Origin of the sequence: Streptomyces sp. M92 (assembly GCF_028473745.1) — a bacterium.
GTDB lineage: Bacteria > Actinomycetota > Actinomycetes > Streptomycetales > Streptomycetaceae > Streptomyces.
This window is the reverse complement of record NZ_CP101137.1, coordinates 3,065,682-3,121,904: the sequence shown is the minus strand read 5'-3', so window position 1 is coordinate 3,121,904 and position 56,223 is coordinate 3,065,682. Positions and strand designations below refer to the sequence as shown.

Annotated in this window: 53 protein-coding genes, 2 tRNA genes and 1 riboswitch (2 of these 56 running past the window's edge); of the genes, 22 read left to right on the top strand and 33 right to left on the bottom strand. The window is 70.8% G+C overall.

Features of this window, described 5'->3' with window-relative positions:
* Positions 1-106 carry the end of a diacylglycerol/lipid kinase family protein gene (locus tag M6G08_RS14335; RefSeq protein WP_272587548.1) on the top strand. 863 nt of this gene lie to the left of the window's left edge, so only the last 106 of its 969 coding nucleotides appear in the window; its start codon lies off the left edge, out of view; it ends in the stop codon at positions 104-106.
* Positions 107-425: 319 nt separating this feature from the next.
* The gene (locus M6G08_RS14330) at positions 426-683 is read left to right on the top strand and encodes a WhiB family transcriptional regulator (RefSeq protein WP_003973730.1); all 258 of its coding nucleotides are present in this window, start codon (positions 426-428) and stop codon (positions 681-683) included.
* A 240-nt stretch (positions 684-923) separates the two neighbouring features.
* Here the strand turns inward: M6G08_RS14330 and M6G08_RS14325 are convergent, their stop codons facing one another.
* Both M6G08_RS14325 and M6G08_RS14320 read right to left on the bottom strand, forming a co-directional pair.
* Positions 924-2,399, bottom strand: a complete 1,476-nt coding sequence (locus tag M6G08_RS14325; RefSeq protein WP_272587547.1) for a sensor histidine kinase — start codon at positions 2,397-2,399, stop codon at positions 924-926.
* Between the two features lie 426 nt (positions 2,400-2,825).
* Positions 2,826-3,467, bottom strand: a complete 642-nt coding sequence (locus M6G08_RS14320) for a TetR/AcrR family transcriptional regulator (protein WP_272587546.1) — start codon at positions 3,465-3,467, stop codon at positions 2,826-2,828.
* A 97-nt stretch (positions 3,468-3,564) separates the two neighbouring features.
* Here M6G08_RS14320 and M6G08_RS14315 point away from each other — a divergent pair, with 97 nt between their 5' ends.
* Entirely contained in the window at positions 3,565-4,317 is a 753-nt protein-coding gene (locus M6G08_RS14315) for an SDR family oxidoreductase (RefSeq protein ID WP_272587545.1), read from the top strand.
* A 189-nt stretch (positions 4,318-4,506) separates the two neighbouring features.
* Positions 4,507-5,292 (top strand): glucosamine-6-phosphate deaminase, encoded by a 786-nt coding sequence (nagB, locus tag M6G08_RS14310; protein WP_272587544.1) that lies wholly within the window; start codon positions 4,507-4,509, stop codon positions 5,290-5,292.
* 720 nt (positions 5,293-6,012) lie between these two features.
* On the opposite strand, the gene M6G08_RS14305 is transcribed toward nagB, so the two are convergent.
* From M6G08_RS14305 to M6G08_RS14290, 4 genes are all read right to left on the bottom strand, one after another.
* Positions 6,013-7,503 carry a glycoside hydrolase family 3 protein gene (locus M6G08_RS14305; protein ID WP_272587543.1) on the bottom strand — a complete coding sequence of 497 codons (1,491 nt, stop codon included), beginning with the start codon at positions 7,501-7,503 and terminating at the stop codon, positions 6,013-6,015.
* 8 nt (positions 7,504-7,511) lie between these two features.
* Positions 7,512-8,408, bottom strand: a complete 897-nt coding sequence (locus M6G08_RS14300; protein ID WP_443048799.1) for a carbohydrate ABC transporter permease — start codon at positions 8,406-8,408, stop codon at positions 7,512-7,514.
* Entirely contained in the window at positions 8,405-9,397 is a 993-nt protein-coding gene (locus tag M6G08_RS14295) for a carbohydrate ABC transporter permease (protein WP_272587541.1), read from the bottom strand. Before M6G08_RS14295 ends, M6G08_RS14300 begins: the two co-directional genes overlap by 4 nt.
* A 138-nt stretch (positions 9,398-9,535) precedes the next feature.
* On the bottom strand, positions 9,536-10,840 hold the full coding sequence (locus M6G08_RS14290; RefSeq protein ID WP_272587540.1) for a sugar ABC transporter substrate-binding protein: 1,305 nt from the start codon (positions 10,838-10,840) through the stop codon (positions 9,536-9,538).
* 453 nt (positions 10,841-11,293) lie between these two features.
* Between M6G08_RS14290 and M6G08_RS14285 the strand changes: the two genes are divergently transcribed.
* The 5 genes from M6G08_RS14285 to M6G08_RS14265 all read left to right on the top strand — a co-directional run bounded on the left by M6G08_RS14285 (position 11,294) and on the right by M6G08_RS14265 (position 17,853).
* Positions 11,294-12,058 (top strand): GntR family transcriptional regulator, encoded by a 765-nt coding sequence (locus tag M6G08_RS14285; protein WP_030974845.1) that lies wholly within the window; start codon positions 11,294-11,296, stop codon positions 12,056-12,058.
* 136 nt (positions 12,059-12,194) lie between these two features.
* Positions 12,195-12,452: a DUF3311 domain-containing protein gene (locus tag M6G08_RS14280; RefSeq protein WP_272587539.1), complete on the top strand. Its 258-nt coding sequence runs from the start codon at positions 12,195-12,197 to the stop codon at positions 12,450-12,452.
* Complete coding sequence (mctP, locus tag M6G08_RS14275) at positions 12,449-14,059, top strand: monocarboxylate uptake permease MctP (RefSeq protein ID WP_272587538.1); 1,611 nt, start codon at positions 12,449-12,451, stop codon at positions 14,057-14,059. The genes M6G08_RS14280 and mctP overlap by 4 nt, the downstream gene beginning before the upstream one ends.
* Positions 14,060-14,189: 130 nt before the next feature.
* Positions 14,190-14,333: riboswitch (cobalamin riboswitch) on the top strand.
* Between the two features lie 125 nt (positions 14,334-14,458).
* On the top strand, positions 14,459-16,831 hold the full coding sequence (locus M6G08_RS14270) for a ribonucleoside-diphosphate reductase subunit alpha (protein WP_272587537.1): 2,373 nt from the start codon (positions 14,459-14,461) through the stop codon (positions 16,829-16,831).
* Positions 16,831-17,853 (top strand): ribonucleotide-diphosphate reductase subunit beta, encoded by a 1,023-nt coding sequence (locus M6G08_RS14265; protein WP_272587536.1) that lies wholly within the window; start codon positions 16,831-16,833, stop codon positions 17,851-17,853. The genes M6G08_RS14270 and M6G08_RS14265 overlap by 1 nt, the downstream gene beginning before the upstream one ends.
* On the opposite strand, the gene M6G08_RS14260 is transcribed toward M6G08_RS14265, so the two are convergent.
* Entirely contained in the window at positions 17,766-18,011 is a 246-nt protein-coding gene (locus M6G08_RS14260) for a hypothetical protein (RefSeq protein WP_272587535.1), read from the bottom strand. The two genes, M6G08_RS14265 and M6G08_RS14260, sit on opposite strands and share 88 nt — an antisense overlap.
* A 92-nt stretch (positions 18,012-18,103) precedes the next feature.
* On the opposite strand from M6G08_RS14260, the gene M6G08_RS14255 reads away from it, so the two are divergent.
* On the top strand, positions 18,104-19,078 hold the full coding sequence (locus M6G08_RS14255) for a GlxA family transcriptional regulator (RefSeq protein ID WP_272587534.1): 975 nt from the start codon (positions 18,104-18,106) through the stop codon (positions 19,076-19,078).
* 19 nt (positions 19,079-19,097) lie between these two features.
* Here the strand turns inward: M6G08_RS14255 and M6G08_RS14250 are convergent, their stop codons facing one another.
* The 10 genes from M6G08_RS14250 to M6G08_RS14205 all read right to left on the bottom strand — a co-directional run bounded on the left by M6G08_RS14250 (position 19,098) and on the right by M6G08_RS14205 (position 29,101).
* Entirely contained in the window at positions 19,098-20,510 is a 1,413-nt protein-coding gene (locus tag M6G08_RS14250; RefSeq protein WP_272587533.1) for a bifunctional albaflavenone monooxygenase/terpene synthase, read from the bottom strand.
* On the bottom strand, positions 20,507-21,601 hold the full coding sequence (gene cyc1, locus M6G08_RS14245) for an epi-isozizaene synthase (RefSeq protein WP_272587532.1): 1,095 nt from the start codon (positions 21,599-21,601) through the stop codon (positions 20,507-20,509). The genes M6G08_RS14250 and cyc1 overlap by 4 nt, the downstream gene beginning before the upstream one ends.
* Before the next feature lie 250 nt (positions 21,602-21,851).
* Positions 21,852-22,502 carry a peptide deformylase gene (def, locus tag M6G08_RS14240; RefSeq protein WP_272587531.1) on the bottom strand — a complete coding sequence of 217 codons (651 nt, stop codon included), beginning with the start codon at positions 22,500-22,502 and terminating at the stop codon, positions 21,852-21,854.
* A gap of 99 nt (positions 22,503-22,601) precedes the next feature.
* The gene (locus tag M6G08_RS14235; RefSeq protein ID WP_073724331.1) at positions 22,602-23,582 is read right to left on the bottom strand and encodes a tetratricopeptide repeat protein; all 981 of its coding nucleotides are present in this window, start codon (positions 23,580-23,582) and stop codon (positions 22,602-22,604) included.
* Between the two features lie 114 nt (positions 23,583-23,696).
* Complete coding sequence (locus M6G08_RS14230; protein WP_272587530.1) at positions 23,697-24,950, bottom strand: HD-GYP domain-containing protein; 1,254 nt, start codon at positions 24,948-24,950, stop codon at positions 23,697-23,699.
* Complete coding sequence (locus tag M6G08_RS14225) at positions 24,947-26,272, bottom strand: HD-GYP domain-containing protein (RefSeq protein ID WP_272587529.1); 1,326 nt, start codon at positions 26,270-26,272, stop codon at positions 24,947-24,949. The genes M6G08_RS14230 and M6G08_RS14225 overlap by 4 nt, the downstream gene beginning before the upstream one ends.
* Before the next feature lie 103 nt (positions 26,273-26,375).
* A complete protein-coding gene (gene rsrA, locus M6G08_RS14220) occupies positions 26,376-26,687 on the bottom strand; it encodes a mycothiol system anti-sigma-R factor (protein ID WP_053136860.1) in 312 nt (103 codons plus the stop codon).
* Complete coding sequence (sigR, locus tag M6G08_RS14215) at positions 26,684-27,367, bottom strand: RNA polymerase sigma factor SigR (protein ID WP_272587528.1); 684 nt, start codon at positions 27,365-27,367, stop codon at positions 26,684-26,686. Before sigR ends, rsrA begins: the two co-directional genes overlap by 4 nt.
* Before the next feature lie 257 nt (positions 27,368-27,624).
* Positions 27,625-28,284, bottom strand: a complete 660-nt coding sequence (locus M6G08_RS14210; RefSeq protein WP_272587527.1) for an alpha/beta hydrolase family protein — start codon at positions 28,282-28,284, stop codon at positions 27,625-27,627.
* A gap of 1 nt (position 28,285) precedes the next feature.
* A complete protein-coding gene (locus M6G08_RS14205; protein ID WP_272587526.1) occupies positions 28,286-29,101 on the bottom strand; it encodes an SOS response-associated peptidase in 816 nt (271 codons plus the stop codon).
* A 50-nt stretch (positions 29,102-29,151) separates the two neighbouring features.
* Between M6G08_RS14205 and M6G08_RS14200 the strand changes: the two genes are divergently transcribed.
* The 4 genes from M6G08_RS14200 (at position 29,152) to M6G08_RS14185 (ending at position 32,820) form a co-directional block, all read left to right on the top strand.
* Positions 29,152-29,874 carry a M50 family metallopeptidase gene (locus M6G08_RS14200; RefSeq protein ID WP_272587525.1) on the top strand — a complete coding sequence of 241 codons (723 nt, stop codon included), beginning with the start codon at positions 29,152-29,154 and terminating at the stop codon, positions 29,872-29,874.
* Between the two features lie 133 nt (positions 29,875-30,007).
* On the top strand, positions 30,008-31,324 hold the full coding sequence (gene aroA / locus M6G08_RS14195; protein WP_272587524.1) for a 3-phosphoshikimate 1-carboxyvinyltransferase: 1,317 nt from the start codon (positions 30,008-30,010) through the stop codon (positions 31,322-31,324).
* Between the two features lie 12 nt (positions 31,325-31,336).
* Positions 31,337-32,350: a ribosome small subunit-dependent GTPase A gene (rsgA, locus tag M6G08_RS14190; protein WP_272587523.1), complete on the top strand. Its 1,014-nt coding sequence runs from the start codon at positions 31,337-31,339 to the stop codon at positions 32,348-32,350.
* A gap of 146 nt (positions 32,351-32,496) precedes the next feature.
* Positions 32,497-32,820 carry a DMT family transporter gene (locus M6G08_RS14185; RefSeq protein WP_019326978.1) on the top strand — a complete coding sequence of 108 codons (324 nt, stop codon included), beginning with the start codon at positions 32,497-32,499 and terminating at the stop codon, positions 32,818-32,820.
* Between the two features lie 16 nt (positions 32,821-32,836).
* Here M6G08_RS14185 and M6G08_RS14180 read toward each other — a convergent pair whose 3' ends face one another.
* Positions 32,837-33,448, bottom strand: a complete 612-nt coding sequence (locus M6G08_RS14180; protein WP_272587522.1) for a TetR/AcrR family transcriptional regulator — start codon at positions 33,446-33,448, stop codon at positions 32,837-32,839.
* Positions 33,449-33,650: 202 nt separating this feature from the next.
* Here M6G08_RS14180 and hisN point away from each other — a divergent pair, with 202 nt between their 5' ends.
* Entirely contained in the window at positions 33,651-34,451 is an 801-nt protein-coding gene (hisN, locus tag M6G08_RS14175) for a histidinol-phosphatase (RefSeq protein ID WP_272587521.1), read from the top strand.
* A gap of 131 nt (positions 34,452-34,582) precedes the next feature.
* On the top strand, positions 34,583-34,984 hold the full coding sequence (locus M6G08_RS14170) for a CBS domain-containing protein (RefSeq protein WP_272587520.1): 402 nt from the start codon (positions 34,583-34,585) through the stop codon (positions 34,982-34,984).
* 98 nt (positions 34,985-35,082) lie between these two features.
* Here M6G08_RS14170 and M6G08_RS14165 read toward each other — a convergent pair whose 3' ends face one another.
* Entirely contained in the window at positions 35,083-36,534 is a 1,452-nt protein-coding gene (locus tag M6G08_RS14165) for a catalase (protein WP_272587518.1), read from the bottom strand.
* A 144-nt stretch (positions 36,535-36,678) separates the two neighbouring features.
* On the opposite strand from M6G08_RS14165, the gene M6G08_RS14160 reads away from it, so the two are divergent.
* Positions 36,679-37,095: a Fur family transcriptional regulator gene (locus tag M6G08_RS14160; protein ID WP_073724359.1), complete on the top strand. Its 417-nt coding sequence runs from the start codon at positions 36,679-36,681 to the stop codon at positions 37,093-37,095.
* 106 nt (positions 37,096-37,201) lie between these two features.
* Here M6G08_RS14160 and M6G08_RS14155 read toward each other — a convergent pair.
* The 4 genes from M6G08_RS14155 to M6G08_RS14140 form a co-directional block, all read right to left on the bottom strand.
* Positions 37,202-37,275 (bottom strand) — tRNA-Met (locus M6G08_RS14155).
* A gap of 346 nt (positions 37,276-37,621) precedes the next feature.
* Positions 37,622-39,430: a tetratricopeptide repeat protein gene (locus tag M6G08_RS14150; protein WP_272587517.1), complete on the bottom strand. Its 1,809-nt coding sequence runs from the start codon at positions 39,428-39,430 to the stop codon at positions 37,622-37,624.
* Between the two features lie 240 nt (positions 39,431-39,670).
* Positions 39,671-39,744 (bottom strand) — tRNA-Met (locus M6G08_RS14145).
* Positions 39,745-39,818: 74 nt separating this feature from the next.
* A complete protein-coding gene (locus M6G08_RS14140; protein ID WP_272591341.1) occupies positions 39,819-42,821 on the bottom strand; it encodes a UPF0182 family membrane protein in 3,003 nt (1,000 codons plus the stop codon).
* A gap of 164 nt (positions 42,822-42,985) precedes the next feature.
* Between M6G08_RS14140 and M6G08_RS14135 the strand changes: the two genes are divergently transcribed.
* A complete protein-coding gene (locus tag M6G08_RS14135) occupies positions 42,986-43,528 on the top strand; it encodes a PPA1309 family protein (RefSeq protein WP_272587516.1) in 543 nt (180 codons plus the stop codon).
* Between the two features lie 27 nt (positions 43,529-43,555).
* Here M6G08_RS14135 and M6G08_RS14130 read toward each other — a convergent pair whose 3' ends face one another.
* From M6G08_RS14130 to M6G08_RS14115, 4 genes are all read right to left on the bottom strand, one after another.
* Positions 43,556-44,650, bottom strand: coding sequence for a YlbL family protein (locus M6G08_RS14130; RefSeq protein WP_272587515.1), 1,095 nt, complete (start codon positions 44,648-44,650; stop codon positions 43,556-43,558).
* A gap of 49 nt (positions 44,651-44,699) precedes the next feature.
* On the bottom strand, positions 44,700-44,864 hold the full coding sequence (locus tag M6G08_RS14125; protein ID WP_198941314.1) for a hypothetical protein: 165 nt from the start codon (positions 44,862-44,864) through the stop codon (positions 44,700-44,702).
* Positions 44,865-44,985: 121 nt separating this feature from the next.
* Positions 44,986-45,447: a molybdenum cofactor biosynthesis protein MoaE gene (locus tag M6G08_RS14120; RefSeq protein WP_043380156.1), complete on the bottom strand. Its 462-nt coding sequence runs from the start codon at positions 45,445-45,447 to the stop codon at positions 44,986-44,988.
* A 129-nt stretch (positions 45,448-45,576) separates the two neighbouring features.
* Positions 45,577-46,698 carry an SDR family oxidoreductase gene (locus M6G08_RS14115; protein WP_272587513.1) on the bottom strand — a complete coding sequence of 374 codons (1,122 nt, stop codon included), beginning with the start codon at positions 46,696-46,698 and terminating at the stop codon, positions 45,577-45,579.
* 192 nt (positions 46,699-46,890) lie between these two features.
* Between M6G08_RS14115 and M6G08_RS14110 the strand changes: the two genes are divergently transcribed.
* Together M6G08_RS14110 and M6G08_RS14105 are read left to right on the top strand one after the other, a co-directional pair.
* Positions 46,891-48,345, top strand: coding sequence for a zinc-dependent metalloprotease (locus tag M6G08_RS14110; RefSeq protein WP_272587512.1), 1,455 nt, complete (start codon positions 46,891-46,893; stop codon positions 48,343-48,345).
* Complete coding sequence (locus M6G08_RS14105; RefSeq protein ID WP_272587511.1) at positions 48,342-48,857, top strand: NUDIX hydrolase; 516 nt, start codon at positions 48,342-48,344, stop codon at positions 48,855-48,857. Before M6G08_RS14110 ends, M6G08_RS14105 begins: the two co-directional genes overlap by 4 nt.
* Before the next feature lie 59 nt (positions 48,858-48,916).
* On the opposite strand, the gene M6G08_RS14100 is transcribed toward M6G08_RS14105, so the two are convergent.
* The 4 genes from M6G08_RS14100 to M6G08_RS14085 all read right to left on the bottom strand — a co-directional run bounded on the left by M6G08_RS14100 (position 48,917) and on the right by M6G08_RS14085 (position 52,914).
* Complete coding sequence (locus M6G08_RS14100) at positions 48,917-49,672, bottom strand: AIM24 family protein (RefSeq protein WP_272587510.1); 756 nt, start codon at positions 49,670-49,672, stop codon at positions 48,917-48,919.
* A 17-nt stretch (positions 49,673-49,689) separates the two neighbouring features.
* The gene (locus tag M6G08_RS14095) at positions 49,690-50,370 is read right to left on the bottom strand and encodes an AIM24 family protein (RefSeq protein ID WP_272587509.1); all 681 of its coding nucleotides are present in this window, start codon (positions 50,368-50,370) and stop codon (positions 49,690-49,692) included.
* A 13-nt stretch (positions 50,371-50,383) separates the two neighbouring features.
* Positions 50,384-52,171 carry a TerD family protein gene (locus tag M6G08_RS14090; protein WP_272587508.1) on the bottom strand — a complete coding sequence of 596 codons (1,788 nt, stop codon included), beginning with the start codon at positions 52,169-52,171 and terminating at the stop codon, positions 50,384-50,386.
* Between the two features lie 146 nt (positions 52,172-52,317).
* Positions 52,318-52,914 carry a M48 metallopeptidase family protein gene (locus M6G08_RS14085; RefSeq protein ID WP_272587507.1) on the bottom strand — a complete coding sequence of 199 codons (597 nt, stop codon included), beginning with the start codon at positions 52,912-52,914 and terminating at the stop codon, positions 52,318-52,320.
* Between the two features lie 240 nt (positions 52,915-53,154).
* On the opposite strand from M6G08_RS14085, the gene M6G08_RS14080 reads away from it, so the two are divergent.
* Both M6G08_RS14080 and M6G08_RS14075 read left to right on the top strand, forming a co-directional pair.
* Entirely contained in the window at positions 53,155-54,369 is a 1,215-nt protein-coding gene (locus M6G08_RS14080) for a TOMM precursor leader peptide-binding protein (protein WP_272587506.1), read from the top strand.
* Positions 54,362-55,765, top strand: a complete 1,404-nt coding sequence (locus M6G08_RS14075; RefSeq protein ID WP_272587505.1) for an ABC1 kinase family protein — start codon at positions 54,362-54,364, stop codon at positions 55,763-55,765. Before M6G08_RS14080 ends, M6G08_RS14075 begins: the two co-directional genes overlap by 8 nt.
* 107 nt (positions 55,766-55,872) lie before the next feature.
* On the opposite strand, the gene M6G08_RS14070 is transcribed toward M6G08_RS14075, so the two are convergent.
* Both M6G08_RS14070 and M6G08_RS14065 read right to left on the bottom strand, forming a co-directional pair.
* Complete coding sequence (locus tag M6G08_RS14070) at positions 55,873-56,196, bottom strand: putative WhiB-interacting protein (protein ID WP_073724384.1); 324 nt, start codon at positions 56,194-56,196, stop codon at positions 55,873-55,875.
* Positions 56,193-56,223 carry the final stretch of a WhiB family transcriptional regulator gene (locus M6G08_RS14065; protein ID WP_125504338.1) on the bottom strand. It continues 338 nt past the right edge of the window, so only the last 31 of its 369 coding nucleotides appear in the window; the start codon falls outside the window, past its right edge; the stop codon is at positions 56,193-56,195. Before M6G08_RS14065 ends, M6G08_RS14070 begins: the two co-directional genes overlap by 4 nt.

Sequence of the window (56,223 nt, the reverse complement as noted above, 5' to 3'; positions counted from 1 at the left end):
GCATTCGAAGGTGCCACTGCCCCTCCAGATGGACGGTGACCACCTGGGGCTGCGGACCAGCGTGACGTTCACAGGCGTACGCCGTGCACTGCGTGTGATTGTGTGAGCAGAAGGGGCTAAAGTCCTTTCACTCGAACGTTTAGACCAGGGTCCACCCCCAGGAAGTACGGCTGTGACCTAGTCGACACCGATGAATCAAAAAAAACTTTCCGGAAGGGGTTGTATCCGCCGCCGAGGTTTGCGAGTCTCTTCTTGGCGATCGGAACGGCCCGCAAGACCGGCCTCCACAGATCACCAGAACCCCTCTTCAAACCACAGGACCACGCCGGGCAACCTGGCGGTAGGCCCTTCCCTTGTTGAGGGATTCGTGAAAGCGTTCACATTCACAAGCACCCTGCATGTAATACCAAGGAGAGGTAGCAGCCATGGACTGGCGTCACCGCGCCGTTTGCCGCGAGGAAGACCCCGAGCTCTTCTTCCCCATCGGCAACACCGGTCCCGCGCTGCTGCAGATCGAGGAAGCCAAGGCCGTCTGCCGTCGCTGCCCTGTCATGGAGCAGTGCCTGCAGTGGGCGCTCGAGTCCGGTCAGGACTCCGGCGTCTGGGGTGGTCTCAGCGAGGACGAGCGCCGCGCGATGAAGCGCCGTGCCGCCCGCAACCGGGCTCGTCAGGCCTCCGCCTGACCAGCCACCCCTGCTGACAGCCTGAGCTTGGCGGCGTGTACAGCGCGTACACATCCCCCGCTCCCGAGCCGCAGCGCGCAGTACCCCCGATGCGCATCGGACGATGGATCGCACGAGCACTGGCCTCGGACCTTCACAGGTCCGGGGCTTTTTGCTGTCCCGGAGGCGCTGACGGTCCGGAGCTGACAGTCCGGACCAGTGAAGGTCCAGACCGGTGAAGGTCCGGACCACGGCCGCCTGCTACTTCTGCGCGGGCACCGGGATGTCCAGGATCACCCGGGTGCCGCGCTCGGGGGCGGGGACCATGTCGAAGCTGCCGCCGAGCTCGCCCTCGACCAGGGTGCGCACGATCTGCAGGCCCAGATTGCCCGAGCGGTGCGGGTCGAAGTCCTCGGGCAGGCCGATGCCGTCGTCCTGGACGGTGACCAGGAGCCGGGCCTCCCTGGTCGTGCCGCCGCGGACGGCGGAGACCTCGACCGTGCCGGTGTCGCTCTCCCGGAAGCCGTGTTCCAGTGCGTTCTGCAGGACTTCGGTCAGCACCATCGACAGGGGGGTGGCGACTTCCGCGTCCAGGATGCCGAAGCGACCGGTGCGCCGGCCGGTGACCCGGCCCGGCGAGATCTCCGCCACCATCGCCAGCACGCGGTCGGCGATCTCGTCGAACTCCACGCGCTCGTCCAGGTTCTGGGAGAGCGTCTCGTGCACGATCGCGATGGAGCCGACCCGGCGCACGGCCTCCTCCAGCGCCTCTCGGCCCCGGTCGGACTCGATCCGCCGCGCCTGGAGGCGCAGCAGGGCCGCCACCGTCTGGAGGTTGTTCTTCACCCGGTGGTGGATCTCCCGGATGGTGGCGTCCTTGGTGATCAACTCGCGCTCGCGGCGGCGCAGTTCCGTGACGTCGCGCAGGAGCACCAGCGATCCGATGCGCGTGCCCTTGGGTTTGAGCGGGATGGCACGGAACTGGATCACTCCGTCGTGCGCCTCGATCTCGAACTCGCGCGGCGCCCAGCCGCTGGCCACCTTGGCGAGCGCCTCGTCCACCGGGCCGCGCGACGGCGCGAGTTCGGCGGTGGTCCGGCCGAGGTGGTGGCCGACCAGGTCTGCGGCGAGGCCCATGCGGTGGTAGGCCGACAGCGCGTTCGGAGAGGCGTACTGGACGATGCCGTCGCCGTCCACCCGGATCAGGCCGTCGCCGACGCGGGGTGAGGCGTCCATGTCGACCTGCTGGTTCTCGAACGGGAAGGCGCCCGCCGCGATCATCTGGGCGAGGTCGGAGGCGCTCTGCAGGTACGTGAGCTCCAGGCGGCTCGGGGTGCGCACGGTGAGCAGGTTGGTGTTGCGGGCGATGACGCCGAGGACGCGCCCCTGACGCCGTACGGGGATGGACTCGACGCGGACCGGGACCTCCTCGCGCCACTCCGGGTCGCCCTCGCGCACGATCCGGCCCTCGTCCAGGGCGGCGTCCAGCATGGGCCGCCGGCCGCGCGGGACGAGGTGGCCGACCATGTCGTCCTGGTACGAGGTGGGTCCGGTGTTGGGGCGCATCTGGGCGACGGAGACGTAACGCGTGCCGTCGCGGGTGGGGACCCACAGGACCAGGTCGGCGAAGGAGAGGTCGGAGAGGAGCTGCCACTCCGAGACCAGCAGGTGGAGCCACTCGAGGTCGGAGTCGTCGAGTGCTGTGTGCTGGCGTACGAGTTCGTTCATGGAGGGCACGTGGCTGAGCGTACCTGGCGGTGCGGACAGCGCTCGCGATCAGCCGGTCGCACCGTTGCCCGGTCCCGACCGGGGCGCTCTTCGGGCCCGGGAACACCCGCGGGCCGCGGCGCCTGAGAGGGACCCTCAACCCTCCCGGCACCGCAGCCCGGAGCAACAACGGCCGTGGGGTGTGCGGTCCCGGTCGGCCGAAGGATGAGGAGCCGGGGCAGTCAGGGCAGAGAGCACCGGTTCCTCGGTCCGCCCTCCTGTGCGGGGAAGGCGGAAGCCTGACGATCACCTTGCCTGATACTCACGGCAAGTGTCTCAGTGGCCATTGTGGACTAGACCACTCGCCGTGTCCATGCGGTGGACGCCGTTTGTCGTTGTCGCGCTCGCCGACTGCTCGCGCGTCCGAGCACCCGGCAGAAGCCTAACCCTGTTGGCTCAGGCACGGGGCCAGACGGCCAGGGCAATTTCCGCGAGCGCCTCCAGTTCGGTCCGGCTCGCGCCGTCGCGCGCCTGCTGGGACATGCCCTGGATCATGGCACCCGTATACCGGGCGAGGGCGGCGGCGTCGGTGTCCGCGGGCAGCGCGCCCGCGGCGACGTCGGCGTCGATCCGGCTCTCGATAGCGGCGATGTTGGCGTTGCGCCGCCGGCGCAGGGACTCCTCGACCTCGGCCGTCGAGCAGTTGGCGGCGGCGTGGATGACGAGGCAGCCGTGCGGGCGCCCGGGCGCGGTGTACTCGGCCGCGGCCTCGCGCAGCATCCGCTCCACGCCCGCCCGTGCCGTCGGCTCTTCGGCGAGGGCGCGGTCCCCGAAGGAGCCGTACCGGACGCCGTACACCTGGACGACCTCCTCGAAGAGCGAACGCTTGTCGCCGAAGGCGGCGTAGAGGCTCGGGGCGCCGATGCCCATGGCACGGGTGAGGTCGGTAACCGACGTCGCCTCGTACCCGTGCTCCCAGAAGGCCATCAGCGCCTTCTCCAGGGCCGTCGTGCGATCGAAGGAGCGAGGGCGGCCACGGGTCCTGGCGCTTCGGGGCGGCGCCCCGGCCCGTTCGTTCTTCTCGTCGCTGCTCACCATGGAGTGCATTTTATAGCGACCACTAGAAAAAAGTCGCCGGCCTGCTGTACGGTCTTTTCTGTAGCGACCGCTAGATAAATTCGGAGGGGGCGCCGACATGGGCGTGCTTAGGGGCAGGACGGCTCTCGTCACGGGAGCGAGCAGGGGCATCGGGCGAGGGATCGCGCAGCGGCTGGGCCGCGACGGCGCCCGGGTCGCCGTGCACTACGGCCGGAACGGGGCGGCGGCGAAGGAGACGGTCGCCGCGATCGAGGCGGCGGGCGGCTCGGCGTTCGCCATCGAGGCCGACCTGCGCGCTCCCGGAGCGGCCGAGGCGCTGTGGGAGGAGTTCGACCGGCACGCCGACGGGCTGGACATCCTGGTGAACAACGCCGGGATCGGCAGTACGCGCCCCATCGGGGAGATAGGCGAGGAGGAGTACGACGCGGTCTTCGCGGTCAACGTGAAGGCACCGTTCTTCATCCTCAAGCACGGCATGGAGCGGCTGCGCGACGGCGGCCGGGTCGTCAACATCTCCTCGGGGCTGGCCCGCACCGCGGTGATGCCGGACAACATGGCGTACGCGATGACGAAGGGCGCGCTGGACGTGCTCTCGCGTGACCTCTCCAAGGTGCTGGGCACTCGGGGCATCACGGTGAACTCGGTGGCGCCCGGCGTCATCGACACGGACAACACGGCCGAGCTGCTGCACGGGAGCACGGACGGCTGGGACCGGGCGGCGGCACTCTCCGCGCTGGGCGGGGTGGGGACCCCGGCCGAGGTCGCCGACGTGGTCGCGTTCCTCGCCTCCCACGAGGGCCGGTGGGTCACGGGAAGCTGGGTGGACGCGACGGGAGGTTCACTGACATGACCCCGGCGTGAGACCGCCACCGCCAGACCGCCAGACCGCCACCGCCACCGCCACCGCCACCGCCACCGCCAGACCGTACCGCCCGACCGTTTCGACGCGCCCGCGGGGCCCGGCTCTGTTAGATTGGTCTAAACCACATAGCCAGTCCCGGGCCCCGGGTGAGTCCTCTCTTCGAAACGGCAGGCAAGCGTGGAAGTTGTCATCGTTCCCGACGCCAGGGCAGGCGGCGAGTTGATAGCCGAAGCCATGGCGCAGTTGCTCCGGCGCAAGCCCGACGCCCTGCTCGGGGTGGCCACCGGCTCGACGCCGCTGCCGGTGTACGAGGCGCTGACGGCAAAGGTGCGCTCGGGTGCCGTGGACGCCGCGCGGGCGCGGATCGCCCAGCTCGACGAGTACGTGGGGCTCCCGGCCGAGCATCCGGAGTCGTACCGCTCGGTGCTGCGGCGCGAGGTGCTCGAGCCGCTGGGCATCGGTATGGACGCGTTCATGGGTCCCGACGGCACGGCGGCGGACGTGCAGGACGCGTGCGAGGCGTACGACAAGGCGCTCGGCGCGGCCGGCGGCGTTGACCTCCAGCTGCTGGGGATCGGGACGGACGGGCACATCGGCTTCAACGAGCCGTGTTCCTCGCTCGCCTCCCGGACCCGGATCAAGACGCTCACCGAGCAGACCCGCGTCGACAACGCGCGTTTCTTCGACGGTGACATCGACCAGGTGCCGCACCACGTGATCACGCAGGGCATCGGCACCATCCTGGAAGCCCGGCACGTGGTGCTGCTCGCCACCGGCGAGGGCAAGGCGGACGCGGTGGCCGCGAGCGTCGAGGGGCCGGTCGCCGCCGTGTGCCCGGCGTCCGCGCTCCAGCTCCACCCGCACGCCACGGTCGTCGTCGACGAGGCCGCCGCCGCCAAGCTGAAGCTCGCCGACTATTTCCGGCACACGTACGCGCACAAGCCCGACTGGCAGGGAATCTGAGCGCACCCGGTCCCACGCACCGGACAGCCGCGTGCGGAGAGGGCGCCGTCCTGGGTGGACGGCGCCCTCCGTCGTCTCCGGCCCCGCAACGCGTTCTACGCCGTCCCGACGGGTGGCGCCTCCGCCGTCCCGGTGGGTGCCCGTTCGCCGCCCCGGTGGGCGCTTTGGCACTCCGTCGGCGGGCAGCGCCCCCCTCCCTCGCCTCGCCCCTCGCCCTCGCCCTCGCCCCTGGCAGGCGACTCCCTGCTCCCCCGGCGGGCAGCTCCCTTCTCCGGCCCTGCGGGCGGTGCGCCTCGCCGTCCCGGCGGACCGGCATGTCCGGTCCCGAGTGGCGGAGGTCGGACACGGCGGGTTCGGGACCGTGCGACGGCGGGCTGGGCAGCGTTCGCCAGTGCCTACTCAGGGACACGACCCCGATGCCACGCAACACCGCAACGTCCCCCACACCGCAACGCCCCTCCGCGCCACCGGACTCCCGCCCCGCCGGACGGGGGCCGCCGCGATGGCGCTCCCCCCCCCAGCACCTGACACACCCGCCACCGCACCGTCAAGCGCCCGCCCCCCACGGCCTGAGACACCCGTCCCACCGCACCGCCGAACACCACGCCCCGCAGGGTTCCACGCACCCCACCCACCCCACCGCCGAGCACCCGGTCACGCCGAAGGCGCCGGCCCCCACCCGAGGGGCCGGCGCCTTCGGCGTGCCGGTGGGCGTGCGCGCTACGCGCCCGCGACGGCCTCCGCCGCCGCACGGCCGCAGACACGGGCCGCGCCGTGGGTGGCCAGGTGGAGGGAGCCGCGGGGCTCGGCGCGGGGGACGCCCATCTCGACCACGAGCGTGTCTGGGCGGGCCGCCAGCAGCGTGTCCAGGGCCGCCGCCATCCAGGGGTGCCGGTGCTCGTCGCGGACGACGGCCACGATCCGGCGCTTCCCGGCGGCGGCCAGCACCTCTCCCCCGGCGTCCGGGCCGGTGAAGCTGCCGGTCTCCGTCCCGGGGAGCAGACGGGAGAGCTCGGCGGCGATGCCCCAGGGCGTCTCGTCGCCGACCGCGATGTTCGCGACCGGCGTCAGCGCGGCGACGTACGGCGGCTCGGTGAGCGGTGTGAAGCCGTCGGCGCCGGTGAGCCGCAGGGCGCGGCGGGCGGCACGCAGGCCCACCTCGGTGTCGGCGGTGTCCCGGGCCCGGCCGTCCGGACGGTTCGCCGCCGCCCAGCCGGCCAGGGCACGGACGCGTTCGGCGGCGTCGGCCAGGCGCTCCTCGGGCAGCTCGCCCGAGCGGACGGCCGCGACCAGGGCGTCGCTCAGCCGCCGTACCGTGTCCTCGTCGGAGAGCCCGCCGCCCACGCAGATCGCGTCGGCGCCGGCGGCGATGGCCAGTACGCTGCCGCGTTCGATGCCGTACGTGCCGGCGATGGCCCGCATCTCGATGCCGTCGGTGACGATCAGGCCCTGGTAGCCCAGCTCGTCGCGGAGCAGGTCGGTGAGGACGCGCCGGGACAACGTTGCCGGACGGTCCGGGTCCAGCGCCGGGGCCAGGATGTGGGCGCTCATCACCGCACGGCTGCCGGCGGCGATGGCCGCGCGGAAGGGGACCAGGTCGCGTGCGGCGAGCACGTCGCCGTCCGCGTCGATGCGCGGCACGGCGTGGTGGGAGTCGACGGCCGTGTCACCGTGTCCGGGGAAGTGCTTGGTGCAGGCGGCCACGCCGGACGACTGCAGGCCGGTGACGTACGCGGCGGTGTGCCGGGCGACCAGGTCGGTGCCGGCGCCGAAGGAGCGCACGCCGATCACCGGGTTGTCCGGGTTGGAGTTCACGTCGGCGGACGGGGCCCAGTTGAGGTTGACCCCGCAGTCCGCGAGCCGGCGGCCCAGTTCCGCGGCCACCTCGCGGGTGAGCCCGACGTCGTCCACCGCGCCGAGGGCGAGGTTGCCGGGGAAGGAGGAGCCGGTGCGCACCTCCAGGCGGGTGACGTCGCCGCCCTCCTCGTCGATGGCGACGAGGACGTCCTCGCGCCCGGCGCGCAGCTGCGCGGTCAGCGCGGCCACCTGCTCGGGTGTGCTGACGTTGCGCCCGAACAGGGCGACGGAGGCCAAGCCCTCGTCGAGGCGGCGCAGCAGCCAGTCGGGCGCGGTGGTTCCGGTGAAGCCGGGCTGGAGGACCGCGAGCGCGTCGCGCGTGAGGGTGTCGGTGGCCCTGGCGATGGTGGTCATCGGTGGCGTTATCCCTTCACGGCGCCGGAGGTGAGACCGGCTGCCATCTTCTTCTGCACGAGCATGAAGAACGCGACGACCGGTATCGCGATCAGTGTCGAGGCGGCCATGAGCGCGCCGTAGTCGGTTCCGCGGTCGGTGGTGAAGTTCATCAGCCACACGTTGAGCGTGTACTTGTCGTTGTCCTGCAGCACGATGTAGGCGAGCAGGTACTCGTTCCACGCGTTGATCAGGGAGAAGATCGACGCGGCCGCCAGTCCGGGGGCAAGCAGCGGGAAGATCACCCGCCAGAAGGCGCCCATGCGGGAGCAGCCGTCCACCATCGCGGCCTCTTCCAGCTCCTTGGGGATGTTCACGACGAAGCCGCGGATCATCCAGGTCGCGAACGGCAGCGTGGAGACGAGGTAGATGATGATCACGCCCCAGTACTCGTTGATCGCTCCCAGGTCGTTCAGCTGGATGTAGAGGGGGATGAGCATGGTGGTCGGTGGCAGCAGCTGCACCAGCAGCAGGATGATCATGAAGACCTTGCGGCCGGCGAACCGGAAGCGCCCGATTGCGAAGGCGGCGACCGTGGAGAGGATCATCGCGCCGACGACCGCGGTCACACAGATGATGAGGCTGGACTGGATCGCGGTGCCGAAATTGGGTGCGTCGATCGCCCGGGAGAAGTTGTCCAGGGTGAGGGACGACGGCCACAGCGTCTGGTCGTAGGACCGGATCTCGTGGTTGGGACGCAGGGCGCTGATCACCAGCCAGTACACCGGGAAAGCCATCACCACGAAGGAGACAAGCCCCACGAGGTTGTAGAGGTGCCGGCTGTGCTTCTTGCGGTCGGGCCGCAGGGCGGTCTCGAGCGCGGGCTCCGTCGCGCCCGGGGCGGTCGTGGCGGTCGTGGTGCTCACTCGACGTCTCCGATCTTGATCAGCTGGCGCAGGTAGTAGACGGCCACGCCGGACAGGAGCAGCACGGTGATCAGCGCGATGGCGGCGCCCTGGCTGAAGGAGTTCGACTCGAAGGCCTTCTCGTAGGAGTACAGGCCGAGCAGGTTGTACTCCGGTTCAGGCTTGTTGCCGCGCATCAGGAAGACCTGGCCGAAGACGTTGAAGTCCCAGATCACGGAGAGCGTGGCGACCATCTGGAAGACCGGCTTGATGACGGGCCAGGTCACGTACCGGAAGACGCCCACGCGTCCGGCGCCGTCGAGTTCCGCCGCCTCCTCCAGCTCGGCGGGCACCTGGGTGAGCGCCGCGTACAGGGTGACGGCCACGAACGGCACCGCACCCCACACCACCACGGCGCCGATCACGACGAAGCCCTGTTTGGGGTCGAGGAACCAGTTGTGGCCCTGGAAGTCGAGACCGAGGTACTCGGTCAGCACCATGTTGGCGACGCCGTAGTCGGAGTCGGCGAACCAGCGGAAGATCGAGGTGGCAACGAGCAGCGGCAGTGACCAGGCGGCGATGAGCGCGCCGGTCAGCAGCAGCCGCACGGCCTTGGTCATGCGCTGCATGGAGTGGGCTAGGAAGAGCCCGATGGCCATGGTGGTGACGACGCATACGACCATGAACAGGACAGTGCGCCACAGGACGTCGTAGAACTCGCCCTCGCCCAGGATGTTGGTGAACTGCTCCAAGCCCACCCACTCGGCGGCCTGGCCGGTCCACAGTTCCCGTCTGCCCACGTCCTGGAAGGACATGATCACTGTCTTGATCAGCGGCCAGAGGAACACCGCGGCGAGTGCCACAGCGGCCGGTGCGATCAGGAGATAGGGCAGCAGGGGCCCGTTCGTCCACCGGCTTCGCCGGGGTGCGGACGGTGCCGGGCCGTCACCGGCGGGTGGCCGCGGGGCGGGCACCTCCGGGCCGGCGGTCTTGATGTCGGCGGCACTCACTGTGCTGGCCTTCCGTTCGAAGGGTTCTGCATCGGAGCGGTGGCCGGTCCGCGTCAGGCGGCCGGCCACCCAACCGGCCCTGCCCGGCCGCGTGGCCGGACAAGGCACCGGAGGTCAACGGGAGTCGAGCGGGGAGGCTCAGGCGCTCTCGTTGATCAACGAGTTGATCTCCGCGTCCGCCGCCTTGGTGGCGTCGGCGACCGACTTGCCCTTGAGGATGTCGAGCAGCATCGTCTCGAGCGTTTCCTTCTTCTCGATCGCGGCCCAGCCGGGGGCGATCGGGGTGAACCAGGCGTCGGGGACCGCGTTGGCGACCGGGGCGGTGTCCGGATTGGCCTTCAGCGGCTCCAGCTGCTTGGTGTTGTTGGGCAGGATGTCCTTCTCGGCCCGCGCGGCCTGGGACTTCTCGTTGGTGAACAGCGAGATCCAGTCCTGCGCCATGTCCTGCTGGTCGGACTTGGCGATGGTGGCCAGGTCGGAACCGCCGATGAAGGAGGGCAGCGCCTTGCCGTTCGGGCCGGGCATGCCCGCGGTGGCGATCTTGCCTTCCAGCTTCGGGTTGCCGTTCGTCTTCGAGTCGACGACGCTGCCGGCCTCCCAGGCGTTGCCGTAGAGCAGGGCCGTCTTCTCGTTGGCCATGACGTTGGCGTGGTCCTGCTCGTCCTTGGTCTGGTCGCCGTGGTTGTACTTCTTGACCAGGTCGATGAAGTGCTGGATGCCCTTCTGCGCCTCCGGCGTCGACAGGGTGGCCTTCCACTCCTTGCTGCCCTCGTCGTACTTGGCGATCTCGCCGCCGTACGCGGCCACGTAGGACATGGCGGCGTACCAGTAGCGGCCCGGCAGGTACAGCGCCGAGAAGGCGTTGTCCGCCTTGTACTTGTTCTGGACCTTGTCGAGGGCCTTGAGCAGGTCCGCCTCGGTCGTCGGCAGCTTGTCCGACCCGGTGCCGGCCTTGAACATGTCCTTGTTGTAGACGGCGACGCGGGCACCCGCGTAGTACGGAACGCAGTACAGCTTGCCCTCGTACGTGCAGGTGTCCTCGAGACCGTCAATCCAAGTGTCCGAGTTGTCGTACTTCTTGGCGTCGACCTCGCCGAGGGCACCATTGAGAATGTAGGTCATCGTCTCGGTGTTGCCGAGCTCGACCACATCGGGGAACGAGTCGCCGGACAGGGCTGCGTCGAGCTTCTTGGTCTTGTCCGCCCACTGCTGGTACTGGACGTTGACCTTGACGCCGGGGTACTTCTTGTTGAACTCGTCATTGGCCTGCTTGACCAGTTCCGGCCAGCTGCTCTGGGCGTCCACCATGAGCCAGACGGTGAGTTCGCCCTTGCGGTCCTTCGGGTCCTGGTTGGACGAACCGTTGTCGTCGGAGCCCCCGCACGCCGCGACGGATGCCATCATGCCCGCGATACCGATCGCGGCTATCAGCTTGCGCTTCACGCCACCCTCCTCAGGGATGCCACAAACCCCCCTGCCTCCCTGCGGTTCAAGCGTGAACGCGTACCGCTCCTGGGGCCGGGACCTGGACCAATGGTGTAGACCAGTACGGGGAGCTTGGCCCAGACCAATAGGGCTGTCAAGGGTGTTCAACCACGCTCCCGGCGTCCGTGATGCGACCGAGATATGCAGGGACCTTTCATTGCGCAAGCGACAGATCGGACGGACCGGGACCGGGTGTACCACTGCCCATCGAATGACATGCGGGTACGGTTCCGAACGCGCGTACCAGCACCGTCCAGCGGCGCTGTGGACTAGACCAACAACGGTCCCGGAGGTATACAGAAGGGATCACGGAGCGTGCCGGACCATGCCGGCGCGGAGCCGTGCCACGATGTGAGCCGTGGCCGACAGGGATAGCGGTCGCTTCGGCACCCGGAGCCGGGAAGGCAGAGCATGAGCACCGACGTCAGCAGTGCGGAGAACGAGGGTGGGACGACGGTCCGTACCGCGCGCGTGCCCAAGTACTACCGCCTGAAGAAGCACCTGCTCGACATGACCCGCACCCAGGCCCCGGGCACCCCGGTCCCGCCGGAGCGCACGCTGGCCGCGGAGTTCGACACCTCGCGCACGACCGTGCGCCAGGCCCTGCAGGAACTGGTCGTCGAGGGCCGCCTCGAACGCATCCAGGGCAAGGGCACCTTCGTCGCCAAGCCGAAGGTGTCGCAGGCCCTGCAACTCACCTCGTACACCGAGGACATGCGCGCCCAGGGCCTGGAACCGACCTCTCAGCTCCTGGACATCGGCTACATCACCGCCGACGACCGGCTCGCCGGGCTGCTGGACATCTCGGCCGGCGGACGGGTGCTGCGCATCGAGCGGCTGCGCATGGCCAACGGCGAGCCGATGGCCATCGAGACCACCCACCTCAGCGCGAAGCGCTTCCCGGCCCTGCGCCGCTCCCTGGTGAAGTACACGTCCCTCTACACCGCGCTCGCCGAGGTGTACGACGTCCATCTCGCCGAGGCGGAGGAGACCATCGAGACCTCCCTGGCCACCCCGCGCGAGGCCGGGCTGCTCGGCACCGACGTGGGCCTGCCGATGCTGATGCTCTCCCGGCACTCGCAGGACCGGACGGGCCAGCCGGTGGAGTGGGTGCGCTCGGTCTACCGGGGCGACCGCTACAAGTTCGTCGCCCGCCTCAAGCGGCCCCAGGACTAGACCAAGCCCGCCCACAGGCCCCCGACATTGCGTTTGAGGACCGATATACGGACGAGGGCTTCCGCTGTCCTGAACCCGTCACCTACATTTCGTGCGCACTGCCACGAGGTGATCAGCGAGGGGACGGAGCCGCCGCATGTCACAAGCCCCACCACAGAACAGAGAACCGGTGGTGACGCCGGTGCGCGTCGTCATCGGCCTCTGCCTTCTCGCACCGTTCGTCGCCATGCTCTGGGTCGGTTCGTACGCCAAGTCCGACCCGGCCTTCATCGGCATCCCCTTCTTCTACTGGTACCAGATGGCGTGGGTGATCATCTCCACCGCGCTGACGATGGTCGCCTACAAGCTGTGGCAGCGTGACCAGCGCGCCCGCCGGGAAGGCGGTTCCCGGTGAACGACGGCGTGAACGGCGTCGCGCTCGCCGTCTTCATCTTCTTCTTCGTACTCGTCACCGCCATGGGCTTCATGGCGGCCCGCTGGCGCAAGGCCGAGAACGAGCACAGCCTCGACGAGTGGGGTCTCGGCGGCCGCTCCTTCGGCACCTGGGTCACCTGGTTCCTCCTCGGCGGCGACCTGTACACGGCGTACACCTTCGTGGCCGTCCCGGCGGCGATCTACGCGGCGGGCGCGGCCGGCTTCTTCGCGGTGCCGTACACGATCCTGGTCTACCCGCTGATCTTCACCTTCCTGCCCCGCCTGTGGTCGGTCTCCCACAAGCACGGGTACGTGACGACCTCGGACTTCGTGCGCGGCCGGTTCGGCTCGAAGGGACTGTCGTTGGCGGTCGCCGTCACCGGCATCCTCGCCACGATGCCGTACATCGCGCTGCAACTGGTCGGCATCCAGGCCGTGCTGGACGTGATGGGCGTCGGCGGCGGCGAGGACACCAACTGGTTCGTCAAGGACCTGCCGCTGCTGATCGCCTTCGGTGTGCTGGCGGCGTACACCTACTCGTCGGGACTGCGGGCGCCCGCGCTGATCGCGTTCGTCAAGGACACGCTGATCTACATCGTGATCGCGGTGGCGATCATCTACATCCCGATCAAGCTCGGCGGCTTCGACGACATCTTCGCCTCGGCGAACGACAAGTTCACCGAGGCCGGCAAGGGCGGTCTGGTACCGGACCACGGCGGCCAGTGGACGTACGCCACCCTGGCGCTCGGCTCGGCGCTCGCGCTCTTCATGTATCCGCACTCGATCACCGCGACGCTGTCCTCGCGCAGCCGTGAGGTGATCCGCCGCAACACCACCATCCTGCCGCTGTACTCGCTGATGCTGGGCCTGCTGGCGCTGCTCGGCTTCATGGCGATCGCGGCCGGGGTGACGGTGGAGAACGGGCAGCTGGCGATCCCGCAGCTGTTCGAGAACATGTTCCCGGACTGGTTCGCGGGCGTGGCCTTCGCGGCGATCGGCATCGGCGCGCTGGTCCCGGCGGCGATCATGTCGATCGCGGCCGCGAACCTCTTCACCCGCAACATCTACAAGGACTTCATCAAGCCGGACGCCACCCCGGCCCAGGAGACGAAGGTCTCCAAGCTGACGTCCCTGCTGGTGAAGGTGGGTGCGCTGGTCTTCGTCCTGGGCATGGACAAGACGGTCGCGATCAACTTCCAGCTGCTGGGCGGCATCTGGATCCTGCAGACCTTCCCGGCCCTGGTGGGCGGTCTGTTCACCCGCTGGTTCCACCGCTGGGCGCTGCTCGGCGGCTGGGCGGTCGGCATGGTCTACGGCACGGTCGCCGCGTACGGCGTCGCCTCGCCGACGCAGAAGCACTTCGGCGGCTCGTCCGACGAGATCCCCGGCATCGGCGAGATCGGCTACATCGGCCTCACCGCCTTCGTGCTGAACGTTCTGGTCACGGTGGTCCTCACCTTCGTCCTGCGGGCGGTCAAGGCACCCGACGGCGTCGACGAGACGAAGCCGGACGACTACACGGCGGACGCGGGCGACCCGGGCGTCCAGGTGGAGCTGCCGCCGGCCACGGCGGGCTCCTCGCACTGACCCTCGTACCGATGCGGGCCGCCGGAGGAATCCGGCGGCCCGTTGTCGTACCGGGGCACTGGCACCCGTACCGCGACACGACACCGGGACACAACATCTGGGGGTGCTCGCGCCGGTCGGCACAAGATGTATGCTCATGCTCGCTGTCGCCGCAGGGGAATCCGGTGTGAATCCGGAACTGTCCCGCAACGGTGTACTTGCGTGTGTCCGTGCGCTTTCGCGCGCATCCCCACGCTTGTCCAGTCCGAGGACCTGCCGACGGTGCGCCCGGCCGCCCTGGCCCGGGTGCCATGACGTCCGGGCCTCGTGGAGTGGGCCGGTGGACGCGACCGCCGTGCGCGCTCGTGAGCTGCCCCCTGCCCTCCGCCAGGCCCCGTGCCGAGCGAGGGAGTGCTCCACGTGACCATCGCGCCAGCCGATCCGGCTTCAGCGTCCCCGGTGACGGCGACCGGGGAACCCGACGGACCCGGTGCCGCGCTGCTGCGGACCCTGACGGACCTGACCGCCGACCTCCCCGACGCCGACCCCGGCCGGGTCGCCGCCGCCGCGCTGCGCGGCCGCTCGGCCCGCGCGGACGAGGCCGAGCTGCGCGAGCTCGCCACCGAGGCGGCGGCCGGACTCATCTCCGAGGACCCGGTCTACTCGCGGCTCGCCGCCCGTCTGCTGACCATCGGCATCCGTGCCGAGGCCGCCTCGCAGGGCGTCACCTCCTTCAGCGGCTCGGTCGCCACCGGCCACCGCGAGGGCCTGATCGCCGACCGCACCGCCGCGTTCGTACGACTGCACGGGGAACGCCTGGACGGGCTGGTCGACCCGGCCGCCGACGACCGCTTCGGCTACTTCGGTCTGCGCACCGTGTACAGCCGCTACCTGCTCCGGCACCCGATCACCCGCAAGGTCGTCGAGACCCCCCAGCACTTCATGCTCCGCGTCGCCGCCGGACTCGCCGAGGACGACACCGCCCGCTCCGTGGACGAGGTGGCCGCGCTCTACGGCCTGATGAGCCGCCTCGACTACCTGCCCTCCTCCCCCACCCTCTTCAACTCCGGCACCCGGCACGCCCAGATGTCGTCCTGCTACCTCCTGGACTCCCCCAAGGACGAGCTGGACTCCATCTACGACCGCTACCACCAGGTCGCCAACCTCTCCAAGCACGCCGGCGGCATCGGCATCGCCTACTCCCGCATCCGCTCCCGCGGCTCCCTGATCCGCGGCACCAACGGCCACTCCAACGGCATCGTCCCGTTCCTGAAGACGCTGGACGCCTCGGTCGCCGCCGTGAACCAGGGCGGCCGGCGCAAGGGCGCGGCCGCGGTCTACCTGGAGACCTGGCACGCGGACGTCGAGGAGTTCCTGGAGCTGCGGGACAACACCGGCGAGGACGCCCGCCGCACGCACAACCTGAACCTCGCGCACTGGGTACCGGACGAGTTCATGCGCCGGGTGGACGCCGACGGACCCTGGTCGCTGTTCTCGCCCGCCGACGTGCCCGAGCTGGTCGACCTGTGGGGCGAGGAGTTCGACGCCGCGTACCGCGAGGCGGAGGCGGCCGGGCTCGCCCGCAGGACGCTGCCCGCCCGTGAGCTGTACGGCCGCATGATGCGCACCCTCGCGCAGACCGGCAACGGCTGGATGACCTTCAAGGACACCGCCAACCGCACCGCCAACCAGACCGCCGAGCCGGGCCACGTCGTCCACTCCTCCAACCTCTGCACGGAGATCCTGGAGGTCACGGACGACGGCGAGACGGCGGTCTGCAACCTGGGGTCGGTCAACCTCGGCGCGTTCGTCGACCGGACGGCAGGCGACATCGACTGGGAGCGGCTGGACGCCACCGTCCGCACCGCCGTCACCTTCCTGGACCGGGTCGTCGACATCAACTTCTACCCGACCGAGCAGGCGGGCCGCTCCAACGCCCGCTGGCGTCCGGTCGGCCTCGGCGCCATGGGCCTCCAGGACGTCTTCTTCCGGCTCCGGCTGCCCTTCGACTCCCCCGAGGCCAAGTCGCTCTCCACCCGCATCGCCGAGCGGATCATGCTCGCCGCCTACGAGACCTCCGCCGACCTCGCGGAACGCAACGGCCCGCTGCCGGCCTGGGAGAAGACCCGCACCGCCCGGGGCGTGCTGCACCCCGACCACTACGGCGTCGAACACGCCTGGCCCGAGCGCTGGGCGGCGCTGCGCGAGCGCATGGCCACCACCGGACTGCGCAACTCCCTGCTCCTGGCGATCGCCCCGACCGCGACCATCGCCTCCATCGTGGGCGCCTACGAGTGCATCGAGCCGCAGGTGTCCAACCTGTTCAAGCGCGAAACGCTGTCCGGCGAGTTCCTCCAGGTCAACTCCTACCTGGTGGACGACCTCAAGCGGCTCGGCGTGTGGGACGCCCGCACCCGCGAGGCGCTGCGCGAGGCGAACGGCTCGGTGCAGGGCTTCACCTGGATCCCCGAGGGCGTCCGCGCGCTGTACCGCACCGCCTGGGAGATCCCGCAGCGCGGCCTGATCGACATGGCCGCCGCCCGCACCCCGTACCTCGACCAGGCCCAGTCGCTGAACCTGTTCCTGGAGACGCCGACCATCGGGAAGCTCTCCTCGATGTACGCGTACGCCTGGAAGCAGGGTCTGAAGACCACGTACTACCTGCGCTCGCGCCCGGCGACCCGCATCGCCCGCGCCGCCGCCCGGGCCACCGTGCCCGCCCAGCAGACCCCCGACCCCGAAGCGGTCGCCTGCTCCCTGGAAAACCCCGAGTCCTGCGAGGCCTGCCAGTAATGACCACCGAGATCCCGACCACGAAGAACCTGCTCGACCCGGGCTTCGAGCTGACCCTGCGCCCCATGCGCTACCCGGACTTCTACGAGCGCTACCGGGACGCCATCAAGAACACCTGGCACGTGGAGGAGGTCGACCTCCACTCGGACGTCGCCGACCTCGCGAAGCTGAGCCCCGAGGAGCAGCACCTGATCGGCCGGCTGGTGGCCTTCTTCGCCACCGGTGACTCGATCGTGGCGAACAACCTGGTGCTGACGCTCTACAAGCACATCAACTCCCCCGAGGCGCGGCTGTACCTGTCCCGGCAGCTCTTCGAGGAGGCCGTGCACGTCCAGTTCTACCTGACGCTGCTGGACACCTACCTGCCCGACCCGGACGACCGGGCCGCCGCCTTCGCGGCCGTGGAGAACATCCCCTCGATCCGCGAGAAGGCCGAGTTCTGCTTCAAGTGGATGGACTCGGTCGAGTCGATCGACCGTCTGGAGACCCAGGCCGACCGCCGCCGGTTCCTGCTCAACCTCATCTGCTTCGCGGCCTGCATCGAGGGCCTGTTCTTCTACGGCGCCTTCGCCTACGTCTACTGGTTCCGCAGCCGGGGCCTGCTGCACGGCCTGGCCACCGGCACCAACTGGGTGTTCCGGGACGAGACGATGCACATGTCCTTCGCGTTCGACGTGGTCGACACCGTCCGCAAGGAGGAGCCGGAGCTGTTCGACGACCGGCTCCAGCAGGAGGTCACCGACATGCTGCGGGAGGCCGTCGAGGCCGAGCTGCAGTTCGCGCGCGACCTGTGCGGTGACGGCCTCCCGGGGATGAACACCGACTCGATGCGGCAGTACCTGGAGTGCGTGGCCGACCAGCGTCTGGAGCGGCTCGGCTTCGCCCCGGTGTACGGCTCCGAGAACCCCTTCTCCTTCATGGAGCTGCAGGGTGTTCAGGAGCTGACCAACTTCTTCGAGCGGCGTCCCTCGGCGTACCAGGTGGCGGTGGAGGGCACCGTCGACCTGGACGAGGACTTCTGAGTCTCCTTCCCCGCCCCCTTGCCCTCCTGGGCCTCCCTGAGCTGACGGTCGATGCGCCTGTCGCGCACGATTCCGATCACCGAGGGGAGGACCATGAGGACCAGGAGTCCGAAGGTCACGAGCATTCCGATCAGGGCTTCGATCTGGTTTCCGGTCATGACACCACTGTCGCGCCGGATACTCCTTACCGGGAGTGGCAGGACTGCCGTAGGGCCTCGATTTCCTGCCACTTCCGAGGCACACTGGCGGCATGCTGCAGAACGTGGCCGCCGTGCTGCTGGACGGCGTGCACCCCTTCGAACTCGGCGTCGTCTGCGAGGTCTTCGGCATCGACCGGAGCGACGAGGGCCTGCCCGGGTACGACTTCGCGGTGGTGTCGGCCGAGGGCCCGGCGCTGAGCACGCACGTCGGCGGGCTCACCGTCTCCACGCCGTACGGGCTGGACCGGCTGGAGGAGGCCGACCTGATCGCCGTGCCGGCGGGCAGCGACTACGCCCGCCGGGAGTACCCGCCCGAGCTGCTGGCCGCCCTGCGGCGGGCGGTGGACCGGGGCGCGCGGGTGCTCAGCGTGTGCTCCGGGGTGTTCGTGCTGGGCGCCGCCGGGCTGCTGGACGGGCGGCGGTGCGCGGTGCACTGGCACCACGCGGCCGAGCTGGCCCGGCAGTACCCGACGGTGGCCGTCTCGCCCGACGTGCTCTATGTGGACGAGGACCCGGTGATCACCAGCGCGGGCACCGCCGCCGGCATCGACGCCTGTCTGCACATCGTGCGCAAGGAGCAGGGGCCGGAGGTCGCCAACCGGATCGCCCGGCGCATGGTCGTACCGCCGCACCGGGACGGCGGCCAGACGCAGTACATCGAGCGGCCGCTGCCCCGCTCCTCCTGCGACACCGTGGGCGAGGTGCTGGCCTGGATGGAGCAGCACCTCGACGAGGAGGTCACCGTCGACCAGCTCGCGGCGCGGGCGCACATGTCCCCGCGCACCTTCGCCCGCCGCTTCCAGCAGGAGACGGGTACGACTCCCTACCGCTGGATACTGCGCCAGCGCGTGCTGCTGGCCCAGCGGCTGCTGGAGGCGACGGACGAGACGATGGACGCGATCGCCTGGCGCACCGGCTTCGGTACGGCGGCGGCCCTCAGGCACCAGTTCGTCAGGGCCCTGGGAACCACCCCGCACGCCTACCGGCGCACCTTCCGGGGACCGGAGGCGGCCGGAGCGGCCTGAGGGTCGCCGCCGTGCCGCGTCACCGTGCCACGGGCCTGACCAGCAGGTCGTGCGGCCGGAGCGTGATGCCGACGCGGACCGCGTCGTTCGAGCCGGCTACCTGCTCGAAGCGGTACTTGGTGGCGAGCGCCGCCGTGATCAGGGTCAGCTGCGCCATGGAGAAGTGGTCACTGGGGCACTTGCGCTTGCCCGCGCTGAACGGCTTCATGGCGTATTTCGGGACGTTCCCCGCGCGTTCCGGCAGCCACCGGTCCGGGTCGAACTCCAGGTTGTCGGCGTACGACTTCGGGTCGCGCTGGATTGCGTACGGACTGTAGATGATGTCCGCCCCGGCCGGAATGCGATACCCACCGAGTTCACTCTCGACGACCGCGCGGCGCGTCAATACCCATACGGCGGGCCGCAAACGCATGGCCTCGATGATGACATTGCCGGTGTGCGTGAGCTTGCGGACGTCCTCGAATGCCACGGGACGCCCGCCGGTGACCGCCTCGACTTCGTCGCGTATGCGGTCGGCATGTTCCGGGTGGTCGGCAAGTGCCTGCAGCAACCACATGATCGTGGAGGCGATGGTTTCACTGCCGGGGGTGAGTATCGCGACCACTTGGTCGTGGATCTCCTGTTCCCCGATCGGGTCGCCATTGTCGTCCTTCGCCTCCAGCAATGCCGTCAGCAAATCGTCCGGCTTTTGACCGGATGCGCGGCGCTCGGCGACGATCTCGTCGACCAGGCGGTGCAGATCGGCCAACGCGTCGTTGAAGGCCCGGTTGGCCGGAAGCGGCAGCCGGTACAGCGGCCCCAGCGGGACCACCATCCGCCGGTACATGCCGCGGAAGACGGTGGCGAGGGCGGTGCACAGCCGCTCGGCCCGCTCGTCCATGTACTGGCCGCGCAACAGGCAGCGGGCGGCGACCCGCACGGCGACGCGGAAGGACTCGGAGGTGGCGTCGACGGTCCGCCCCGGCCGCCAGCGCTCGGCGAGCGCGTGCGCCTCCTCCTCCATGATCGGCCCGTAGGCGGGGATGGCGTCGAGCCGGAACGCCGGCTGGATGGTGCGCCGCTGGCGCCGGTGGAGCGTGCCGTTGGCGGTGGCCACGCCTTCCTTGCCGAGCAGGCCCTCCAGCGACTCCCACAGGGGGCCGGCTATGTGGTAGTCCGGGCTCAGGGCCAGGGCGCCGGTGAGGTCCGGAGTGGTGACCGCGTAGACGGTCTTGGGGCCCAGCTTGATGCGCACGATGTCGCCGTGGTCGCGCAGCTGGGACATGAAGGCCAACGGGTCGCGGGCCAGCCGCCAGCCGTGGCCGAGGAGCGGGACGCCGCCGCCCGCGACGGGCGGCTCGCGCAGCTCCGGTGCCGGGCCGGTCGGATCGTTCGGTTCGGTCGGACCGGTCGGATCGGTCCGGGTCTCGGGGTTGACGGACTCGACGGTCATTTCTCCTCACCTGCCGCTTCGTTGTTGACGTAGGGGGGCGTGGACCGGTCGTCCCAGCTGTCGACCATGTACCGGCCCGACTCGTGGTGGAACCAGTAGACGGAACTGAACCAGTTCCGCATATTGCCGACGCAGGCCCGTACGGCGCCGCTGAGTTCCTTTCCGCGCACGGTTCCGTCGGCGAGCGAGTCCGCGAACCGCAACGCGTCCTGTTCCACCACGAGGAATTCGGTAATACATTCCTCGACGCGTCGTCTGACTTCCCCGATGGCTTCTTCGAGGGTCAGCGAGTGATGAGTGATGAGACTGATCCCGAGATTGTGTACCTCGTCGCCCGCTATTTCCTTGGGCAGTGAGCAGAGGTCGTTGTACCAGGCGGCGAATTCCTGGCTCAGCAGGGCCGCCCGGCGATATGCCGGATGCTTTCGAACGGCGTCCGGCAGTTCGCACCCCGCGCTCGGCTCCAGCAGGTCGGTCCAGATCCAGTGGGCGAACGTGAGCCGGCGCAGTTCGAGGTACTCCTCGACGCCGGGCACGATTCCGTGCGTGCGGTTGTGGAATTCGCGGTCGTACGCGTCGATCACCGCGTGGAAGTGCCGGGCGAACCGGGCGTTCCAGGTCGCCGGCGCCGGCAGGAAGGAGTGCAGCCGCCGCACACTGTCGGCGAACCCGGCCACCAGCGTGTCCTCGTGGTGCAGGTGGTCCGCGGGTGAGTCGAGTGCCGTGTGCAGCCGGTCCCGCAGCCGCCGCCACGCGGCGGGCCGGCCGTGGACGACGTCCCGGTCGTGCCGGTCGTCCCAGACGAAGAACCAGGCGCTGTAGTCCGCTATCGCCTGCATGACCTCGTCGGGGGCGCCCAGGTAGTACCCCGCCATGAGGTCGGTGTAGCACAGGCCATCGGCATATTCCGCGACCTTGTCCGCCGGCATGAGCCGTTTTTCCAGCATCCAGGTGCGTGTCTTCTCCTGGAGCTTCGGCCAATACGGGTGCAGTTGCCGGGGAAATGCCGCCTCGATCACCGGAAGGCGGAGCGATGACGGTACCGCGATCGCGGTCGGTGTCGCTGTGGAGCCCTGTGAGAAAGCGTGCACGGACAAACCCCTCTCAGCCGCCGGTGGCGCACCCCCCGCACCGAGCGGGGCGTGCGCCGTTGCGTATCCCCGCACTTCCCATTCAGCACCACAACTGACCGTTCTGGGAACGGATTTGCTTCATTCACTACCCCAGCGTGCCGGAATTCTCCTGTTGTGTGGTGGCTTCAGGCAAACGAACGGCGCCCGCCCGGGAGGTGACCCGGGCGGGCGCCGAACTCGTGTGAGGCGTGAGGCGGGTGACGTGCCGTCAGTCGTTCGCGACCACGGGGTAGCGCGGCTCGTTCTCGGCCATCTGCCGCAGCGCGTCCTTGCGTTCGCGCTTCGAGAGCCGATCGATGTAGAGGTACCCGTACAGGTGGTCCGTCTCGTGCTGCAAACACCGTGCGAAGTAGCCGGTGCCGCGCACCCGGACCGGGTTGCCCTTCTCGTCCTGCCCGGTCACCTCGGCGTAGTCGGGGCGGGCGAGCGGCGCGTAGGCGGTCGGCACGGACAGGCAGCCCTCGTTGCTGTCGTCCAGGCTGCGCCGGTCGGCGGGCAGCTCCACGAGCTTCGGGTTGCAGACCACGCCGACGTGGCGCACGCCCTGGTCGTCGGGGCAGTCGTAGACGAAGACCTTCTTCGACACACCGATCTGGTTGGCGGCCAGGCCCACGCCCTCGGCGGTGCGCTGGCTGGCGAACATGTCCGCGACCAGCTGCTGGAACTCCTCGCCGAAGTCGGTGACGTCCGCGCACTCCTTGTGCAGCACCGGGTTGCCGACCACCGTGATCGGCCGGGAGGTGCCGCGCTCACGCCACGCGGTCTCGCGCTCCTCGCAGTCCTCGGTGTCGACGACGAACCCCTCGTCGTCGACGGGGAGCACGCCCGCGTGCTGCTGATCGGTGTCCTGCTGGGCCATGACCGACGTATGCCTTCCTCGTACAACCAAGGGGTGGTGCTGACGTGACTGCTGATGGTGACTGCTGCTGGAGCCTCCTGGTAAAGACTACGGGGCCGCTCAGCAGACCTCTTCCAGGTCCCGCCAGTCACGCGAATCCGGACTGTCGGCCACCCATCCGTCCAGCAACCCCTTCACCAGTCCCGCCGGCGCGGCCACCCCGCACTCCCGCTCCGGCACCCACAGCTGCCCGTCGGTGCGGTGGCCGAGCGGCCCCGGATGACCGGGCTCGCTGTGGTCGTGCGGGTCGAGGTGCTCGCCGTCGCCCTCGTCGGAGGGCATCCGGGACTCCGAGCACATCCGGCACAGCAGCCGCACGGACGACGACCAGTCCTCGGCGGCGAACCCGGCGTCGGCGGCGAGCTGCTCCAGGGCGTCCCGGTCGGACTCGGTGGCGGCCTCCAGGAGGACCACCCAGGTGGGCACGGGCGAGGGCGCCCACAGCTCGATCTCGTCGAAGACGGGGAAGGAGTGTCCGGCGGTGGTGGTCCGCTCCCCGTGCGGCACGCCGTCGTGGAGGACGACCTCGCCCCAGCGGCGCCCGGAGGACGGCAGCGGGATGGACAGCACCTCCATCCGGGCGGGGTCCAGCCGCCGCCCCCACACGACCTCGGCCTCCCCTTCCGGGGACAGCCGTACGGCCGCGCTGCCGAGGTCCATGCCGAGCGGCTCCCCGGCATCGGTGGCGGCCCCCGGGGTGCGCAGTCCGTAGGCCTGCCAGGCGCGGCGGGCCAGCGGCCAGTCCTGGAGGGCGGTCGCGGCGATGCCGACGTTCCACCAGTCGGGCGCACCGGTGTCCCGGTCGAGCAGCGCCACGGCCCGCAGGCCCGCCGCTCTCGCCTGCTCCCAGTCGTGCCGGAACTTGTGCAGCAGCGCGAGGTTGAACCACGACTCCGACAGCCACGGTTCCAGGTCGGCGGCGCGCGTCAGCAGAGCGCCCGCGTCCTCGTAGCGACCGTCGCCGATCAGCGTGAACGCGCGGTCGGTGGCCTGCCGCCAGGAGGCGGAGGGCCGGTGCCGTCCCTTGCCGAAGATCCTCACGATTCCCGCCTGCCAGTTCCGTTCAGTGGGCTGGCTGTGCCTTTCCGCGCCCCCGGACACCTTGTCCTTCGCATCCAACCACGTACGGCCACGAGGTCGCTCATTACCCATGGGTTACCCAGCCGCGGGCACGCTAAGGCTGCCTCGTGACAGCACTCGGGCCAGTGCCTCCACGACGTCGGGAGCGTAGTCGTCCGCGGGGGCCAGCCGCAGCTCCTCCAGCGCCGCGAGACCGCCGCCGGGACCCGCGCCCCGTACCTTCTCCTCGTAGGCGTTGACGGCCCGCACGATGCGTGCGGCGACCGGCTGCTCCCGGCACGGGTCGGCCTGCCGCTCCACCACCACCGCGACCGCCGCGTCGACGCCGGTCTGGCGGACGACGGCCCCGCCGAGCAGCGCGATCCGCCGCTGCTCGGTCACGGGCAGGGCTGCGGTGGCTCCCGCCGGGACCGGGTCGACCAGGCTCAGCTGGCCGATGTCGTGCATGAGGGCCGCGTACTCGAGGACGGTCAGCCCGGTGCCGGACAGCCCCAGTTCCCGTCCCACGGCGCTGCTGAGCTCGGCGACGCGGCGGGCGTGCCCGGCCGGGGTGTACCCGGCGATCTCGGTCGCCCGGGCCAGGGAGGCGATGGTCTGCCGGTAGGTGGCGCGGACGGCCGCGTAGCGCCGGTAGGACAGCTGGGTGAGCAGCAGCGGCACGCTGAAGACGGGCAGCGCCCACAGTCCCGCGACGGCCACCGCCAGCGCCATCACCGCGCCCGTGGCGCACACCGCGGAGGTGATGCCGAGCATGCCGCGCAGCTCCTCGCGCAGCAGCGGGCCGAAGGGCCAGCCGGTGCGGGCGTGCGCGGGTGCCGCGGCGAGCAGGGCGTCGCACAGCGCGGTCAGGACGAGCAGCGCGATCAGCAGCAGCGCCTGGGCGGGGCCGCCCCAGTCGCGGGAGACGCCCTGGGTGGACAGCGGCTGGAAGCACACGGCGGCGAAGGCGGCGGTGAGCACGCGCCGCGCCAGGTGGTCGAGGACGGGCCCGCCGCCGCGCGCGATGTGCGGCACGCTGCCGAGCAGCGAGGCGGCGAGCACGACCGTGACGGTCTGGGCGACGCCGTGGTCGGCGGGCGTCCCGGCGACGTGCCCGAGCAGCGCGTACGCCAGCGCACCGGCGGCCGCCAGGGGCGCGGTCTCCCGGGTGTCGGCACCGGTGCGCCGGGTGAGTTCGCCGAGGGCGACCAGGGCGGCGAAGGCGAGGGCGACGGGCCGCTGCGCGAGCCCCGACCAGAGCACGGTGGCGAGGCAGCCGAGCGCGAGGAGCCCCGCGCCGGCGGGTATCAGGAGGAGCGGCGCCGGACACCGCCGTCGGTCCGGCGTCACGACGCCCCCTTGCCCACGCCGTCCCGTGCCTCACCGGTCCGGCCCGCGGGCACCCCTGCAGGGGGCGGCGGCCCGCCGTCGGACGTCACCGCCGGACGCCAGCCGTGCCGGCCCAGGGCCCGGACCAGCGCCCCCACCATGCGCGGGTCGAACTGTGCCCCGGCGCACCGCTGGAGCTCCGCCACGGCCACCGTGACGGGCCGGGCCCTGCTGTAGGAACGCGTGGACGTCATCGCGTCGAAGGCGTCGGCGACGGCCACCACCCGGGCCGACTCGGGGATGCGGTCGCCGGCCAGTCCGTAGGGGTAGCCGCTGCCGTCCAGCCGTTCGTGGTGGTGGAGGACGGCGGCCCTGGCCTCCCCCAGGAAGCGGATGCCGCGCACCATCTCGTGCCCGTACTCGGGGTGCAGTTCGATCACGCGGCGCTCCTCGGGCGTCAGCGGCCCGTCCTTGCGCAGCAGCCGGGTGGGCACCCCGAGCTTGCCCACGTCGTGCAGGATGCCGGCGAAGCGGAGCGTCTCGACGCGGTCGTCGTCCATGCCCAGCTCGCGGGCGATCATCATCGAGGCCTGGCCGACGCGCTCGCTGTGCCCGCGCGTGTAGCCGTCCTTGATGTCGACGGCCTGCACGAGGGCGCGGATGGTCGCCTGGTGCGCGGCCCGTTCCCGGTGGTACTGGGCGAACGCCCACCACGCCACGCACATCGGCAGCAGCACGAGCAGCGCGGCGACGGGGCCGTAGGGGCTGCGCCACAGGACGGCCATCATGAGCCCGGCGAGCCCGTGCACGGCGATCGGCCCGAGCGAACGGGAGAACAGCCCTCGCCAGGCCCGCCGCGCGGGCACCCGGTCGGCCAGGAGCAGGATGCCGCCGTCCAGGACGGTCAGCACCAGGCAGAACGCCAGTACCGCGGCGCCGGCCGGGACGAGCGCGTAGGGGAAGTCGGGGGCGACGACCGCGTCCCGGCCGCCGTACTCCCAGTGCACCCGGGCGGCGGCCCAGACGGCGAGCGTCAGCTGCGCGGCCCGCCAGATCCGCCGGAGCACGAAGGGCCGCTGCGCCACCGGGGACAGCAGCGCCCCGGGCAGTGCCACGAGCGCGGCGGCCGGCGGCGGCAGCAGGAACGCCCCGGCGAGCAGCACGGGGTAGCAGGTTCCGACGAAACGGGACCGGGCGACCAGCTCCGAGCCCGCGTACAGCCCGGCGAGCAGGAGCACGGCCCACCACGGCGTGTGGGTCCGGGGCAGCGGATGCAGGCTGACCAGCGCGGCGAGAACGACACCGGCGACGTACACACGCGCCCGCACCGGTACCGCGTCCATGAGCAGCCCCTCCCCCGGCCGTGCCAGTCAGGCTCCGGAGCCTAGGGCGGTGGCGGGAGGGCGCGGGCAGATAACCCGCGGATTAGCACGTACGGGTGACGGCTCAGGACTCCTGCGGAGCCGGCGGCGCGGCCGTCACGTCGTGCTCGGGCACCGACTGCCCGGAGCGGATCAGGTCGATCCGGCCCATGACCTTGGAACGCAGGTCACCCGGCACGTCGTCCTGTCCGCAGCACCGCTTGACCAGCTTCTTCACGGCCTGCTCCAGCCCGTACTTCTCCAGGCAGGGCGAGCACTCCTCGAAGTGGTGCTCGAACTTCACGCAGTCCGAGTCCGGCATCTCCTTGTCGAGGAACTCGTAGAGATGATCGAGGATTTCGCTGCAATCCGTTTCGTGCGGCTCTCCGCAGCTCATGACCCCGAGCCTTTCGCTTCGTTCGACTTGCCGGCGCCGGCCGGGACCAGACCGCGGTCGCGGGCGTAGTCCTCCAGCATGCCGCGCAGCTGACGGCGTCCACGGTGCAGCCGGGACATCACCGTACCGATGGGTGTCCCCATGATGTCGGCGATCTCCTTGTAGGCAAACCCCTCGACGTCCGCCAGGTAGACGGCGATACGGAACTCCTCGGGGATGGCCTGGAGGGCTTCCTTGACGTCGGAGTCGGGCAGGTGGTCGAGCGCCTGCGACTCCGCGGAGCGCAGACCCGTCGACATGTGCGACTCGGCGCGCGCGAGCTGCCAGTCCTCGATCTCCTCGGCCGCGCTGCGCTGGGGTTCGCGCTGCTTCTTGCGGTACGAGTTGATGAAGGTGTTGGTGAGGATGCGGTACAGCCACGCCTTGAGGTTGGTTCCCTCGCGGAACTGGTGGAAGGACGCGTACGCCTTGGCGTAGGTCTCCTGCACCAGGTCCTCGGCGTCGGCCGGATTACGTGTCATGCGCAGCGCGGCCGAGTACATCTGGTCGAGGAACTCGAGCGCGTCCCGCTCGAAGCGCGCGCTGCGCTCCGCGGTCGACTCCGCGCTCGTTCCCCGGCCCTCGGGCTGCTCCGCCTGGCCGTGTTCGGTCCCTGCGTCGGTCCCAGTGACCGGACCCACCTCCTCCAAAGATGTCGCGAGACCGAGACCGGCCCCACTCGAATCGGAGGATAGACGACGATCCGGTCCGCCCGCCGCCCGAATAGGGGCGGTCTTCGCCGCGTGCAGCACCGTCCAGTCCAGGTCGGATCGGCTGCTACGACTCGGGCAGAAGGTCGAACCCATGCGGCGGACTTCCTCTCCTACGGCGTCGGTGCTGATTCTCAGCAACGTATGTCCGCCACAACAGCGGGCGCCCGCCGGTCATTCCCGGGTGTTCACCCGAGTGAGCCGACCCACTTCGCGACACCCTCGGTGATCAGTTCCAGGGCCCGCTCCTGCGTGATCTCCGCCCGCTTGGGCACGGCGAAGCCGTGGTCGCCGTACGGGATCTCGATCAGGTCGTAGGTCCCCTCGGGTGCCCCGGGGAATTCCTCCGCTCTGCCGAAGGGATCGTTGCCGCCCTGTACGACGAGGGTGGGGGCACCCGCGCCGAGCAGTTCGTCCGCGCGGGACTTCTCGGGCTTGCCCGGCGGGTGCAGCGGGAAGCTGAGGGCGAGTACGGCGTGGGCGCCCAGTTCGGCGGCGGTGCGGCAGGCGACGCGGGCGCCGGCGCTGCGGCCGCCGGCGATCACCGGCAGGCCGGGCGCCTGGAGCGCGGGCCAGATCCCGCGCCAGCCGGTGTCCAGGGTCCTGGGCGCGGGCGCCAGCTTCTTCCCCGCCACCCGCCAGGGCTGCTCGACGAGGGCGACGGTCACGCCGTGCGCGGGCAGCGCGGCCGCCAGTGCCCGCAGGTCGCGCGCCTCGATGCCGCCGCCCGCGCCGTGGCTCGCGGCGAGGACGAGCCGGGGCTTGGGCGCCCGGTGCCAGGTGATGCGGGCGGGGCCGGCGTCGGTGTCGACGTTCTCGGTGGTCGTCTCGGTGTTCTCGCTGGTCACGTCAGAAGAGTGTGCCCTCTTCGGGGCCCTCCAGCTCCTTCAGCAGCTCCGGCCCGTTGTTGCGGACGTTGCTCACGGCCGTCGAGACGGGGAACGCCCGCATGAGGCCGGCCGGCGGGGGCGTGAGGAGGGAGGTCAGCTCGTCGGGGTCGGTGCGCGCCGGGTCGAGCCAGTCGTCCCAGCGGTCCGGCGTGAGCATCAGCGGCATCCGGGGGTGGATGTCGGCGAGGGCGTGCGGACCGTCGGCGGGGGCGACGGCGAGCGGCGTGGTCTCCGCCTCCGTGGTGATCACCGAGCAGGTCACCCACCAGGCCTGGGGGTGGTCGTCGGGCAGGGTCCTGTCCCGCCAGAACTCGTACAGACCGGCCATCGCGAAGACCGTCCCGTCGGCCGGGGTCACGAAGTAGGGCTGCTTGCGCGCGCGCTTCTTGCGGCCCTCCACCTCCAGGTCGCGCTCCTGCCTGCCGGTGACCCACTCGTAGTAGCCGTCGGCGGGCAGGATGCAGCGCCGGGTGCTGAAGGCGCGCCGGAAGGAGGGCTTCTCGTGGACGGTCTCCGCGCGGGCGTTGATCATCCGGGCGCCGCCCTCGGGCGTCTTGGACCAGGACGGGACCAGGCCCCACTTCAGCTTCCGAAGCTGGCGAACCGGCCTCGGGTCCTCGACGTCTTTCAGGGGACGGTCCAGGACGGCGTGGACCTCCTTGGTGGGGGCCACGTTGTAGTCGGGCTCCAAGGTCTCCTCGGGCTCCCACTTCTCGATCTCGAAGATTCCCGCGAGATCCTCGGGTCGACGACTCGCCGCATACCGTCCGCACATACGTGCCACACTGCCAGACCCCGCGTTCTCACGAGGAGCCCCCGCCCGAAATGGACCACCTCGCAACGGCCTCGCTCGCCTCCCTCTGGGACGAGGTCTCCGGCACCCAGCCCGATCCCGACCTGTGGGTGGTGATCGCCACCCTGGTCGCCGCGCTCGTGGTCGTCGTGCCGCACGGGCTGTGGCGGATAGCGCGCAACGCCGTCACCATCGCCCACGAGGGCGGCCACGGGCTGGTCGCGCTGCTGACCGGGCGCACGCTGACCGGCATCACGCTGCACTCGGACACCAGCGGCCTCACCGTCAGCCGCGGCAAGCCGCACGGGATCGGGATGATCCTCACCGCGGTGGCCGGCTACACCGCTCCCCCGCTGCTGGGTCTCGGCGGGGCCGCGCTGCTGGCGGCGGGGCGCATCACGCTGCTGCTGTGGCTGGCGACGGCGCTACTCGTCGCGCTGCTGGTGATGGTCCGCAACGCGTACGGGGTGCTGACGGTGGTGCTGACCGGCGGCACGTTCGTCCTGGTGTCGTGGCTGGCGGGTCCGCAGGTGCAGGCGGCGTTCGCCTACGCGGTGGTGTGGTTCCTGCTGCTGGGCGGGGTGCGGCCGGCGTTCGAGCTGCAGGCCAAGCGGGCGCGGGGCGGGGCCGGTGACTCGGACGCCGACCAGCTGGCGCGGCTGACGCACGCGCCGGCGGGGGTGTGGTTCCTCCTGTTCCACGCGGTGTCGCTGTGCTCGCTGATCGGCGGGGGGCGCTGGCTGCTGGAGCTGTGACGCCTGGGGCGCCCTCTCGCGGGCGCAGTCGTCGGCGCATATATGCACGGCAAGTGCACTGTCGCGATTTCGGTCCGGTTTCGACGCTTTTGATCAAGATCTCCGGCCGCGTTCAGCCATTAAAGTGGGGCCCATGACCGTGAACCCCGCGCACACCGCCCTCTGGCCCGCCCCGCACGCGAGCGGAGCCGTCGACGCGACCGTCCACGTGCCGGGGTCCAAATCGGTCACCAACCGTGCCCTGGTGCTGGCCGCCCTCGCCTCCGAGCCCGGCTGGCTGCGCCGCCCGCTGCGCTCCCGCGACACCGTGCTGATGGCCGAGGCGCTGCGCGTGATGGGCGTCGAGATCGAGGAGGGCGTCGGTCCGGACGGCACCGGCGAGTTCTGGCGGGTCATCCCGGCGGGCCTGCGCGGCCCGGCCACGGTCGACGTGGGCAACGCCGGCACGGTCATGCGCTTCCTTCCTCCGGTCGCCACGCTCGCCGACGGCGCCGTCCGCTTCGACGGCGACCCGCGTTCGTACGAGCGTCCCCTGCACGGCGTGATCGACGCCCTGCGCGCCCTGGGCGCCCGCATCGACGACGACGCGCGCGGCGCGCTCCCGATGACCGTCCACGGCGGCGGCGCCCTGGAGGGCGGCCCGGTCGAGATCGACGCCTCGTCGTCCTCGCAGTTCGTCAGCGCCCTGCTGCTGTCCGGCCCGCGCTTCAACCAGGGCGTCGAGGTCCGCCACACCGGCTCGGCCCTGCCGTCCATGCCGCACATCCGCATGACCGTCGACATGCTGCGCGCGGTCGGCGCCCAGGTCGACACCCCGGAGTCCGGCGGCGAGCCGGACGTCTGGCGGGTCACGCCGGGCGCGCTGCTCGGCCGGGACCTGACGATCGAGCCGGACCTGTCCAACGCGCAGCCGTTCCTGGCGGCGGCGCTGGTGACCGGCGGCCGGGTCGTGATCCCGGACTGGCCGTCCCGCACCACCCAGCCCGGCGACCGGCTCCGCGAGATCTTCACCGAGATGGGCGGTTCCTGCGAACTGACGGACTACGGTCTCGTATTCACCGGTTCGGGCGCGGTACACGGCATCGACGTCGACCTGAGTGAGGTCGGCGAGCTGACCCCGGGCATCGCGGCCGTCGCCGCCCTCGCGGACTCGCCCTCCACCCTGCGCGGGGTGGCGCACCTGCGGCTGCACGAGACGGACCGCCTGGCCGCGCTCACCAAGGAGATCAACGAGCTGGGCGGTGACGTCACCGAGACCGCCGACGGCCTGCACATCCGCCCGCGCCGCCTGCACGGCGGGGTCTTCCACACCTACGAGGACCACCGCATGGCCACCGCGGGCGCGATCATCGGCCTCGCGGTCGAGGGCGTGGAGATCGAGAACGTGGCGACGACGGCCAAGACGCTGCCCGAATTCCCCGACCTGTGGACCGGGATGCTCGGGGCGTAGGGACGGATCGCCATGCGCCGCTACGGCAAGCACACCGACGAGGACGACATCCGCTCCCGCCCCAACCGCAAGGGCAACCGTCCGCGCACCCACATCCGCCCCAAGCACGAGGACGCCGCCGAGGGCCTGGTCCTCACCGTGGACCGCGGCCGGCTGACCTGCCTCGTCGAGGACCGGGTGGTCATGGCGATGAAGGCCCGCGAACTGGGCCGCAAGGCGGCGGTCGTCGGCGACCGGGTGGCGCTGGTCGGCGACCTCACCGGCAAGAAGGACACCCTCGCGCGCATCGTCCGCATCGAGGAACGCACCTCCGTCCTGCGCCGCACGGCGGACGACGACGACCCGTACGAGCGCGTCGTCGTCGCCAACGCCGACCAGCTCGCCATCGTCACGGCCCTCGCCGACCCGGAGCCGCGCCCCCGCCTCATCGACCGCTGCCTGGTCGCGGCGTTCGACGGCGGCCTCACCCCGCTGCTCGTGATGACCAAGTCGGACCTCGCCCCGCCCGACGAACTGTTGGAGCTGTACGGCGCGTTGGACATCCCGTACGTCGTCACCAGCCGCGAGGAGCTGGAGAACGGCGCGGCGGCCGACCTCGTACGCGAACACCTGGACGGCAGGATCACGGCCTTCGTCGGCCACTCCGGCGTCGGCAAGACGACCCTCGTGAACACGCTGGTGCCCGAGGACCGCCGTCGCGTGACGGGCCACGTCAACGCGGTGACGGGCCGCGGTCGGCACACGACGACCTCGGCCCTCGCCCTCCCCCTGTCCTCCGCGGCGGGCGGCTGGGCCGTGGACACCCCGGGCGTACGGTCGTTCGGGCTCGCGCACATCGACCCGTCCCGAGTGATCAACGCCTTCCCCGACCTGGTGCCCGGCACCGAGGGCTGCCCGCGCGCGTGCAGCCACGACGAGCCCGACTGCGCTCTGGACGCGTGGGTCGCCGAGGGGCACGCCGACCCGGCGCGGCTGTACTCGCTGCGCCGGCTGCTCTCCACCCGGGAACGGAAGGAAGGCGACTGACGTTCCCGTCGTTCGCCGTGCTGACCTTCGCGTTGTTTGCCGTGCGTTGGGACCGGTAAGGGCATAATCGCACCAAGCCGGATCCAAGCCTGAGCAAAACCTGACGCAGCGGTCACGGTACGACGGGGACTACGGGAGGACATGACATGGCGTGGCTGCTGGTCATAGTGGCCGGGGTGCTCGAAACCGGATTCGCCGTCTGCCTGAAGCTGTCGCACGGCTTCACCCGCCTCTGGCCCACCATCGCCTTCTGCGTGTTCGCGCTGGGCAGCTTCGGCCTGCTGACCATGTCGCTGAAGAAGCTCGACGTCGGTCCGGCGTACGCGGTGTGGACCGGCATCGGCGCCGCGGGCACCGCCATCTACGGCATGGTCTTCCTCGGCGACCTGGTCTCCACGCTGAAGATCGTGTCGATCAGCCTGGTCATCATCGGCGTGATCGGGCTGCAGTTGTCGGGCTCGGCTCACTGACCACCCGGCGCCGGCGTCAGGACGCCGACCGGTGCGGCAGGACGGTGCGTACGAGTTCCGCCACGCCACCCTCGCCGGGCGGGGCCGCGACGCAGGACAGGGCGAGACGTACGGCCAGTTCGCAGGAGCGGGCCAGGTCCCCGGTCTCCGGTGACGGGTCGCCGTTCAGGGCGGCGACGGCACGGTCGCGGACCAGGGCGACGAAGTCGCGGGGCGAGGGCAGCGGACCGTCGGCCCGGCGCTGGGCCGGCACGGCGGAGGACGACGGCACCGCCGTCAGGGGCGGGGCGGGCAGGCGCTCGCTCCAGCATCCGGTGAGCATCGCCCGGACCAGGGCGTTGTCCCGGGCAACGGAGACGGTCCACTCGGCGGTCGCGGTGAGCCGGTCGCGGCGGGCACCGGAGCCGCCACCGGCGAGCGCGCGCTCCACGCCGGCCAGATACCCGTCCGCCTCCCTGCGGACGAGCGCCCGGGCGAGGCCCTCCTTGCTCCCGAACTCGTTGTAGAGCGTCTGCCGGGACACCCCGGCCGCCGCCGCCACGTCCACCATCCGCACGGCGGACCAGGGCCGACGTTCCAGGGCCAGGTAAGCGGCATCGAGCAGGGACTCCCGGGCTGCGGGCACCATCGCCTCCTCGGGCCGACCGGCTTGCGCCCAGATTTGACGGGTATGCGCCCACTGTCAAGCCCCTTCGCATGCCCGCCACCGCCCCACGAACGCCGCGCGCCTCCGCGGTCGGCCCCACCGGGGACCGAACCCCTGACAACCTCGCCACGCCCGCCAAACCCCTGGTGGCCCCGCCCCACCCCCGCCCGATACCGTGACCCGCATGCCCGACTACCTCGACGACCTCCGCCTCGCCCACGTCCTCGCGGACGCCGCCGACGCCGCGACGATGGACCGCTTCAAGGCCCTCGACCTCAAGGTCGAGACCAAGCCGGACATGACCCCGGTGAGTGAAGCGGACAAGGCCGCCGAGGAACTGATCCGCGGTCATCTCGCCCGAGCCCGCCCACGCGACGCCGTCCTCGGCGAGGAGTACGGCACCGAGGGCACCGGCCCCCGCCGCTGGATCATCGACCCGATCGACGGCACCAAGAACTACGTCCGCGGCGTCCCCGTCTGGGCCACCCTCATCTCCCTCATGGAAGCGGGCGAGGGCGGCTACCAGCCCGTCGTCGGCCTCGTCTCCGCCCCCGCCCTCGGCCGCCGCTGGTGGGCGGTGAAGGACCACGGCGCGTTCACCGGCCGCAGCCTGACCTCGGCCTCCCGGCTCCAGGTCTCCCAGGTCTCGACCCTCTCCGACGCCTCCTTCGCGTACTCCTCGCTCAGCGGCTGGGAGGAGCAGGGTCGCCTCGACGGCTTCCTCGACCTGACCCGCGAGGTGTGGCGCACGCGCGCTTACGGCGACTTCTGGCCGTACATGATGGTCGCCGAGGGATCGGTCGACATCTGCGCCGAACCCGAGCTCTCCCTCTGGGACATGGCGGCGAACGCGATCATCGTCACGGAGGCCGGCGGTACCTTCACCGGCCTCGACGGCCGCCCCGGCCCGCACAGCGGCAACGCGGCAGCGTCGAACGGCCGGCTCCACGACGAGCTGCTCGGCTACCTCAACCAACGGTACTGAGGCCGCTCAACGCCCCCCGACCGCCCTCTTGTTGACCCGCCCTTTACCTGCCACTCTGAGAGTCCCCACACTTGTGAACTTGTGAATCCATGAACTAACTCATGGATCACCGGCAGGAGGTGGCTCCACCCATGCTCGTCCGCGAAGCCATGAGCACGGTCGTCCTCACCATCGGTCCAGCCCACACCCTCCGCCAGGCCGCCGCCCTGATGGCCGCGCGCCACGTCGGCGCGGCGGTCGTCCACGACCCCGACGCCGGCGGCATCGGCATCCTCACCGAACGCGACGTCCTGATCTCCGTCGGCCTCGGCCAGGACCCCGACACCGAGCGCGCCCACGCCCACACCACCAACGACGTCGTGTTCGCGGCGCCGTCCTGGACCGTGGAGGAGGCCGCCCGGGCGATGGCACACGGCGGCTTCCGCCACCTGATCGTCCTGGAGCGCGGCGAGCCCGCCGGCATCGTCTCGGTCCGCGACATCATCCGCTGCTGGGCCCCGGCCCGGGAGAGGACGCAGCGAGTACCGGCCTGAGCCTCCGCACACGGCCCCCGGAACGCGAAGCGGGCCGGAACCCCCGTCCCCGGGGATTCCGGCCCGCCGCCACGACAAGCGGTCCAGTGCTGGTTGTGTCAGCCGCGCAGGGCCTGGACCGCGGCCTCCAGCCGCTTGCCGAAGTCACCGTCGGCCTGACGGAAGTTGTTGACCGCGCGCTCGATGATGTCGTCGCGCGAGACGCCGGAGAGGGCGCCGGCCAGGTTGTCGATCAGCCGCTCCTTCTCCTCGTCCGTCATCAGCCGGTAGAGGTTGCCCGCCTGGACGAAGTCGTTGTCCTCGGCGTGCGACGGAGTCGCGGTCTCGCCGGTGACACCGGAGACGGCGACCGGCTGCCACAGGGGCTTGTCCGTCTGGAACGGGCCGCCGAAGCTGTTCGGCTCGTAGTTCTTCGCACCCTTGTGCCGACCGTCGTACAGGTAGCCGTCACGGGAGTTGGTGCGCGCCTCGGTGGCGTGCGGGCGGTTCACCGGCAGGTGGTCGGCGTTGATGCCGACGCGGTAGCGGTGGGCGTCGCCGTAGCCGAACAGGCGGCCCTGGAGCATCTTGTCCGGGGACGGGCCGATACCGGGCACGAAGTGCGCCGGGGAGAAGATCGACTGCTCGACCTCGGCGAAGATGTTCTCCGGGTTGCGGTTGAGCTCCAGCTTGCCGAACCAGACGATCGGGTAGTCCGCGTGCGGCCACACCTTGGTCAGGTCGAACGGGTTGAAGCGGTACGTCGCGGCCTCGGCGACGGGCATGATCTGCACGCCGACGGTCCAGGACGGGAACTCGCCCCGCTCGATCGCCTCGCGCAGGTCGCGCTGGTGGGAGTCGGGGTCCTCACCGGCGAGCTTGTCGGCCTCGGCCTGGGTGAGGCACTTGATGCCCTGGTCGGTCTTGAAGTGGTACTTGACCCAGAAGGCCTCGCCGGCCTCGTTGTTCCACTGGAAGGTGTGCGAGCCGAAGCCGTCCATGTGGCGGTACGACGCCGGGATGCCGCGGTCACCGAACAGCCAGGTCACCTGGTGCGTCGACTCGGGCGACAGGCCCCAGAAGTCCCAGACGTTGTCCATCTCCGTCGAACCCGTGTAGGGGTCGCGCTTCTGGGTGTGGATGAAGTCCGGGAACTTGATGGCGTCCCGGATGAAGAAGACCGGGGTGTTGTTGCCGACGAGGTCGTAGTTGCCCTCTTCGGTGTAGAACTTCAGCGCGAAGCCGCGCGGGTCGCGGACGGCGTCCGCCGCACCCAGGTTGCCGGCCACGGTCGAGAAGCGGAGGAAGGTCTCCGTCTCCTTGCCGACCTCGGACAGGAACTTCGCCCTGGTGTACTTGGTGACATCGGCGGTGACCGTGAAGGTGCCGTAGGCGCCGGCACCGCGGGCGTGCACGACGCGCTCCGGGATGCGCTCACGGTTGAAGTGGGCCAGCTTCTCGAGGAGGAGCTGGTCCTGGACGAGCACGGGGCCGCCGACGCCCGCGGTCTCGCTGTTCTGGTTGTCGGCTACCGGAGCACCGGCCTCCGTAGTGAGCGGTCCCTGAGTCACGTACGCCTCCTGCGCCAATCCTGCAAAACCTGTCCCTTGGCTAATGCCGTCACCGATCCTACAATGGACATTGTCTAAGTCAAGTAAGACTCCAAAGTCACACACGTTCGGGACACGGTCCCCTTTGCTGCTAGGCTGGTGCGCATGAGTGACCTACTGGAACGGCTGCGTGGACGCGGCTGGCGCATGACCGCGCAGCGGCGCGTCGTGGCCGAGGTCCTCGACGGCGAACACGTCCACCTGACGGCCGACGAGGTGCACGCCCGCGCCGTGGACAAGCTCCCGGAGATCTCCCGGGCGACCGTCTACAACACTCTGGGCGAGCTCGTCACGCTCGGTGAGGTGCTGGAAGTCGCGACGGACAAGCGTGCCAAGCGCTACGACCCGAACGCGCACCGGCCGCACCACCACCTGGTCTGCGCCCAGTGCGGCGCGATCCGCGACGTGCACCCGACCGGCAACCCGCTCTCCGACCTCCCGGACTCGGAGCGCTTCGGCTTCACCGTCTCGGACGTCGAGGTGACGTACCGCGGCACCTGCCCGAACTGCGCGGCGGCGTAAACCCTCGCGCGACAAGCCCCGGCCCCGATGGGCGCCGGGGCTTCTCGCTTGGGTATCAACACGCCGAGGGCCGGAACCCTTTCGGATTCCGGCCCTCGGCCATCAGTAGCGGGGACAGGATTTGAACCTGCGACCTCTGGGTTATGAGCCCAGCGAGCTACCGAGCTGCTCCACCCCGCGGCGATGAACAAAACACTACGTCAACCCCACGACCAGAAGCAAATCGCTCCTTCCTCTCCCCCAGCTGCGGGCAGTCGCGCCTCCCCCAGCGCCTGAACGGCCTGGGAGGTACCCCCAGGGCGATGGGGCCCCCGCTCGAGTGAAGCCGAGAGTGGGGGGAGGGTGGGCAGTGGGGGCACCTCCCACTCATGGGGACCCCTCCCGCGCGAACGAAGCCGAGCGTGGGGGAGAAGCCGAGGGCGGGGGAGGAACCCCGCACCACCGAGCTGCGAAAACCCACCCCGCACCAGCACCAGCACCAGCACCAGCACCAGCACCTACAAACCCGCCCCAGCCCAGCGCAGCGTCACGCCGACAACTCCTGCCGCAACGCATCCCGCAGCCGAGCCGCCCGCTCCCCCACTTCCCGCGGCCCCAGCGACACCGCCCGGTCGGCCCACCGCTGCCCCTCCGCCAGCTCCCCCCGCCGCGCGCACACCAGCGCCAGCCGCAGCGCCGCACGCCCGTGCCCGGCGTCGGCGGCCCGCCGCCACCACACGACGGCCTCCGGCTCACTGCCCTCACGGGCCAGCAGCAGCCCCAGGTTGAACGCGCCGTTGCGCGACCCGGCCTCGGCCGCCTCCCGGTACCACCGCGCCGCCTCCACCACGTCACCCCGCGCCGCGGCCATCATCCCGACCCGCACCTGGGCCCGCCGGTGTCCCTGGGAGGCCGCCCGCTCGTACCACTCCTCACACTCGGACTTCTCCTGCGCCGGCTCACCGAGCTCGTGCTCGGGCGCCGGCGGCCGGCGTGCGTCGAGCACCGTCGCCAGCCGGTAGGCGGCCTCGGCGCTGCCGCCGCCGGCCGCACACCGCAGGAACCGTTCGGCCTCGCGCTCGTCACCGTCACGCAGGCGCGCCATCCCCACCTGCAGTGCCGCTTCCGTGTGCCCGGCGGAGGCGGCCCGCTCGTACCAGCGCAGCGCCGCCCGCTCCTCGCCCCGTCCGGCGTGCAGGATGCCGAGGTTGAAGGCGGCGTCGACGCTGCCCGCCTCGGCGGCCTTGGAGAACCAGGGCTCGGCGCCCGTCTCGTCCCCGGCGCGCAGCAGCAGGATCGCGAGCGCGTTGGACGCCTCCCGGTGCCCGGCGTACGCGGCCCGCCGGTACCACTGCTCGGCCTGCGCGGTGCGGCCCTGGTCGGCACAGAGGAGCCCCAGGTTGTACGACCCGTTGTCGTCACCGGCGTCCATCGCGGCGCGGTACCAGCGCTCGGCGGTCTGGGTCTCGCCGCGCTCCGCGTGCAGCGCGCCCAGGGCGTTTGCGGCGTTGCCGTCTCCGTCCTGCGCGGCTCGCAGCCACCACACGGCGGCGCTCTCGGTGTCACCGGCGTCCCGCAGCAGGAAGCCGAGGGCGCACGCGGCGCGGGCCTCGCCGTCCTTGGCGGACGTCAGGTACCAGCGGCCGGCCTCTTTGAGCTCGCCCCGCTTCTCCAGGATCGTCCCGAGGTGCAGTGCGGCCCGCCGGTGACCGCGTGCGGCGGCCTGGCGGTACCACTGCTCGGCCTCGTCGGCCGCGCCGGAGTCGCCCTCGTCGCGCCCCCGCCCGGCGCCCCGGTCCAGCGTCCGGGCGAGCCGGTACGCCGCCTCCCGGTGCCCGCGTTCGGCCGCGGCTCGCATCCACCGCTCGGCGCCGGCCTCGTCACCACGGTGTTCCAGCAGGTCGGCGAGTGCGTAGGCGCCCAGGACGTGGCCCTGCTCGGCGGACTGGCGCAGCCAGTACTCGGCGGCGGGCTCGTCCCCGCGTTCACGGAAGTGGCGCCCCAGCGCGTGGGCGGCCGCGGCGGAACCGGCGACGGCGGCGATCCGCCACCATCCCGCGGCCTCGTCGGCGTAGCCGCGCTGGTGCAGCAGGACACCCAGGTTGTTGGCGGCGGCCCGGTCACCGGCGGCGGTGGCGGCACGCAGGTGGGACTCGGCTCCGTCGAAGTCGCCGCGGCGCAGCAGCATCGCGCCGAGGACGCTCATCGCCTCGACGTCACCGGCTTCGGCGGCCAGCCGTCGGCGCACTTCCTCGGCGGCCTCGTCGGCGGCTTCGTGAGCCTCGTCCGTGGCCTCCTCCTGATCGGACGGCTGCGCAAAACGCCCTGTCCCGAACAGATTTGCCATGTCCCCCATAACGTCCATCGTCGCACCACCTGCAACCTGGGTACATCCGGTATACCGCAGCCAGTGAGGTCACTTCAGCGTTTTGTCGACATGCCCACAGGGAGACAAGTCAAACACAGATCTCCCCAACTTCCCCTGGCGGCGCGGCCGTCGGCTTCACCGGCACATGCGTTCGCGCATCACAAAGGCCCGGATCCCTTGAGGAATCCGGGCCTTCGTGGTCGTTCGCACAAAGCTCACGAACTTCAGTAGCGGGGACAGGATTTGAACCTGCGACCTCTGGGTTATGAGCCCAGCGAGCTACCGAGCTGCTCCACCCCGCGCCGTTGTGTTCACAACCGTATCACGGCGCGGGGTGGTCCCTGACCAGCTGTGACGGCCGGCGGGAGCGGCTCGGTCAGCCGGTGTCCGAGCCTGAGCCGCCGGTGTCCCCGGTGGGCGTCGAACTCGGAGTGGCCTCGCCTCCTTGGTCGTTGTCCCCGCTCTTGTCGTTACCGTTCTTGTCGTCACCGTTCTTGCCGCCGGTGCCCTCGTCGGCCTGGGCCTGGGCCTTCTCGGCCCGCTCCAGCGCGTCCTCCAGATCCTTCTGCGCCTCGGCGTACGCGGCCAGGTCCTTCTGCTCCAGCGCCTTCTGGCCGGCGTCGAAGGCCTTCTGCGCGTCGCTCAGCGCTTCCCGGACCGTCGGGTTGGTGGACGTCGGTGGCGGTTCGGTCGTGCCTTCGCCCTCGTCCGCCGGCGGATCGGTCTCGGCCGCCTCCTCTCCGAAGACCTTGTTGAGGGCCTCGTCGAGGGTGTTCTCGAAGGCGGTGCTGCCGCCGTAGCTCACCAGCACCTTGCGCAGCAGCGGGTACTTGAGGTCGCCACCGCGCACGTAGACCGGCTCCACGTACAGCAGTCCGCCGTCGAGCGGCACCGTCAGCAGGTTGCCGTACTCGACCTCGGAGTCGCCGCCTCTCAGCAGCCTGATGGTCTCGGCGATGTCCTGCTCCGAGTTCAGCTGGCTCTGGACCTGTTTCGGTCCGTTGACGGTCGTGCTCGTCGGCAGCTTCAGGATTCTGATCTTGCCGTAGCCGTCCGTCCCCGCCTCGGCGTCGACCGCCATGAACGCGCTGATGTTGTCACGCCCGTTGGGCGTGAACGTCGTCGTCAGCGAGAACGCCTGCTGCTCCTGGTCGGGCATCTTCATGCTCAGGTAGTACGGCGGCACCGCGTCACCCGACTTGTTGGTCGGGTCGTCGGGCACCTGCCACACCTCGCTGCCGCTGAGGAACGTGTTGGCGTCCTTCACGTGGTAGCGCGTGAGCAGCTCGCGCTGGACCTTGAACAGGTCCTGCGGGTAGCGCAGGTGCGCCATCAGCTCGTCGCTGATCTCGCTCTTGTCCTGGACCGTGTCCGGGAAGGCCTTCATCCAGGTCTTCAGGACCGGGTCCTTCTGGTCCCACTGGTAGAGCTTGACGTCACCGCTGTACGCGTCGACGGTCGCCTTCACCGAGTTACGGATGTAGTTGACCTGGTTCTCCTGGGCCACCACCGCCCGCTGGTCGTTGGCCGCGGTCAGCGAGTCGGCGGTGGTGTCGCCGAGCGTCGTGCGGGAGGCGTACGGATAACCGTTCGTCGTCGTGTAGGCGTCGACGATCCACTGGATACGGCCGTCCACCACCGCCGGGTAGGCGTCGCCGTCGATGGTCAGCCACGGGGCGACCGCCTCGACGCGCTCCTTGGGCGTGCGGTTGTACAGGATCCGCGAACCCTCGCCGATGGCACCGGAGTAGAGGATCTGCGGCTCGCTGAAGGCCGCGGCGTATGCCGCCCGGTTGACCGGGTTGGACAGGTCCACCCCGCCGTCGCCCTTGTAGCTGAAGGTCTTCTCGCCGGAGTCGTCGGAGTAGTCGATCTCCTTCTGGGGACCGCCGACGATCGAGTACGTGTTGGTCTTCTCGCCGTAGTAGATCCGCTGCTCGTACGTGCCGAGGTCACCCTCGGACGGCAGGTTGGACTCGGTGAAGACCGGGCGCCCCTCGGAGTCCACCTCGGTGCCCTTGGCCGCGACCACGCCGTAGCCGTGGGTGTAGCGGAAGTGGTTGTTGATCCAGTTCTTCTTCGGGATGCCGGCCAGGTTCAGCTCGCGCAGACCGATGACCGTGTCCTGTTGCTTGCCGTCCTTGGCGTAGCGGTCGACGTCCAGGTTGGTCGGGAACGCGTAGTAGTTACGCATCTGCTGGAGCTGCTGGAACGTCGGCGAGATGACGTTCGGGTCCATGATCCGGATGGACGCGGCGTCGTTCACGTCGTCACGGAGCTTGGTCGGGTCCTTGGTCTTGCTGACGCCCGGGTACTCGGTGACCTGGGTGCCCTCGATGCCGTAGGCCTCGCGGGTCGCCTTCAGGTTCTTCTCGACGTACGGCGCCTCCTTGGCCTGCTCGTTCGGCTGGACCTGGAACTTCTGGACCAGCGCCGGGTACAGACCGCCGATGAGGATCGCGGAGAGCACCATCAGACCGAAGCCGATCACCGGCAGCTGCCAGGTGCGGCGCCACAGGGTCGCGAAGAACAGCAGCGCGCAGATGACGGCGATGCAGAACAGGATCGTCTTGGCCGGCAGGTAGGCGTTGGCGTCGACGTACCTGAGGCCCGTCCAGCTGTCGGTCGCCTTGAAGTCGCTGGACTTCACCGCCAGCCCGTATCGGTCCAGCCAGTAGGCGACCGCCTTGAGGGCGACGAAGACGCCGATGAGCACCGACAGGTGCCCGGTGGCGGCGGCCGTGGCACGGGCGCCCGGGCTGGTGACCCGCAGCCCGCCGTACAGGTAGTGGGTGAGCGCGGCGGCGATCACCGAGATGATCACGGCCGCGAAGCCGAAGCCGAGCAGGAACCGGTACCAGGGCAGGTCGAAGGCGTAGAAGGAGACGTCCAGCTCGAACTGGGGGTCCTTCTGCCCGAAGGAGACGCCGTTGACCCACATCAGCCAGGTCCGCCACTGACCGGACGCGGAGGCGCCGGCGATGAGGCCGATCAGGGCGGTGATGCCGAGCAGCAGCCACTTCTTGTACGGGGCGATGCCCATCCGGTACCGGTCGAGGTTCTGCTGCTCCATCGACATGGCGCTCAGCGGCGGACGCAGCCGGTGGGCCAGCCAGATGTTGAACCCGACGGCGAGCGCCATGAGCAGGCCGAAGACGAAGAAGAGACCGATCTTGGTCCACAGGGTCGTCGTGAAGACCGACGAGTAGTGGACCGACCGGTACCAGAGCCAGTCCGTCCAGAATCCCGCGAACATGGTGAACGCCATGGCTAGCACGGCGAGGACACCAAGTGTCATCAGCAGGGTTCGGACACGCCGGGACGGGCGGCCCACTCTGATCCGCGGCCCCGTCGGGGGGCCTCCGCCGCGGTCCGGCATCTGGAAAGCCAAGGTGCGCACCTCGAAGTTCGCTGTTGATCCGTCAGGCCCTCGGGTTCGTGGGCCCCCCGTGCGCCCCCGTGATGGTGGGCCCACACTTATGCAACTTACTCATCGTTTACTCGGTTCCCGATTCGGGCCAGTAACGAGGCAGGATTGTGACCATGTCCAACACCCCCATGGCAGCGAGCCCCCTCACCCGGGCCGTACTCGAGATCGACGAGTACGTCTCCGGACTCGGCTGGGACCAGCCCGCACGCCTCTTTGCACTTGTCGACACCGCGCGGCTGAGGACCGATCAGCCCTCGCTCGCGGACCGGCTCGGTCTCCAGGACGAGCCGGAGAGCTCCGGCCTGACCCCGATCGAGCAGGACGAGATTCCAACGGACCAGGCGCTCGACGAGTTCCTGGGCACCATCGCCTGGCCGGACGCGGTGGTCGGCTGCGCCCTCGTCGTGGAGCGCCTGATGCTGCCGCCGTCCGCCGAGGCCCAGGTCCCGCAGGGCCTGAACGAGGCCAAGCTGGCGCAGTGGGTGGCGGAGCACCCGGACCGCCAGGAGGTCCGCATGACGGTCGCGGTGCTGCGCGACGGTGCCCGCGACTCCGCGCTGCGGCTGCGGGAGAAGGACTCCGCCACGGAGGTCCTCACCGGCTCCGACCTGGTGCCGGGCCTGGCTCAGGCGCTGTCGGCGACCTTCGAGGAGTAGGTCCGGGCGCACGGGCTGTCCGCCCGGTCAGCCCTTCGCGCACGTCGGCAGGTCGTCCGTCTTCCCGGAGCGGATGTCCTCCAGCGCGCCGAGGGCGTCGTCGATGGTGTCCACCTTCACCAGGGTGAGCCCGTCGGGGGTGTCCTCGGCGGCGGCCGCGCAGTTGTCCTTGGGCGTCAGGAAGTACCGGGCGCCCTTGTCGCGCGCGCCGATGGTCTTCATCCCGATGCCGCCGATCGGGCCGACCTCGCCGGTGTCGTCGATGGTCCCGGTGCCCGCGACGAACTTGCCGCCGGTGAGGTCGCCCGGCGTGAGCTTGTCGTAGATGCCGAGGGCGAACATCAGGCCCGCGCTCGGTCCGCCGACGTCGGCCAGCTTGATGTCGATGGTGAACGGGAACGTGTGGTCGGTCCCTGCGGAGATCCCCACGATGGCGCGCTTCTCACCGCCGTCGTCGGAGGGCGCGGTGGTGACCGTGACCTTCTCCGTCCTGGTGGGCGTCCGGCCCTCCTTCTCCGCGTCGGCCTGCTCCTTGGCGGGCACGATCGTGAAGACGACGTCCTGTCCGGGCTTGTGCTCGGTCACCAGGTCCGCGACGTCGGTGGGCTTCTGGACGGGCGTGCCGTCCACGGCCTTGATCACGTCGCCGGCGTGCAGCCGCCCCTCGGCCGGGGAGTCCTTGACCACCGTGGAGACGACCACCCAGGACTTCACCGGGATGTCCAGGGCCTTCAGGGCGGCGACCTTGGCGCTCTCCTGGGACTGGCTGAACTCCTCGGCGTTCTCCTGGGTGGCCTCTTCCTCTGTCTTGCCGTCCGGGTAGAGGGTCTCGTGCGGCACCACGCGGTTGTCGTGGGCCAGCCAGCCGTAGACCGCCTCCACGAGGTTCATCTTGTAGTCGGCACTGGTGACCCGCACGGTGGTCATGTTCAGATGGCCACTCGCCTCGTAGGTCTTGTGTCCGGAGATCTGCAGCACCGGCTCGCCGTCGTGATCGCCCAGCGTGTTCACCGTCGGCCCCGGGGACATCTCCGAGTACGGCACGGGGATGAACACACCCGCGCACAGGAGCGCGATCAGCATCAGGGTGGAGGCGAGCATCGTTGCGGTACGGCGTGGCATGGCACGACAGTACGGGACGCGACTGTCAGAACATCGTCAGGGCGTTCGGTCAGGCTCCGGTGCGGGGACGTTCCATCGCCTCGCGGAAGCGGGCGTAACCGTCGAGTTCGGGACCGTCGCCACGGATCTTGCGGGTCCGGTTGGCCCAGCTGCCCCACAGCCCCGCGCCGACAGCAGCCACAAGCGGAATCAGCAACCAGGCAAGTGCTGCCATGCCGACCTCCCAACCCCATGAGCGTCCGCTACTGACTGATCAGCAGATTAACCATCCGCGGTGACAACGCTCACGCCGGGGGGTGGGTTACGCAACCGGAACCAGGGGACCGGCGCCGCTGTCAGCAGGCGCCCACCCACTCCTCGGTACCGTCGGAGAACGTCTGGTGCTTCCAGATCGGCACCTCGTGCTTGAGGTCGTCGATCAGCTTGCGGCAGGCCTCGAAGGCCTCGCCCCGGTGCGGGCAGGACACGGCGACGACCACGGCCAGGTCGCCGACCTCCAGATCCCCCACACGGTGGACCGCCGCGAGCGCCCGAACGGGGTACTCCGCGACGACCTTCTCGGCGATGCGCCGCATCTCGGCCTCGGCGCTCGGATGGCAGGAGTACCCGAGCCGGTCGACGTCGGTGCCGCCGTCGTGGTTGCGCACGGTCCCCACGAACAGCGCGGTCCCTCCGGCCGCGTCGTCCCCCACGGCCCGGAAGACCTCGTCCACGGAGAGCGGCGTCTCCCGGATGCCGATCAGCTTCACGGGGTCGGGGGCGGCCAGCTCTCCGGGGTGGTCGTTCGTGGTTGCCATGTGCCCATCGTGCCCCACGGCACGACGGCACGGAATAGCGTGATCGCCCGGCACGCGCGCGTACCGCCTTGGAGCCTCCTACAGCGCCGCCGCCCCGGGCGGTGCGGGGCGGACCGGCGGCCACCGCGGTCAGATCCGGCGCCGGGCTTTCCGCGCCCGCCGCACCACCGCGGCCGCACCCAACAGCGCCACCGTCGCTCCGGCGGCTCCCGCGGCCGTCGCGTCCTTGCGTCCGAGGCGCCGCCCGGCGACCGTGTGCCGTCCGGAGACCTCCTCCAGCAGCTCCGCCAGCACCTCCTCGTTGGTGTACTTCGGCCGCCAGCCCGCGTCGTGCAGCCTGCTGCCGCTCACCACCCAGGGGTACATCGTGTACGCCAGGTCCCCGGCCGGGGAGGGCGTCAGGCCGATCCGGTGCAGCCGGGCCGCCGCGCCGAGCGCGACCGCCGAGGGCAGCTCCATCCGGCGGATGCCGCTGAGCTCCTCGACCTCCTCCTGCTCCAGCCAGCCGTCGCACCCGACGGCCAGCTCGCCGTCGGCCTTCTCCAGCACGGCGTACTCCAGGGCGCTGCACAGGTCGTCGACGTGGCAGAACTGCCAGGCCGGCCGCGACCCGGCCACGACCAGCAGCCGAGGCGACTCGAAGTACCTGGTCAGCGCGGTGTCCACGCCTCCGACCAGCACGGCCGGCCGCACGACGGTCACATTGAGGCCGGGATGCGCCCGCGGCGCGCGCCGCGCGAGCCGCTCGATCTCCAGCAGGTCACCGACGCCCGTGGCCTCGGCCGTGGCGCGCAGCTCGGCGTCCTCGGAGAGCGGCAGCTCGTTGTCCGGGAGGGCGCCATAGACCATGGCCGAGGTGCAGAGCACGACCCGGTGCACGCCCGCCGCCGCGGCGGCGGTCAGGACGGTCTGCGTCCCCCGGACGTTGTAAGCCGTCCGGGCCGCCGCGTCGGTCTCCAGGTCCAGGTCGAGGGCCAGGTGCACGACGACGTCCGCGCCGCGCAGTTTCTCGGCGATGGCCGGGTCCCGCACGTCCAGGACCTGCCACCGCGCCGCCGCGCACTCCCCCCGCCGTTCGTCGATGGCCACGACCTGTCTGACCTCGTCGGACGCGGCCAGCCGCTCGGTGAGCAGCGCCCCGATCCCGGATGCGGCACCGGTGACCGCGACGACGGGTCCGCGCGCGCCGGGGCGTGCGGAACTGGTTGACTGGTTTCGCGCTGCGCGAACCTGCGGATCTGGGGAACTCACCGGGCGTCTCCAGCGGTTGTCTTCAGTACGGGCGCGCTCGACGCGTACGTACCAGGTGGCATCCATCCTGCCGCAGGCCGTCAGTCGGCGAAGCACCGAGGCCCTAACCGCCCCGGGTGTCTACGCTGGGTGGTGAAGTCGGGCAGCCGTGCCGCCGGAAAGAACCGGCGGCCTTACCAGCCGAGGAACCCCGTGAGTGACACCCCATTCGGATTCGGCCTTCCGCCGGAGGAGCCGGACGACGGCGACGAGGGCAAGAAGAAGGACCAGCAGAGCGGCGGTGGTCAGGGACCGGCCAACCCGTTCGGTTTCGGGATGCCCGGGGCCGGAGGCTTTGGCGGCCCCGGCGGCCCGGGCGCGGACAACCCGTTCGCCGCCATGTTCGGTTCCATGAATCCCAACGACCTGGGCGCCGCGTTCCAGCAGCTCGGCCAGATGCTCTCCTACGAGGGCGGCCCGGTGAACTGGGACATGGCCAAGCAGATCGCCCGCCAGACGGTCGCCCAGGGCACACCGGACGGCACCAAGGACGCCAGCGTCGGCCCCGCCGAGCGCAATGCCGTCCAGGAGGCCGTCCGCCTGGCCGACCTGTGGCTGGACGACGCGACGGCCCTGCCCTCGGGCGCGGGCGCCGCGGTGGCGTGGAGCCGCGCGGAGTGGGTCGAGGCGACACTGCCCGCCTGGCGCGAGCTGGTCGACCCGGTCGCCGAGCGCGTCGGCACCGCCATGGGCGACGTGCTGCCCGAGGAGATGCAGGCCATGGCCGGCCCGCTGATCGGCATGATGCGCTCCATGGGCGGCGCCATGTTCGGCACGCAGATCGGGCAGGCCGTCGGTGTCCTCGCCGGCGAGGTCGTCGGCTCGACCGACGTGGGCCTGCCGCTCGGTCCGGCCGGCAAGGCCGCCCTGCTGCCGGCGAACATCGAGGCGTTCGGCAAGGACCTCGGCGTGTCCCAGGAGGAGGTGCGGCTGTACCTGGCCCTGCGCGAGGCCGCCCACCAGCGCCTCTTCGCGCACGTGCCGTGGCTGCGCTCGCACCTGTTCGGCGCCGTCGACGGCTACGCCCGAGGCATCAAGGTGGACACGGCCAAGCTCGAGGACGTGGTCGGCCAGTTCGACCCGCAGAACCCCGAGCAGCTGCAGGAGGCTCTCCAGCAGGGCATGTTCCAGCCGGAGGACACTCCGGAGCAGAAGGCCGCCCTGGCCCGTCTGGAGACGGCTCTGGCGCTCGTCGAGGGCTGGGTGGACGCGGTGGTGCACGCCGCCGCCAAGCCGCGCCTGTCGTCGGCCGACGCCCTGCGCGAGACGCTGCGCCGCCGTCGCGCCTCCGGCGGTCCGGCGGAGCAGACGTTCGCCACGCTGATCGGCCTGGAGCTGCGTCCGCGCCGCCTGCGCGACGCGTCCCGCCTGTGGGCGTCCCTGACGGACGCGCGCGGTGTCGACGGCCGGGACGGCCTGTGGGCCCACCCGGACATGCTGCCCACGGCGACCGACCTGGACGACCCGGACGGTTTCGTCCACCGCGAGCAGCTCGACTTCTCCGAGCTGGACAAGATGCTCGGCGAGGCGGCGGGCAAGCCCGACCTGAAGAAGAAGGACGAGAAGGGGTCGGACGAGGCCGACGGCAAGGGCGACGGCAGCGAGTGAGCCTCCACGACGACGCCGTCCTGGTTCTCAAGGCGTACGAGAGCCAGGACGAGCTGCGCCAGACCTATCTGGACCATCTCGCGACGCACCCGGACGGCATGTGGAAGGCGTGCGGGGACGGGCACATCACGGCGAGCGCCATGGTGATCGACCCGTCCCGCGAGCGAGTCCTGCTGACCTTGCACAAGAAGATGCGCATGTGGCTGCAGATGGGCGGACACTGCGAGCCGGCCGACGAGACGCTGGCCCGTGCCGCGCTGCGCGAGGCCACGGAGGAGTCGGGCATCGCCGGACTGACTCTGCTCTCCGGCGGTCCCGTGCGGCTGGACCGCCACCCCACGCCCTGCGCCTGGCACCTGGACGTCCAGTACGCGGCGCTGGCTCCGGAGGGGGCCGTGGAGGCGATCAGTGAGGAGTCCCTCGACCTGCGCTGGTTCCCCTACGCCGAGGTCGCGGACGTGGCCGACGAGTCGGTCGTACGCCTGCTGGGGGCGACCCGCTCCCGCCTGTGACCGGTAAGGGGTGACCGCCTTGGCGATCGCCCCTTACCGAACTGTGGCCGTGCCCGTGCTCAGCTCCAGACGTTGCCCTGGTTCTGACCGCGTGCCCCCTGCTGGCCCATGCCGTACTGGGCGGCGAAGCCCGAGCCGATCTGCGCGTTCTGCGGCGGCAGCAGCTCGCTGGGCTGGACGAGCGCGAAGCCGCTGCCCATGAAGCTGAGCTCCCAGCCCTCCCCGGTGCTGCCCCTGCGCCGCCACACCCCGGAGGAGTGGGTCTGCGCCTGCATCTGCACGCGCAGGCCGGTGGACCAGGCGACGATCGCGTCGGCGTCGCAGTTGACGTACTTGTCGGGCGTCACCTGCATCAGCAGCGGGGAGCCCGAGGTCATCAGGGCGACCTTGCCCCGGCCGGTGATGTTGAGCTGGTACTTCCCCGAGCCGGAGATGCCGTACAGGCTGTCGACCGCGACGACCTCGTGGTGCAGGGACGAGTCCATCGCCAGCACGTAGCTGCTGTCGACGGTGAGGCCCTCCTGGTCGACGTCCATCACGTGGACGCACTGGGCGAGGTTGGCGAAGAAGACCGTGCCCTGCCCGTGGCAGCGCATCAGGTCCAGGCCCTCACCGGTGCGCGCACGCGCGCGTGACTGGTTGTTGCTCTGGTACTCGGCGTCGAACTCGACGAGCCCCTGGTAGGCGACCATCGTGCCCTTGCGGGCGAGAACGTCGTCGTGGCCCCCCAGGGCGACCCGGAGCATGTGCTTGTTCTGCAGGCTCCAGGCGTCCTGGGTCTGCTGGTCGTTGTAGGCGAAAAGCGGGCTCTGCATGGTGTTCTGGCTCCCCCTCAGCCCCGGACCCGGAGGCGGTCGGTGCTGTCCTCGCTGGGCTGGACGACGACGATGCCCTGACCGGAGAAGGCCATCTGGTAGGCCTCGCCGCTGCCGCGGCCGATCAGTGACTGCGCCTTGAAGCTGCGCTTGCCCTTCACCTTGAGGTTCGGGGACCAGGCGACGAGCGCGTCGGGGTCGACGTACGTCTCGTCCTCGCCACCGCCGCAGTCGACCACGATCGGCTTGCCCCGGGAGGTGAGCGCGACCCAGCCCTGTCCGGAGATCTTGGTGTTCCACAGGCCCTGCCCGGCGAACTTCGCCAGGCCCTTGACCCGCTCCACGCCCCAGGTGAGGTGGGCGTCGAAGGCGAGCAGGTTGGTGGCGTTGACGGAGATGCCGTCGCCGTTGAGGTTGATGACGACGACGTTCGCGCCGTAGTCGGCGAGGTAGAGCAGTCCGTCACCGGAGCACTTCATCAGGGGCGCGCCCTCGCCGGTCATCCAGTCCTTGGCGATCTGGCGGACGGCCGACGGGTTGGGCTCGTACTGGACGAAGCCCTCGTAGGCGGTCATCGAGCCCACGCGCGCGAGGAGGTCGTTCCCGGTCTGCATGGCGACCTTCAGCATGTGGTTGCCGTGGTTCTCCATGCGGGCGGTGACCGGTGCGGGAGCGTAGCCCGCGAGCGGCTGGTTCATGTCGGGCTCTCCCTCAGATCTCGTACGGCTGGACGATGACGAAGTTTCCGGGCGCCGCCCGGAACTGCAGGTTGACGCTCTCGCCCGTGTCGCCCGCGTATGAGTTGCGGCGCATCCGTACCTGGCTGGAGACGACCACCTGGGCGGCGGCCGACCAGGCGACGACCGCGTTGCAGTCGGCGAAGGTGGTGGGCGTGACCGGCAGCACCACCGGCACGCCGTGCGTCTTGACGACGATCGTGCCGGTGCCCTGGAACTGCATCGTGAACAGCGCGCCACCGGGGATGCCGTGCCCCTCGATGCGGCGGACCTCGTACTGGAGGCTCTCGTCAAAGGCGAGGACGTTCTCCGCGGAGACGCAGATGGCGTCGCCCTGGAGCTCGATCGGGTGCAGCATCGCGGAGTTGTCGGCGAGGAACACCTGTCCCTTGCCGGTGCAGCGCATCAGCTGCATCTCCTGGCCGGTGGCGTTGCCCACGACTCGGCCGGCGAACCCGGCGCCCTTGTAGCCGAAGTCGACCTTGCCCTGGTAGAGCACCATGCTGCCCTGCCGGGCGAGCACGGGCTGACCGTCCGCGCCGAGGTCGACGCGGACCAGCTTCTTGTTCTGCTGGGTCCAGCGCTGCCCGGTCGCCGTCTCGCGGAACTGCTGGAGCGCGGCCGTCACACCGGCGCCCTGCGGGGCTCCCTGGGGCACGCCCTGGGGTGCCGCGCCCGGCGCCATGCCCTGCGGGGCTCCGTGGGGTGCCTGCTGGCCGTAGCCGGGAGGCGGGGCCGGCTGGCCGTAGCCGGCGGGGGGAGTCTGCTGGCCGTAACCCGGAGGCGGGGTCGGCTGGCCGTAGCCGGGCGGCGGGGCCGGGGCGTGGGGCGGCTGAGGCGCCTGGGGCTGGCCGTAGCCGGGAGGCGGCGGGGCGGTCTGACCCGGCACCTGGCCGTGCGGCTGCTGCTGGCCCGGCTGGCCGTAGGGCGCGGGCGGAGGCACCGGGGCGGGCGGAGGCACCGGGGAGCCGCCGGGCGGCGTGTTCATGGGCGCGACGATCGTCTGCGCGGCGTGCACGTCGGAGCCGGGCGCCGGGGCGGGCGCCGGGGGCGGAGTGGCGCCGGCCGGCGGTGCGAAGCCCTGCGGGGCAGCCTGAGGTGCGGGAGCCGGGGCCGGTGCGGGGGCGGCGGGAGCGCCGAAGGCGGGCGGAGCCGCGGCCTGGGCCGGCGGCGCGAAGCCCGGGGCGGCACCGTCGACACCGGCCTGCGGCTGCTGCGGTGCGGGGGCCTCCTCCTCGGCCACCTCACCGCCGAAGTTCCTCAGCAGCGCGTCCAGCCCGCCGTCGAAGCCCTGCCCGACGGCGGCGAACCGCCACACGTCCTTCAGGTAGAAGTCGCCCAGCATCACGGCGCGCTCGGTGGAGAACTCCGCACCGCTGAACGGGTACCGGGCCACCTCCTCACCGCCCGCGACGATCCGGATGTATCCGGAGGCGACCTGCGACATCTGCCCCGCGCCGTCGACCGTCGCCGTGAAGGACAGCTTCTGGATCTGCGGTGGGATCCTGTCGAGGGTGACCCGGAACGACTCCGTGTCACCCGCTTGCGCACCCAGGAGCTGAATGGACTCCTCGGGGGTCTTCGGCTGGTTGAAGAACACGAAGTACCGGTCGTCCGACAACCGCTCGTCGGCGTCGAGACCGAAGCAGCTGATGTCGAAGCTCAGCCCGGGGCCCGAGATCTGCACGCCTACGTACAGATCCGTGCCCGCGGTGAGGTCACTGATCCTGGCCTTGTGGCCGCGTTGGAATTCCCTGGCCATGCGTTACGACCGTCCCCCATCCGAATGTGAGTGCGTCGCGCCAGGCTAACGGCAATCCAGGACAGGGGAAGAAGTCGGTACAGAGCCGGTACAGAACCCGTGCGCCACTGTGCCGGACCCCTTACGGGGCGTACTCCCGGGGCGCGCTACTCGCTGCGCGCTCCGGGTACGTGCGGCAGCCGGTCGGCGGCGACAACGCCCTCGAGGAACCCGCGGGCCCGCTCGGTCCGCGGGTACGCCTCCAACAGCCGCCAGAACCGGGGACCGTGGCCGGGGACGAGCAGATGCGCCAGTTCGTGCAGGAGGACGTAGTCGACGACGTACTCGGGCATGCCCTGGAGGCGGTGCGACAGCCGGATGCTTCCCTCGGACGGGGTACACGAGCCCCAGCGCGTGTTCTGGTTGGTGACCCAGCGGACCGAGGTGGGCCGGGCCCGCCCCTCGAAGTACTGGCCGGACAGGCACTCGGCGCGCTCGGCGAGTTCGGCGTCGCCGAGTACGCGTTTGCTCTCCTGGGCGGCGAGCTTGTCCAGCATGACGCTCACCCAGCGTTGCTCCTCCGCCTCGGACATCCGGGCGGGGATCAGCACGACGGTGCGATCGCCCTCGCGGTACGCGGAGACCGTCCGGCGTCGCCGGGTGCTCCTGCGGACCTCGATCGCGCTCGTCGCCGAGCCGTTCGGCGGCGGATTCGTCGGTGTGCGCTGGGGCGCCCCGGCGCGGTGCAGTGGGTCGGCGGACACGCCACGACGTTACCCGCTGCACCCGGGGAAGTCCCGGCTCCGGGACGCTTCGGCCCCGATCCGGCACCCCTCGCCCGGGTGTACGACTGATTCGTACGACGAATACCCACCGGCTGTGGACAACTTTCGACGCCTCGGGGCGCATCCGGGCATGCTGGCACTCGCCGGCGCATTCGCGACCGACCACGCGGACCGGCACACGCAGAAGTCGAAGGTCTGAAGACCCACGGGGGGCCTGGCATGCATCCGATGGTGAAGCCCGCGCTCAGGCGCGGCTGGCGCGATCTGAACACCGTGCAGTTCGGGATGACGCCCGCGCACGCGGTGACGCTCGGCCCGGTGGACACCGCGACGGGCAGCTTCCTGGACCTGCTCAACGGCACCCGCGGTCCCGCTCTCCTGCGTGAGGAGGGCCGCCGCATGGATCTGCCGGACGGACATGTCGACCGGGTGGTCGAGGGGCTCGCCCGTGCCGGTCTCCTCGACGACTCCAGGGGCGGTGGGCCGGACGCCGACGCCCTGCGGGAGAAGAGCGCGGTGCTCGACCGGCTCCGGCCCGACCTGGCTTCCCTCTCCCTGACCACGTCCGCTCCGGGGGAGGCGATGAGGCACCTGGCCGCACGACGCGCCCTGCGGGTCCGGGTGAGGGGCGCCGGACGGGTGGGCGCGGTGGTGGCCGGTCTCCTGTCGGGCGCGGGCGTCGGCGAGGTCGACGTGCTCGACGGCGGGTGCGTCGAGCCGTGGGACGTCGCCCCGGGCGGGCTCCCCGCCGAGTCCGTCGGGAGCCGCCGGGACGAGACGGCCCGCCGTGTCGTCCGCCGGGCAGCCCCCGATCGGCCGCCGCGCCGTGGTCCCGCGACACCGGCCGAGGAGGACGCCCCGGGGTTCTCCCTGGTGATCGTCGCCCCTCGCGACGACGTCGCGGTGCACGCCCCCGATCCCGCCGCCGCGGATTCCCTGATGGCCTCCGGCACGCCCCACCTGTACGCCGGTGTCGTCGAGGGGACCGGTGTGGTCGGTCCGCTGGTCCTGCCCGGCGAGACGGGGTGCGCGGGGTGCCTTCAGGCTGACCGCACCGACCGGGACCCGGCCTGGCCCCGTCTGGTGGCGCAGTGGCGCTCCGGCGGCCGCCGACAGGTTCCTCCCTGCGCTCTCACCCTGGCCACGACGGTCGCCGGGCTGGCGGCGGCCCACGCTCTCGCGTTCCTGGACGGGGGTACGCCCTCCAGCATCGGCACCCGCTGCGAGGTGTCGCTCCCCGGACTGCGGTGGCACACGCGCCCGGTTCCCGCGCACCCCGCCTGCCCGTGCGACGCCGCCGGAAAAGGTAAGCAGGAACACATCTCCGTGGAGGGGGAGCGGCGCGCGACAATGGCTGGGCAAGGGCCGTCAGCGGACGTTCGCCGTGAGGCAGAAGCCGGGCGGCCGGCTGGGACTTGGAGGGCGCATGTCTGATCTTCCGCGCAAGGCGGTCACCCGAACCGCCAAGCTCGCCGCGCTCCCGCTCGGCTTCGCCGGGCGGGCGACCTGGGGGCTCGGGAAGCGAATCGTGGGCGAGTCAGCGGAGATCGTCGGCCAGCAGCTGCAGCAGCGGACCGCGGAGCAGCTGTTCAAGGTGCTGGGCGAGCTCAAGGGCGGGGCGATGAAGTTCGGACAGGCCCTGTCCGTCTTCGAGTCCGCGCTGCCCGAGGAGGTCGCCGGCCCGTACCGGGCGGCCCTGACCAAGCTGCAGGAGGCGGCACCGCCCATGCCGACGGGCACGGTGCACTCCGTTCTGGCGGAGCGGCTCGGCGAGGACTGGCAGGACCTGTTCCTGGAGTTCGAGGACAAGCCGGCCGCGGCGGCGTCCATCGGCCAGGTGCACCGCGCGGTGTGGCACGACGGCCGCGAGGTGGCGGTCAAGGTGCAGTACCCGGGCGCCGGCGAAGCCCTGCTGTCCGACTTGAACCAGCTCAGCCGCTTCGCCCGCCTGCTCGGCCCCCTGGTTCCCGGCATGGACGTCAAGCCGCTGATCACGGAGCTCAAGGACCGGGTCTCCGAGGAACTGGACTACGACCTGGAGGCACAGGCCCAGCGCGCCCACGCCGAGGAGTTCGCGGACGACCCGGACATCGTGGTGCCGGACGTGGTCCGCCAGTGCGAACAGGTACTGGTCACCGAATGGATGGACGGTGTCCCGCTGTCGGAGATCATCGCGGACGGTACGCCGCGGCAGCGCGACCGGGCCGGTCAGCTGCTGGCGCACTTCCTCTTCTCGGGCCCGGCGCGCACCGGCCTCCTGCACGCCGACCCGCACCCCGGGAACTTCCGGCTGCTGCCCGGCGGGCCGGACGGCGAGGACGACTGGCGCCTCGGCGTCCTGGACTTCGGCACGGTCGACCGGCTCCCGGGTGGTCTGCCCGAGCCGATCGGGCAGGCCCTGCGCATGACGCTGGACGGCGAGGCCGACGCCGTCTACGAGATGCTCTGCGCCGAGGGTTTCGTCAAGGAGTCGATAGAGCTGGACCCCGACGCCGTCCTCGACTACCTCCTGCCGATCATCGAGCCGGCCCGGGTCGACGAGTTCACCTTCACCCGCGGGTGGATGCGGAGCCAGGCTGCCCGGATCGGTGACCCGCGCTCCCCCGCCTACCAGCTGGCCAAGCAGCTCAACCTGCCGCCCGCCTACCTCCTGATCCACCGCGTGACCCTGAGCACCATCGGTGTGCTGTGCCAGCTGGGGGCGACGGTGCGACTGCGCGACGAGCTGGAGGACTGGCTCGTGGGCTTCCTCCCCGAGAGGGAGGACGACGAGGAGGACGGGTACGAGGCGGAGACGTACGAGGTGGACGAAACGGCGGCGGAGGCCTGAGCCTTGGGTCCTGACACGCCGTGGGGGCCGGTCCGTTCGGACGGACCGGCCCCCACGGGCAGAGGTTTCGCCTCCTGAGCCGGGAGGCCACCGCTTCGGGTGATCGGTTACTGCATCACGGCCATGGCGAGCGCCCGCCGGGCACGCAGCGAGGCGCGCTCGGCTCGGCGCTGCATCCGGCGAGCGGTCGCCAGGCGCAGCGCCCGGCGTTCCTGCTCGGCCTCGTGCAGCCGGTCGTGCATATGCGCACGAGCCAGGGCTTCTGGGATGAGTTGCATCTCACGGGTCCTGTTCTGACGCGAGTCCTTCGCGTCGCTGGTGGTGAAGTCTTCAGGCGCGGTGCCTGCGATGTCGTGGGTGGACGGCTTCATCGGGGCCTGCTTCTTGGGGTCGTGCGTGAGGGGGCGGTCGATCGTTCCTGCGGTGTTCATGCCGTGACCGGGTTCTTGCGCGGGCGA

Coding starts and splice junctions, on each gene's coding strand:
- M6G08_RS14330 (WP_003973730.1), top strand. CDS start 426: ATGGACTGGCGTCACCGCGCCGTTTGCCGCGAGGAAGACCCCGAGCTC.
- M6G08_RS14320 (WP_272587546.1), bottom strand. CDS start 3,467: ATGGTGAGCAGCGACGAGAAGAACGAACGGGCCGGGGCGCCGCCCCGA.
- M6G08_RS14315 (WP_272587545.1), top strand. CDS start 3,565: ATGGGCGTGCTTAGGGGCAGGACGGCTCTCGTCACGGGAGCGAGCAGG.
- M6G08_RS14305 (WP_272587543.1), bottom strand. CDS start 7,503: ATGACCACCATCGCCAGGGCCACCGACACCCTCACGCGCGACGCGCTC.
- M6G08_RS14285 (WP_030974845.1), top strand. CDS start 11,294: ATGAGCACCGACGTCAGCAGTGCGGAGAACGAGGGTGGGACGACGGTC.
- M6G08_RS14280 (WP_272587539.1), top strand. CDS start 12,195: ATGTCACAAGCCCCACCACAGAACAGAGAACCGGTGGTGACGCCGGTG.
- M6G08_RS14265 (WP_272587536.1), top strand. CDS start 16,831: ATGACCACCGAGATCCCGACCACGAAGAACCTGCTCGACCCGGGCTTC.
- M6G08_RS14260 (WP_272587535.1), bottom strand. CDS start 18,011: ATGACCGGAAACCAGATCGAAGCCCTGATCGGAATGCTCGTGACCTTC.
- M6G08_RS14255 (WP_272587534.1), top strand. CDS start 18,104: ATGCTGCAGAACGTGGCCGCCGTGCTGCTGGACGGCGTGCACCCCTTC.
- M6G08_RS14250 (WP_272587533.1), bottom strand. CDS start 20,510: ATGACCGTCGAGTCCGTCAACCCCGAGACCCGGACCGATCCGACCGGT.
- def (WP_272587531.1), bottom strand. CDS start 22,502: ATGGCCCAGCAGGACACCGATCAGCAGCACGCGGGCGTGCTCCCCGTC.
- M6G08_RS14225 (WP_272587529.1), bottom strand. CDS start 26,272: ATGGACGCGGTACCGGTGCGGGCGCGTGTGTACGTCGCCGGTGTCGTT.
- rsrA (WP_053136860.1), bottom strand. CDS start 26,687: ATGAGCTGCGGAGAGCCGCACGAAACGGATTGCAGCGAAATCCTCGAT.
- M6G08_RS14205 (WP_272587526.1), bottom strand. CDS start 29,101: ATGTGCGGACGGTATGCGGCGAGTCGTCGACCCGAGGATCTCGCGGGA.
- M6G08_RS14200 (WP_272587525.1), top strand. CDS start 29,152: ATGGACCACCTCGCAACGGCCTCGCTCGCCTCCCTCTGGGACGAGGTC.
- aroA (WP_272587524.1), top strand. CDS start 30,008: ATGACCGTGAACCCCGCGCACACCGCCCTCTGGCCCGCCCCGCACGCG.
- rsgA (WP_272587523.1), top strand. CDS start 31,337: ATGCGCCGCTACGGCAAGCACACCGACGAGGACGACATCCGCTCCCGC.
- M6G08_RS14185 (WP_019326978.1), top strand. CDS start 32,497: ATGGCGTGGCTGCTGGTCATAGTGGCCGGGGTGCTCGAAACCGGATTC.
- M6G08_RS14180 (WP_272587522.1), bottom strand. CDS start 33,448: ATGGTGCCCGCAGCCCGGGAGTCCCTGCTCGATGCCGCTTACCTGGCC.
- hisN (WP_272587521.1), top strand. CDS start 33,651: ATGCCCGACTACCTCGACGACCTCCGCCTCGCCCACGTCCTCGCGGAC.
- M6G08_RS14170 (WP_272587520.1), top strand. CDS start 34,583: ATGCTCGTCCGCGAAGCCATGAGCACGGTCGTCCTCACCATCGGTCCA.
- M6G08_RS14160 (WP_073724359.1), top strand. CDS start 36,679: ATGAGTGACCTACTGGAACGGCTGCGTGGACGCGGCTGGCGCATGACC.
- M6G08_RS14150 (WP_272587517.1), bottom strand. CDS start 39,430: ATGGGGGACATGGCAAATCTGTTCGGGACAGGGCGTTTTGCGCAGCCG.
- M6G08_RS14140 (WP_272591341.1), bottom strand. CDS start 42,821: ATGCCGGACCGCGGCGGAGGCCCCCCGACGGGGCCGCGGATCAGAGTG.
- M6G08_RS14135 (WP_272587516.1), top strand. CDS start 42,986: ATGTCCAACACCCCCATGGCAGCGAGCCCCCTCACCCGGGCCGTACTC.
- M6G08_RS14130 (WP_272587515.1), bottom strand. CDS start 44,650: ATGCCACGCCGTACCGCAACGATGCTCGCCTCCACCCTGATGCTGATC.
- M6G08_RS14125 (WP_198941314.1), bottom strand. CDS start 44,864: ATGGCAGCACTTGCCTGGTTGCTGATTCCGCTTGTGGCTGCTGTCGGC.
- M6G08_RS14120 (WP_043380156.1), bottom strand. CDS start 45,447: ATGGCAACCACGAACGACCACCCCGGAGAGCTGGCCGCCCCCGACCCC.
- M6G08_RS14100 (WP_272587510.1), bottom strand. CDS start 49,672: ATGCAGAGCCCGCTTTTCGCCTACAACGACCAGCAGACCCAGGACGCC.
- M6G08_RS14095 (WP_272587509.1), bottom strand. CDS start 50,370: ATGAACCAGCCGCTCGCGGGCTACGCTCCCGCACCGGTCACCGCCCGC.
- M6G08_RS14090 (WP_272587508.1), bottom strand. CDS start 52,171: ATGGCCAGGGAATTCCAACGCGGCCACAAGGCCAGGATCAGTGACCTC.
- M6G08_RS14080 (WP_272587506.1), top strand. CDS start 53,155: ATGCATCCGATGGTGAAGCCCGCGCTCAGGCGCGGCTGGCGCGATCTG.
- M6G08_RS14075 (WP_272587505.1), top strand. CDS start 54,362: ATGTCTGATCTTCCGCGCAAGGCGGTCACCCGAACCGCCAAGCTCGCC.
- M6G08_RS14070 (WP_073724384.1), bottom strand. CDS start 56,196: ATGAACACCGCAGGAACGATCGACCGCCCCCTCACGCACGACCCCAAG.